General features: G+C 62.9%; 53 protein-coding genes, 1 tRNA gene and 1 riboswitch. Of the genes, 20 read left to right on the top strand and 34 right to left on the bottom strand.

Annotated elements, in window-relative coordinates:
- Nucleotides 1-43 precede the first annotated feature (43 nt).
- The 4 genes from HMPREF1546_RS10510 to HMPREF1546_RS10495 form a co-directional block, all read right to left on the bottom strand.
- Nucleotides 44-120: transfer RNA gene (locus HMPREF1546_RS10510), tRNA-Val, on the bottom strand.
- Nucleotides 121-198: 78 nt separating this feature from the next.
- Complete coding sequence (gene hslO / locus HMPREF1546_RS10505) at nt 199-1089, bottom strand: Hsp33 family molecular chaperone HslO (protein ID WP_021749075.1); 891 nt, start codon at nt 1087-1089, stop codon at nt 199-201.
- Between the two features lie 16 nt (nt 1090-1105).
- Nucleotides 1106-1861 carry a class I SAM-dependent methyltransferase gene (locus tag HMPREF1546_RS10500; RefSeq protein WP_021749074.1) on the bottom strand — a complete coding sequence of 252 codons (756 nt, stop codon included), beginning with the start codon at nt 1859-1861 and terminating at the stop codon, nt 1106-1108.
- On the bottom strand, nt 1858-2154 hold the full coding sequence (locus HMPREF1546_RS10495; RefSeq protein WP_021749073.1) for a YerC/YecD family TrpR-related protein: 297 nt from the start codon (nt 2152-2154) through the stop codon (nt 1858-1860). Before HMPREF1546_RS10495 ends, HMPREF1546_RS10500 begins: the two co-directional genes overlap by 4 nt.
- A 198-nt stretch (nt 2155-2352) precedes the next feature.
- Here HMPREF1546_RS10495 and HMPREF1546_RS10490 point away from each other — a divergent pair, with 198 nt between their 5' ends.
- Nucleotides 2353-3042, top strand: coding sequence for a DUF3298 and DUF4163 domain-containing protein (locus HMPREF1546_RS10490; RefSeq protein ID WP_021749072.1), 690 nt, complete (start codon nt 2353-2355; stop codon nt 3040-3042).
- Between the two features lie 53 nt (nt 3043-3095).
- Here HMPREF1546_RS10490 and HMPREF1546_RS10485 read toward each other — a convergent pair whose 3' ends face one another.
- From HMPREF1546_RS10485 to HMPREF1546_RS10470, 4 genes are all read right to left on the bottom strand, one after another.
- Entirely contained in the window at nt 3096-4466 is a 1371-nt protein-coding gene (locus HMPREF1546_RS10485) for a sodium:alanine symporter family protein (RefSeq protein WP_036630181.1), read from the bottom strand.
- Nucleotides 4467-4565: 99 nt separating this feature from the next.
- Nucleotides 4566-4657, bottom strand: a riboswitch (glycine riboswitch).
- Between the two features lie 190 nt (nt 4658-4847).
- Nucleotides 4848-5729, bottom strand: a complete 882-nt coding sequence (locus HMPREF1546_RS10480; RefSeq protein WP_021749068.1) for a PfkB family carbohydrate kinase — start codon at nt 5727-5729, stop codon at nt 4848-4850.
- Nucleotides 5730-5763: 34 nt separating this feature from the next.
- The gene (locus HMPREF1546_RS10475) at nt 5764-6456 is read right to left on the bottom strand and encodes an MgtC/SapB family protein (protein ID WP_021749067.1); all 693 of its coding nucleotides are present in this window, start codon (nt 6454-6456) and stop codon (nt 5764-5766) included.
- Nucleotides 6457-6470: 14 nt separating this feature from the next.
- Nucleotides 6471-7196, bottom strand: coding sequence for an MgtC/SapB family protein (locus HMPREF1546_RS10470; protein ID WP_025544438.1), 726 nt, complete (start codon nt 7194-7196; stop codon nt 6471-6473).
- A 634-nt stretch (nt 7197-7830) separates the two neighbouring features.
- On the opposite strand from HMPREF1546_RS10470, the gene HMPREF1546_RS10465 reads away from it, so the two are divergent.
- From HMPREF1546_RS10465 to HMPREF1546_RS10455, 3 genes are all read left to right on the top strand, one after another.
- Nucleotides 7831-8907 (top strand): ABC transporter substrate-binding protein, encoded by a 1077-nt coding sequence (locus HMPREF1546_RS10465; RefSeq protein WP_021749063.1) that lies wholly within the window; start codon nt 7831-7833, stop codon nt 8905-8907.
- A gap of 94 nt (nt 8908-9001) precedes the next feature.
- Nucleotides 9002-10747, top strand: coding sequence for an iron ABC transporter permease (locus HMPREF1546_RS10460; RefSeq protein WP_021749062.1), 1746 nt, complete (start codon nt 9002-9004; stop codon nt 10745-10747).
- Complete coding sequence (locus HMPREF1546_RS10455; protein ID WP_021749061.1) at nt 10744-11862, top strand: ABC transporter ATP-binding protein; 1119 nt, start codon at nt 10744-10746, stop codon at nt 11860-11862. The genes HMPREF1546_RS10460 and HMPREF1546_RS10455 overlap by 4 nt, the downstream gene beginning before the upstream one ends.
- 87 nt (nt 11863-11949) lie before the next feature.
- Here the strand turns inward: HMPREF1546_RS10455 and HMPREF1546_RS10450 are convergent, their stop codons facing one another.
- The 3 genes from HMPREF1546_RS10450 to HMPREF1546_RS10440 form a co-directional block, all read right to left on the bottom strand.
- The gene (locus HMPREF1546_RS10450; protein WP_021749060.1) at nt 11950-12231 is read right to left on the bottom strand and encodes a hypothetical protein; all 282 of its coding nucleotides are present in this window, start codon (nt 12229-12231) and stop codon (nt 11950-11952) included.
- A 179-nt stretch (nt 12232-12410) separates the two neighbouring features.
- Nucleotides 12411-13805: an asparagine--tRNA ligase gene (gene asnS / locus HMPREF1546_RS10445; RefSeq protein ID WP_036630172.1), complete on the bottom strand. Its 1395-nt coding sequence runs from the start codon at nt 13803-13805 to the stop codon at nt 12411-12413.
- A 106-nt stretch (nt 13806-13911) separates the two neighbouring features.
- Nucleotides 13912-14811, bottom strand: coding sequence for a hypothetical protein (locus HMPREF1546_RS10440; protein WP_021749058.1), 900 nt, complete (start codon nt 14809-14811; stop codon nt 13912-13914).
- A 261-nt stretch (nt 14812-15072) separates the two neighbouring features.
- Between HMPREF1546_RS10440 and HMPREF1546_RS10435 the strand changes: the two genes are divergently transcribed.
- The 3 genes from HMPREF1546_RS10435 (at nt 15073) to HMPREF1546_RS10425 (ending at nt 17590) form a co-directional block, all read left to right on the top strand.
- The gene (locus HMPREF1546_RS10435; RefSeq protein WP_021749056.1) at nt 15073-16155 is read left to right on the top strand and encodes a PfkB family carbohydrate kinase; all 1083 of its coding nucleotides are present in this window, start codon (nt 15073-15075) and stop codon (nt 16153-16155) included.
- Between the two features lie 83 nt (nt 16156-16238).
- Entirely contained in the window at nt 16239-17168 is a 930-nt protein-coding gene (locus HMPREF1546_RS10430; protein ID WP_021749055.1) for a pseudouridine-5'-phosphate glycosidase, read from the top strand.
- Nucleotides 17169-17236: 68 nt separating this feature from the next.
- Nucleotides 17237-17590, top strand: coding sequence for a DUF1294 domain-containing protein (locus HMPREF1546_RS10425; RefSeq protein ID WP_083490999.1), 354 nt, complete (start codon nt 17237-17239; stop codon nt 17588-17590).
- A 52-nt stretch (nt 17591-17642) separates the two neighbouring features.
- On the opposite strand, the gene HMPREF1546_RS10420 is transcribed toward HMPREF1546_RS10425, so the two are convergent.
- Nucleotides 17643-18575 (bottom strand): sugar phosphate isomerase/epimerase, encoded by a 933-nt coding sequence (locus HMPREF1546_RS10420; protein ID WP_036630148.1) that lies wholly within the window; start codon nt 18573-18575, stop codon nt 17643-17645.
- 155 nt (nt 18576-18730) lie between these two features.
- On the opposite strand from HMPREF1546_RS10420, the gene HMPREF1546_RS10415 reads away from it, so the two are divergent.
- Both HMPREF1546_RS10415 and pyk read left to right on the top strand, forming a co-directional pair.
- Nucleotides 18731-19153 carry an HIT family protein gene (locus HMPREF1546_RS10415; RefSeq protein ID WP_021749052.1) on the top strand — a complete coding sequence of 141 codons (423 nt, stop codon included), beginning with the start codon at nt 18731-18733 and terminating at the stop codon, nt 19151-19153.
- Nucleotides 19154-19288: 135 nt separating this feature from the next.
- Entirely contained in the window at nt 19289-21031 is a 1743-nt protein-coding gene (pyk, locus tag HMPREF1546_RS10410) for a pyruvate kinase (RefSeq protein ID WP_021749051.1), read from the top strand.
- 137 nt (nt 21032-21168) lie between these two features.
- Here the strand turns inward: pyk and HMPREF1546_RS10405 are convergent, their stop codons facing one another.
- The 5 genes from HMPREF1546_RS10405 to HMPREF1546_RS10385 all read right to left on the bottom strand — a co-directional run bounded on the left by HMPREF1546_RS10405 (nt 21169) and on the right by HMPREF1546_RS10385 (nt 27603).
- A complete protein-coding gene (locus HMPREF1546_RS10405; protein WP_021749050.1) occupies nt 21169-22242 on the bottom strand; it encodes a glycosyltransferase family 4 protein in 1074 nt (357 codons plus the stop codon).
- Nucleotides 22243-22281: 39 nt separating this feature from the next.
- A complete protein-coding gene (locus HMPREF1546_RS10400) occupies nt 22282-22878 on the bottom strand; it encodes a TVP38/TMEM64 family protein (RefSeq protein ID WP_021749049.1) in 597 nt (198 codons plus the stop codon).
- Entirely contained in the window at nt 22875-24056 is a 1182-nt protein-coding gene (locus tag HMPREF1546_RS10395; RefSeq protein WP_036630146.1) for a glycosyltransferase family 4 protein, read from the bottom strand. Before HMPREF1546_RS10395 ends, HMPREF1546_RS10400 begins: the two co-directional genes overlap by 4 nt.
- A 452-nt stretch (nt 24057-24508) precedes the next feature.
- Entirely contained in the window at nt 24509-24931 is a 423-nt protein-coding gene (locus HMPREF1546_RS10390; protein ID WP_021749047.1) for a signal peptidase II, read from the bottom strand.
- Nucleotides 24928-27603, bottom strand: a complete 2676-nt coding sequence (locus HMPREF1546_RS10385) for a translation factor GTPase family protein (RefSeq protein WP_036630144.1) — start codon at nt 27601-27603, stop codon at nt 24928-24930. The genes HMPREF1546_RS10390 and HMPREF1546_RS10385 overlap by 4 nt, the downstream gene beginning before the upstream one ends.
- 165 nt (nt 27604-27768) lie before the next feature.
- On the opposite strand from HMPREF1546_RS10385, the gene HMPREF1546_RS10380 reads away from it, so the two are divergent.
- The 7 genes from HMPREF1546_RS10380 (at nt 27769) to HMPREF1546_RS10350 (ending at nt 36199) form a co-directional block, all read left to right on the top strand.
- The gene (locus tag HMPREF1546_RS10380; protein WP_021749045.1) at nt 27769-29187 is read left to right on the top strand and encodes a VWA-like domain-containing protein; all 1419 of its coding nucleotides are present in this window, start codon (nt 27769-27771) and stop codon (nt 29185-29187) included.
- 3 nt (nt 29188-29190) lie between these two features.
- On the top strand, nt 29191-30117 hold the full coding sequence (locus HMPREF1546_RS10375; RefSeq protein WP_021749044.1) for a hypothetical protein: 927 nt from the start codon (nt 29191-29193) through the stop codon (nt 30115-30117).
- A gap of 37 nt (nt 30118-30154) precedes the next feature.
- Nucleotides 30155-31663 carry an ATP-binding protein gene (locus HMPREF1546_RS10370; protein ID WP_036630159.1) on the top strand — a complete coding sequence of 503 codons (1509 nt, stop codon included), beginning with the start codon at nt 30155-30157 and terminating at the stop codon, nt 31661-31663.
- A 23-nt stretch (nt 31664-31686) separates the two neighbouring features.
- The gene (locus HMPREF1546_RS10365; protein WP_021749042.1) at nt 31687-32361 is read left to right on the top strand and encodes a response regulator transcription factor; all 675 of its coding nucleotides are present in this window, start codon (nt 31687-31689) and stop codon (nt 32359-32361) included.
- A 4-nt stretch (nt 32362-32365) separates the two neighbouring features.
- Nucleotides 32366-33349 carry a sensor histidine kinase gene (locus HMPREF1546_RS10360; protein ID WP_021749041.1) on the top strand — a complete coding sequence of 328 codons (984 nt, stop codon included), beginning with the start codon at nt 32366-32368 and terminating at the stop codon, nt 33347-33349.
- A gap of 113 nt (nt 33350-33462) precedes the next feature.
- Entirely contained in the window at nt 33463-34230 is a 768-nt protein-coding gene (locus tag HMPREF1546_RS10355; protein ID WP_021749040.1) for an ABC transporter ATP-binding protein, read from the top strand.
- Nucleotides 34223-36199 carry an FtsX-like permease family protein gene (locus HMPREF1546_RS10350; protein WP_021749039.1) on the top strand — a complete coding sequence of 659 codons (1977 nt, stop codon included), beginning with the start codon at nt 34223-34225 and terminating at the stop codon, nt 36197-36199. Before HMPREF1546_RS10355 ends, HMPREF1546_RS10350 begins: the two co-directional genes overlap by 8 nt.
- Nucleotides 36200-36300: 101 nt before the next feature.
- On the opposite strand, the gene HMPREF1546_RS10345 is transcribed toward HMPREF1546_RS10350, so the two are convergent.
- The 4 genes from HMPREF1546_RS10345 to HMPREF1546_RS10330 form a co-directional block, all read right to left on the bottom strand.
- On the bottom strand, nt 36301-37068 hold the full coding sequence (locus HMPREF1546_RS10345; RefSeq protein ID WP_021749038.1) for a hypothetical protein: 768 nt from the start codon (nt 37066-37068) through the stop codon (nt 36301-36303).
- Nucleotides 37065-37919, bottom strand: coding sequence for an ATP-binding cassette domain-containing protein (locus tag HMPREF1546_RS10340; protein WP_021749037.1), 855 nt, complete (start codon nt 37917-37919; stop codon nt 37065-37067). The genes HMPREF1546_RS10345 and HMPREF1546_RS10340 overlap by 4 nt, the downstream gene beginning before the upstream one ends.
- Entirely contained in the window at nt 37909-38280 is a 372-nt protein-coding gene (locus HMPREF1546_RS10335; RefSeq protein WP_021749036.1) for a GntR family transcriptional regulator, read from the bottom strand. Before HMPREF1546_RS10335 ends, HMPREF1546_RS10340 begins: the two co-directional genes overlap by 11 nt.
- Nucleotides 38281-38464: 184 nt before the next feature.
- Nucleotides 38465-39103 carry a CatA-like O-acetyltransferase gene (locus HMPREF1546_RS10330; RefSeq protein WP_021749034.1) on the bottom strand — a complete coding sequence of 213 codons (639 nt, stop codon included), beginning with the start codon at nt 39101-39103 and terminating at the stop codon, nt 38465-38467.
- Between the two features lie 467 nt (nt 39104-39570).
- Between HMPREF1546_RS10330 and HMPREF1546_RS10325 the strand changes: the two genes are divergently transcribed.
- The 3 genes from HMPREF1546_RS10325 (at nt 39571) to HMPREF1546_RS10315 (ending at nt 42759) form a co-directional block, all read left to right on the top strand.
- Nucleotides 39571-40857 (top strand): O-acetylhomoserine aminocarboxypropyltransferase/cysteine synthase family protein, encoded by a 1287-nt coding sequence (locus HMPREF1546_RS10325; protein ID WP_036630142.1) that lies wholly within the window; start codon nt 39571-39573, stop codon nt 40855-40857.
- 1 nt (nt 40858) lies between these two features.
- On the top strand, nt 40859-41797 hold the full coding sequence (gene metA, locus HMPREF1546_RS10320; RefSeq protein WP_021749032.1) for a homoserine O-succinyltransferase: 939 nt from the start codon (nt 40859-40861) through the stop codon (nt 41795-41797).
- A 143-nt stretch (nt 41798-41940) separates the two neighbouring features.
- Nucleotides 41941-42759 (top strand): MerR family transcriptional regulator, encoded by an 819-nt coding sequence (locus tag HMPREF1546_RS10315; protein ID WP_021749031.1) that lies wholly within the window; start codon nt 41941-41943, stop codon nt 42757-42759.
- A gap of 37 nt (nt 42760-42796) precedes the next feature.
- Here the strand turns inward: HMPREF1546_RS10315 and HMPREF1546_RS10310 are convergent, their stop codons facing one another.
- The 12 genes from HMPREF1546_RS10310 to era all read right to left on the bottom strand — a co-directional run bounded on the left by HMPREF1546_RS10310 (nt 42797) and on the right by era (nt 51852).
- Nucleotides 42797-43105, bottom strand: coding sequence for a DUF6442 family protein (locus HMPREF1546_RS10310; protein WP_021749030.1), 309 nt, complete (start codon nt 43103-43105; stop codon nt 42797-42799).
- A 122-nt stretch (nt 43106-43227) separates the two neighbouring features.
- Complete coding sequence (locus HMPREF1546_RS10305; protein ID WP_021749029.1) at nt 43228-43437, bottom strand: helix-turn-helix transcriptional regulator; 210 nt, start codon at nt 43435-43437, stop codon at nt 43228-43230.
- A gap of 5 nt (nt 43438-43442) precedes the next feature.
- Nucleotides 43443-43751: a DUF6442 family protein gene (locus HMPREF1546_RS10300; RefSeq protein WP_021749028.1), complete on the bottom strand. Its 309-nt coding sequence runs from the start codon at nt 43749-43751 to the stop codon at nt 43443-43445.
- Between the two features lie 13 nt (nt 43752-43764).
- Nucleotides 43765-44076 carry a DUF6442 family protein gene (locus HMPREF1546_RS10295; RefSeq protein ID WP_036630141.1) on the bottom strand — a complete coding sequence of 104 codons (312 nt, stop codon included), beginning with the start codon at nt 44074-44076 and terminating at the stop codon, nt 43765-43767.
- Between the two features lie 317 nt (nt 44077-44393).
- Nucleotides 44394-45167, bottom strand: a complete 774-nt coding sequence (gene udp / locus HMPREF1546_RS10290) for a uridine phosphorylase (protein ID WP_021749026.1) — start codon at nt 45165-45167, stop codon at nt 44394-44396.
- Between the two features lie 56 nt (nt 45168-45223).
- Nucleotides 45224-45730 (bottom strand): GNAT family N-acetyltransferase, encoded by a 507-nt coding sequence (locus tag HMPREF1546_RS10285; protein ID WP_021749025.1) that lies wholly within the window; start codon nt 45728-45730, stop codon nt 45224-45226.
- A gap of 158 nt (nt 45731-45888) precedes the next feature.
- A complete protein-coding gene (locus HMPREF1546_RS10280; protein WP_021749024.1) occupies nt 45889-48282 on the bottom strand; it encodes an endonuclease MutS2 in 2394 nt (797 codons plus the stop codon).
- Nucleotides 48279-48761, bottom strand: coding sequence for a hypothetical protein (locus tag HMPREF1546_RS10275; protein ID WP_021749023.1), 483 nt, complete (start codon nt 48759-48761; stop codon nt 48279-48281). The genes HMPREF1546_RS10280 and HMPREF1546_RS10275 overlap by 4 nt, the downstream gene beginning before the upstream one ends.
- Nucleotides 48762-48809: 48 nt before the next feature.
- Complete coding sequence (recO, locus tag HMPREF1546_RS10270; RefSeq protein ID WP_021749022.1) at nt 48810-49586, bottom strand: DNA repair protein RecO; 777 nt, start codon at nt 49584-49586, stop codon at nt 48810-48812.
- Nucleotides 49587-49800: 214 nt separating this feature from the next.
- Complete coding sequence (locus tag HMPREF1546_RS10265) at nt 49801-50397, bottom strand: hypothetical protein (protein WP_021749021.1); 597 nt, start codon at nt 50395-50397, stop codon at nt 49801-49803.
- Complete coding sequence (locus HMPREF1546_RS10260; RefSeq protein ID WP_021749020.1) at nt 50382-50897, bottom strand: NAD(P)H-dependent oxidoreductase; 516 nt, start codon at nt 50895-50897, stop codon at nt 50382-50384. The genes HMPREF1546_RS10265 and HMPREF1546_RS10260 overlap by 16 nt, the downstream gene beginning before the upstream one ends.
- Before the next feature lie 55 nt (nt 50898-50952).
- The gene (era, locus tag HMPREF1546_RS10255) at nt 50953-51852 is read right to left on the bottom strand and encodes a GTPase Era (protein ID WP_021749019.1); all 900 of its coding nucleotides are present in this window, start codon (nt 51850-51852) and stop codon (nt 50953-50955) included.
- Nucleotides 51853-52070: 218 nt separating this feature from the next.
- Between era and HMPREF1546_RS10250 the strand changes: the two genes are divergently transcribed.
- Nucleotides 52071-52895, top strand: a complete 825-nt coding sequence (locus HMPREF1546_RS10250; protein ID WP_021749017.1) for a TSUP family transporter — start codon at nt 52071-52073, stop codon at nt 52893-52895.
- A gap of 259 nt (nt 52896-53154) precedes the next feature.
- On the opposite strand, the gene uvrA is transcribed toward HMPREF1546_RS10250, so the two are convergent.
- Nucleotides 53155-55983 carry an excinuclease ABC subunit UvrA gene (gene uvrA / locus HMPREF1546_RS10245; RefSeq protein ID WP_021749016.1) on the bottom strand — a complete coding sequence of 943 codons (2829 nt, stop codon included), beginning with the start codon at nt 55981-55983 and terminating at the stop codon, nt 53155-53157.
- Between the last annotated feature and the right edge of the window lie 321 nt (nt 55984-56304).

Raw genomic sequence — 56304 nt, 5'->3', positions numbered from 1 at the left:
GCTAGCGTTCTAACCAACTGAACTACCGGGCCATGTATAACTTTGGTGGGAACAACTGGACTCGAACCAGTGACCCCCTGCTTGTAAGGCAGGTGCTCTAACCAGCTGAGCTATGCTCCCCGATTGCCGCTCATTTCAGACGGCAAAAGTTATTATACTCAAAGACGCCCGGTCTGTCAACTGGAAATTTAATTTTTTTTACATTTTTTTCTGGAGCCCCCGGACCATGGCCTCCAGATCTGCTCTGGAGAAGTGCTGCACATTGTCACAGAAGCGGCAGGTGAGGTCCGCGCTGCCCTGCTCGTCGATCATGGCCTGAAGTTCCTCCGGCCCCAGGCTGATGAGGGCCCGCTCCATCCTGTCCCGGCTGCAGTAGCAGCGGTACTCGATGGGGCTCCTCTCCAGGATCTCCAGGTCGAAATCCGACAGAGCGTGCCGCAGCATAGCCTCCGGGTCCGGATCATTCCGCAAAAGTCCCGTCACCGGCCCTGCGGCCATCAGGCTGCCCTCCACCTTGGCGATGACATCCTCGCCGGCGCCGGGCAGCAGCTGGATCAGATACCCGCCGGCGGCCAGCACGCTCTGGTCCCGGTCTACCAGCACCCCCAGGCCGCAAGCCGTGGGGATCTGTTCGGACTCCACGAAATAGGCCGCTAGGTCCTCCGCGATTTCGCCGCCCAACAGGCCCACGCTGCCCACATAGGGCTCCTTCATGTTCAGGTCCCGGATCACCGTCAACGTACCCTCATGGCCCACAGCGGCCCCCACATCCAGCTTGCCGTCGGGCCGCAGAGGCAGGTCCACGACAGGATTGTCCACCGTTCCCCGGACGTTGCCCTGGTTATCGGACACCGCCAGCAGCGTTCCCAGCGGGCCTCCGCCCTTGATCTGCAGCGTCACGCTGGCCCCGTCCTCCTTCAGGGCGTTGCCCATCATGGAGACCGCAGCCAGCGTCCGGCCCAGCGCCGCCGTGGCCACAGGCAGAGCCTTGTGGATCTGACGGGCGCGCTCTGTGAGCGCCCGGGTGGAAACTGCCGTGGCCTTGATATGGCCATCCTTGGAGATGGCCCGGATCAACTGATCGCTCATTGTACAAACTCCTGTTTTATCTTGGTCTGACCGGCTTTTGACACCGGAAAATCCAGCGGTCCTCCGCCGCCGCCGGTGGACGGCTGGTGAGGTCGCCGGTGACGGTGACAGCGCCGAAGCCCGCCTCCGTCAGATACGTCTCCAGCTCCTCCCGCCCCCAGGCCCGCTCCCGGTGCTCCTCAAAGGCCCGGTCCCAGCTCCCGTTGGCGTTCAGCCGGAACAGGTCCACCTGATAGGTGCAGATCTTCCGGCCGGGGGCGTAGAAGGTCCGCCAGACGCAGTAGCTGTCCTCTGTCTCGTCCAGATAGACCTGCCCGTCCATCCGCCGGAGCTTGTAGGGGGTGTTCACATCGAACAGGAACAGTCCGCCGGGCCGCAGCCAGCGGTATACCCGCCGCAGCGTCTCCCGCAGGTCTGCCGTCCGGGTGAGGTAGTTCAGCGCGTCCAGGGTGGAGATCGCCGCATCCACCTCCATGCCCAGGTGCAGGCGGGGCATGGACTGGTGCAGGAACATCGGCGGCTGCTCCAACGCCGCCGCCTTCCAGGCCGCCTGGGTCAGCATCTCCTCGGATCCGTCCACGGCGATCATCCGGTATCCCCGCTCCGCCAGCAGGCAGGCCATGGTGCCGGTTCCGCAGGCCAGGTCCAGCACCGTCTCCACCGGGAGGGCGCTTCTGTGGAACTGCCGCGTCAGGTAGTCTGCCCGCCGGCGGTATTCCACATCCACTGTCAGGGCATCGTAGCTGGCGGCCAGGGCGTCATAACTGCTCATTTGTCCCGCTTCCTGTACCGGGCGAAAATCTTCTCGTAGGCCCCGGTGCCGTAGCTGAGGGACCGGTTCACCCGGCTGATGGTGGCGCTGGAGGCGCCGGTGCGCTCCAGGATCTCGTTATAGATCATGCCGTCGTCCAGCAGGGAGGCTACCTCGAACCGCTGCTCCATGGCCCGCAGCTCCGACACGGTACACAGATCCTGGAAGAACTCATAGCACTCCTGCTCGTCCTTCAGCAGCAGAATCGCCTTGTACAGCTCGCCGTTCTTTTCCTTCTTGCCGATCTTTACCATATCCAGTACCCTTTCTGGGAGGCTCCAACAGATTTGCGGCGCTTCGCCGCCAAGATGTATTTTAACACTCTGCCGCGTGAAAGTAAAGGGCTCCGGACAGAAAAAATTTCTTGCACTTTAAAGCGTGTCCAGTCACCCCGCCCGGCGGCAGGGCATAGGCTGGTGCAGAACAGCATCTTTTCGGAAGGAGCGGCGCCTATGAACGAACCTCTCACCCAGCTGCACGCAGAGGCCATGACCGCGGAGCGGGAATGGACCGTAGAGGAGATCCCTGTGCTCTCCGCCTCCATCTCCCTGCCGGAACCAGTTCCAGCAGCGGACAAAGTCTCCCGCCGCATCCGGCGGTATTACCAGCTCCAGTGCCGTTCCTTCCTACGCTATTGTGAGACGTACCTCCTGCCTGCGGCGGCGGAGGAATACCGCGCTGCTCTGGCGGCCAGCCTGCCCCTGCCCCACTTCCGGGCGGAGCTGACCTATCAGGTCACCTACAACGACGGCGGCCTCTGGAGCCTGTATACCCAGTCCCGGGAGAGCGGCTTTTCAGGGCGCCCCACGCTTCTGCGCCATGGGGATACCTGGGATCTGACCTCCGGCTATCCGGTGCCTCTGTCCGCCTTCTTTCCCCGCCGCAGCGGATGGAAGCGGCGGCTGATGGAGGCAGCGGAGGCGGAGATCCAGCGGCAGGAGACGGCTGGGATCTCCCGGTACCATGAGGGCGTCCGCCGGCTGCTGCGGCGCCATTTCAACCCGCAGAACTTCTATCTTACGGCGGAGGGTCTGTCGTTTTTTTATCCCATGTACGCCATCGCCCCGGCCATGGAGGGCATCCCGGTCTTCACCCTCCCCTACGGCCAGGGCGGTCCGGCCCTCCCCGCCCGGGATGCTTGAAGAGACCCTCCGCCCGGAACTTCGGGTGGAGGGTCTCTTTCTGGGCGGGGCGCTTATTTGCGCAGGGCGTCCCCTCCCCTGGCCGCCTTGGCTACCAGCCCGCTGAGGGCCAGCAGCGCCAGCAGGTTGGGGAACACCATCAGCGCATTGAACAGGTCGGAGAGGTTCCAGACCAGGGGAGCCTCCAGCACAGCCCCCAGGGCCACGCACACCACCGCAATGCAGGCGTAGACCTTGACAGCCTTCACACCGAATAGATACTTCACGTTCTGCTCGCCGAAGAAGTACCAGCCGATGATGGTAGAGAAGGCAAAGAACAGCAGGCAGATGGCCACATAGAAATTGCCGAAGCTGCCGAACACAGTGGAAAACGCCACCTGGGCCATGTTCTCCGCCGCCGGATTGGCAGCCATGTCGCCCACGTTCAGCGCGCCGCTGGTAATCATCACCAGGGCGGTTATGGTCAGGACCACAAAGGTGTCGATAAACACACAAACCATGGCCACAACGCCCTGGTCCTGGGGCTTTTCCACCTTGGCCATGGCGTGGGCGTGGGGGGTAGAACCCATGCCTGCCTCGTTTGAGAACAGGCCCCGGGCCACGCCGTAGCGCATGGCCTCTCGCACGCCGATACCCACGGCGCCGCCCAGGATGGCCTGGGGGTTGAAGGCACCCTCAAAAATCAGGGCAAAGGCGTGAGGCAGGTTGGTGATATTGGCAATCAGCATGACGAGGCCGCCCACCAGATAGAAGCAGGCCATGACAGGCACCAGCTTCTCCGTGACGGCGGCAATGCGGGTGACGCCGCCCAGGAAGATGAAGGCGGCCACCACCGCCAGCACCACGCCCACGATCCAGGTGGGGATGCCTAGCGCCTCCTGGAAGGCGTTGCTGATGGCGTTGGACTGGACCATGTTGCCGGTGAAGCCCAGGGCGAAGATGATAGCCAGCGCGAAGAAGCCCGCTAGGATCTTGCCGAAGGTCCCCTTGAATGCCTGCCGGATGTAGTAGACGGGTCCGCCGATGACGTGCCCCGTCTCGTCCTTGGTCTTGAAGGTCTGGGCCAGCACCGCCTCGCCGTAGATGGTGGCCATGCCGAAGAAGGCCGCCAGCCACATCCAGAAGATGGCGCCGGGGCCGCCGGAGATCATGGCGGTGGCGCAGCCGGTGATGTTGCCTGTGCCCACCTGGGCGGCGATAGAGGTTGCCACCGCCTGGAAGGAGCTCATGCCCTCCTTGCCGGCCTTCTCGCCGTTGAGGTTCACGCTGCCGAACAGCCGCCGGAAGCCGGCGCCGAATTTGCGCACCTGGATGAACCGGGTGCGGATGGTGAAGATGATGCCGGTACCCACCAGCAGATACAGCAGCAGGCCGTTCCACACAAAGCCGGCCAGTTCGCTGACCTTTGCGGCCAACAGATCCATGTCCATGTTTTCTCTCTCCTTGTCCGCAAACGAAAAGGGCCGGACAGACCCTGCCCAGCCCAACAAAGCGCCGGCCCCCTCCGCTGTGCGGAAGGGCCTGCCCTTTACTCTGTCCTTTTACCTGAGAGATTCAGCGGGATTTCCCGCCTTGCACCTTCGGTACTCATCTGAGCTTCTCCAGAGCCACATCCATCCCTAGTCCTCATCCCGTGCCGGGACACCTGAGAGTTTCACTCCTTCGGCAGGCTTGCGCCGTTTCTCTAGGGACTTCGTTTGCCTTTATGTAATTGACACTTGTTACCTTATCACGGACAATACCCATTGTCAATGGAGTTTTTGTACAGGAGCCGTCCGCTGTCTGTGGACGGCTCCTGTGCCTTCTCAATAAAACTCCCGGATATAATCCAGCACATCCTGTCGGGTGCCCTGGAAGGGGCCCGGCGTCTCCATCTTCAGGGAGACCAGGGCCGTGCAGTACCGCAGAGCCTCCTCCACCCCGGCCCGCTGGCGCTCCGTGATATAGCCGGCAAAGGTGGTGTCGCCCCGCCCGGTCCGGCCGGAGAGGTTCCGTGCCTTGATGGGACAGGTGTAGGTGGTCACCCCGTCGTAGGCCAGCACCTCGGTGTTGTGGGTGATGAGGACCTCCTTGGCGCCCCAGCTGTGCAGGAGCTTGGCGGCCTCCGCCCGATCGGTGAGGCCCGTCAGGATCTCCGCCTCCGCCGCGTCGGTCTTGAGGTAGTCGATCACCGGCAGGTACTGCTTCTTTTCCGCCCAGTCGTGGAAGGCCATGGTCCTGTCCGCCTCCACATGGCGCAGCAGGCACTGGACATCCACCGCCACCTTGCCGTGCCTGGCTGCCTCGGCAAAGAGGGCACCGTCGAAGTCGCCGTACACCAGGCCGGCGAAGTGATAGATCTTGGTCTCGATATCCGGCAGCTCATCGAACCGAAAGGGATCGCACACCCCCATGGAGGTGCAGGCCCGCTTTTCTTTGTCGGCGGTGAAATACTGGTTGCGGATGGAGCAGGTGGCCTGAGACGGCTTCCAGTACACATCCGCACCGGACCCGGCGAACCGCTCCTCCACATCCGCATCCGCGGGATTCAGCTTGGTAAACACGGCGGTGCGGTTGCCGCTTTTGGCAGCCGCAAAGCCGGAGGCCACCACGGCGCCGCCCACCTCCTTGCGTTCGTTGCCCTGATAGTCGATGTTGTGATCCAGGGACACCGGGCCGATCACCAGTACGTCATACGTTTTTTTCATAGTCTCTCTCCTATTCTTCCGGCTTGCGCCGCTGTTACAACTCCTCTACCGACACCACGCCCTCCGTGGCGTTCATCTTGGGGATCAGCTGCTCCACCCGGCACCGCTTGTTCAGCCGCAGGGTAAAGAGGGCGCAGGCATTGTGCGTCTCCGTCTCCGTAGAGCGGGTAATCTCCATGTTCAGCACCTTCAGGTTCAAATCCCGGAACAGCCGCAGCACATTGTCCAGGCAGGTCTTGTTACTGTACTCCATATAGAGGTTCACCTCCGGGGCGTTGTCCAGCATCCGGTACTCCAGCTTGGACAGGAACATCTCCGCCGCCAGAATCAGCGCCGTGGCGAAGATGCCGCCCTCGTAGAACCCGCCGCCCAGGCACAGGCCCACAATGGCCGCCGCCCAGAGGCCCGCCGCCGTAGTGAGCCCCTTCACCCGGCGGCGCCGGGTGACGATGATGGCGCCTGCGCCGATGAAGCCAATGCCCGCCACCACCTGGGCTCCCAGCCGGGCCATGTCCGTGTAGTAATGGAGGTTCAAATAAAGGAACTGGCTGGTGAGGGTCGTCATGGCCGCCCCCAGGCAGATCAGGATATGGGTGCGGAACCCCGCCGGCCGGCGCTTGTACTCCCGCTCCAGCCCGATGAGACCGCCGCACACCACCGCCAGCAGCATCCGCAGCGTGGTGGACAGCACGGTCACATCCCGCACACCGTCAAAAATCGGCAGCAATCTCCGCACCTCCCTCAGATTTCATCAATGGTGTAGACGCTCTCCAACTCGGAGATCGCCGCCAGGACCCGGACGTGGTAGTGCCTGCCGGGCAGCCGAATGGAGAACACCGCGCTGGGATTCTTGGACCGCTCCTCCCGGCCCCGGTCCAGATCCACTTCGTAAATCTGTCCGCCCTGAGACTTGATGCGGGCAATGATGTCCCCCAGATTGTCCAGCGTCTGGAATTCCACATAGATGTTCATGTTCCGGGCGCTTTCGATGATGGCATCCTCCACGAAGGGCAGCAGCCGGTTGGTCAGCAGGATCAGCAGGAAGCCCAAAAGTACGCACTCGTAAAATCCCGCGCCGATGGCCAGACCCATACAGGCGGACGCCCAAAGGCCCGCCGCCGTGGTCAGTCCCTTCACCTCCTGCTTGCCGGTGACGATGATGGTGCCCGCACCCAGAAAGCCGATGCCGTTGATGACCTGGGCGCCGAAGCGGGACACATCCGTCCGCAGGCCGATCTCCATGGCGGTCTCATGCCAGGCGTGGGTCACCATGTAGCTCTCATACTGACTGAGCAGCATGGTCAGCGCCGCGCCCAAGCATACCAGCATATAGGTCCGGAAGCCTGCCGGCCGGCGCTTCCGCTCCCGCTCCAGTCCGATGAAGCCCCCGAAGAGCATGGCCACAGTCAGGCGCAGCAGGACGGAGGCCACGTTCATCTCCCGCAGGTATGCCAGTCCTTCCATCATTCTGTGCACACTCCTCTCTCCGCCCCGCGCCGGGCAGTCAAACAATAAAAAGGGGAGGAATGGCTCCGCCAACTCTCCCCTCTCTTTCGGCAGGTCACCTCTGCGGCAGATGTTGCCGCATATTCCCGGAAACGGTTGCATGGTTAAATAAAGCTGTTTGAACGGCGCCATTCTCAGCATTCTTGACAAATTTCGACGAACCCAAAGCGCCCAAATTGTTTCTTTTATGTTTATCACAAGCCGGAAGAGAAGTCAATATCTTCCACACTTTGGCGGAAATCTTCGGCTGATTGCCTAAAGCCTGGAGAAAAATTTGGGCAATTTCAGTCCAGCCGGGTCCCGGGGATACGAAACGGTTTTGAAGGGCACGTGTTTGAAAGTAAGCGCTGTCATAAATTTTATAGTTTCACCAATTTCCCCTTCCGCTTTTTAACAAAACTTCCGGAAAAAGCCAGCGCCGCCGCCATTTTTGTCTCTTATGTAAATACATTTTTTCTATTTTTGTCTTTGCCTTATGGGGTTTCTCCTGTGTGCAAACGTTACCAATTATTGACACTCTTTTCCGGAGATGCTACAATATCCCTAAAATCCCGGAGGATCCGGAACCTAAAATTGGTGAAAAGGAGACACTCTTATGAAACAGAGCAAACGTCTATTCGCGCTGCTCCTTACCCTGGCTATGACGCTGGGAATGCTCACCGCCTGCGGCGGCGGCAACAGTGACACCTCCTCCGAAGGGGACGGTGGGGAGTCCAGCGGCAGCAACGAGCTGACCGTCTACACGGCATTCCCCGAGGCCGAGGTGGCCTACTACTTCAACGCGTTTGAGGAGGCCACCGGCATCAAGGTCAACGCTCTGCGGCTCTCCGCCGGTGAGATGCTGACCCGCGTGGCTGCTGAGAAGGACAATCCCCAGGCCTCCCTGATGTTCGGCGGCTCCACCGATAACTACATCGCCGCCTCCAGCCAGGGCCTGCTGGAGGCCTATCAGTCCCCCGAGCTGTCCAACACCCCGGAGAACTATCTGGACCCCGACGGCGTGTGGAACCCCATCTATGTGGGCGCCATCGCCTTCGCCTGCAACAAGGACTGGTTCGCGGACAAAGGGTATGATTATCCCACCAGCTGGGATGACCTGTTGGATCCCAAGTATCAGGATATGATCATTATGGCCCACCCCGCCACCTCCGGCACCGCCTACACCGTTCTGGCCACGCTGATCCAGCTGAAGGGTGAGGATGCCGTGTGGGATTACCTGAAGGAGCTGGACAAGAACATGTCCCAGTACACCAAGTCCGGTTCCGCCGCTCCCAACGGCGTGGCCCTGGGCGAGGCGGCCATTGCCCTGACCTTCTCTCACGACGGTCTGCAGCCCACCACCGAGGGCTATCCCATCGAGCTGTCCTTCCCCACCGACGGCACCGGCTATGAGGTGGGTGCCATGGCCCTGATCAAGGGCGGTCCCGCTGACGAGCAGGAAAACGCCAAGAAGTTCATCGACTTCATGTGCTCTGCAGAGGGTCAGAACCTGTATGCCGAGAACAATTCCTTCCGGGTGCCCACCAACTCCCAGGCCACTCCGGCCGAGGGTCTGGTGACGCTGGACTCCGTGGCCGTCATCGACTATGATGCCGTCTGGGCTGCCGAGCACAAGGACGAGTTCGTCGCGCAGTTCGAGGCGAACATCGCCAGCTCTGAAAATCTGGAGTAATTCCGGAAGATTCTCTCTATGCCTGCAGGACTTCCTCCCCGGCGGGGAGGAAGTCCTCTTGCCAAACGCTTGAAAATCAACAGGAGGAACCCAAATGGCAAACGCTGCTGGTTCGGGCGGCAAAAGCGCCGCCCGCCTGAAAAGGCGGAACGAATCCAAGATGATCATGCGTCAGCCCATCATGCTGATTTCGATCCTTACGGTCATCGTGCTCCTGCTTTTATTCGTCATCTATCCTCTGGTGAAGATTCTGCTCTTCAGCCTGACCGATGCGTCCGGGACTTTCTCCCTGGCTACCGCGGCGGAGATCTTTTCCACCTCCCGGTATTTAAAGACGTTCGGCCGCACCATGGTGCTGGGAGTGATCGTGGCAGTGATCGCCACCTTCATCGGCTACATCTTCGCCTATACCATCACCCGCACAAACGTCCCCTGCAAGGGCTTTCTGAAGACCATCGCCACCCTGCCCATCCTGTCCCCGCCCTTCATTCTGTGCCTGTCCATCATCTTTCTGTTCGGGCGGCAGGGGCTGATTACCAACGGGCTGCTGAAGATCACGGACAACGACGTCTACGGCATGGGCAGCCTGATCGTGGTGCAGGTGCTGAGTTTCTTCCCCATCGCCTATATGACCCTCTCCGGCATCCTCTCCTCCATCGACGCATCGGTGGAGGACGCCGCCTGCAACATGGGCGCCAGCCGGTGGCACACCTTCTGGACGGTCACCTTTCCGCTGTCCCTGCCGGGCATCATCTCCGGCTGCCTGCTGGTGTTCATCCAGTCTCTGGAGGACTTCTCCAATCCCGCCACCATCGGCGGCGATTTCACCACCTTATCTGTGGAAGTCTATCAAACCATCACCGGCAGCTATGACATGCAGAAGGGCTCCGTGCTGGCGCTTTTGATGCTGGTGCCTACCATGCTGGCCTATCTGCTGAACAAATACTGGGTCAACAAAAAGAGTTTCGTCACCGTCACGGGCAAGCCCACCCAGGCCCGCAAGCTCATCGATGAGCCCCATATCAAATGGCCCCTGTTCGCTGTCTGCCTGGTGGTGGCCGCGGTCATCATCCTGTTCTACGGCACAGTGGTCTTTGGTTCCTTCGTCAAGACCTGGGGCTACGACTACACCCTCACCCTGGACCAGTACACCCGCGCCTTGCAGCAGGGCTGGGACAGCCTGCGGAACTCCATTATCCTGGGTCTGATCGGAGCGCTGATCGGCGGCCTGCTGGGCATGGTCATCGCCTACATCACCGCCAAGCGGGACTACTACGGCAAACGGTTTATCGAGGTGTCCTCTGTTCTGATGTTCGCCGTCCCCGGCACTGTGCTGGGCATCGCCTACATCCTGGCCTTCAACACCGGCTTCCTAGTGCTCACCGGCACCGCTGCCATCCTGGTGATCGTGTTCGTGTTCCGGAATATGCCGGTGGCGATTGAGTCCGGCACCACCACGCTGCTGCAGATCGACAACTCCATTGAAGAGGCCTCCACCATTCTGGGTGCCGGCAGCGGCTACTCCTTCCGCCGGATCTCCCTGCCTATGCTGCGCAACGCCTTCTTCTCCGGCCTGGTGTACTCCTTCGTGAAGGCCATCACTGCCGTCAGCGCCATCATCTTCCTGGTCTCTCCCCGCTGGGATCTGGTCACCAGCAAGATCTACACGCTCTTTGACCAGGCAAAATACAGCCAGGCTGCGGCCTTCGTCACCATGATGGTCGTAATCCTGCTGGTGTTTATCGGCATTTTCAACGGATTGATCAACCTGCTGCTGGCCCCCCGCTCCAGGGTGCCCAAGGGCGCAGGCATTCACGAGAAAACGGAGGAAACAAAATGAGCAAGCAGATGGAAAAGTCGGCGCTGGGCAAAAAGAGCTCCGGCGTGGTTTTAAAAGAGATCACCAAGATCTTCCAGCAGCCGGATACCGGCAAGGATTTCGTGGCTGTGGACCACATCAACCTGAACATCCAGGACGGCGAGATGGTGACGCTGCTGGGCCCTTCCGGCTGCGGCAAAACCACCACGCTGCGGATGATCTCCGGCTTTGAGTACCCCACCAGCGGCAGCGTGTTTATCGGTGAGCGGGATGTTGCCAAGATCCCCCCCAACAAGCGGGGCATCTCCATGGTGTTCCAGAGCTACGCTCTGTTCCCCCATCTGAACATCTGGGAGAACGTGGCCTACGGTCTGAAAGTGGCCAAGGTCTCCCAGGATGAGGTGGTCCGCCGCACCAACGCCGTCATGGAGCTGATGCAGCTGACCGGTATGGAGCGCCGGTTCCCCAACCAGCTCTCCGGCGGACAGCAGCAGCGGGTGGCCCTGGCCCGCGCCGTGGTCATTGAGCCCAGCGTGCTGTTGTTTGACGAGCCCCTGTCCAACTTGGACGCCAAGCTGCGGGAGAGCATGCGGGACGAGCTCCGGGCCCTTCAGAAACGGCTGGGCATCACCTCCCTTTATGTCACCCATGACCAGTCCGAGGCCATGGCCATCTCCGACCGGGTGGTCATCATGAAGGACGGCGTCATCTGCCAGCAGGGCACGCCCACAGAGATCTATGAGCAGCCCAACAGCCGGTTCGTGGCCAACTTCATCGGCAAGGCCAACTTCATCGACGGCACCTTCCGCGGCATGGACGGCGAGAACGCCCTGGTGGAAGTGGGCGGCCACACCTTCCCCATCCCCGCCCCCGGCAAGATGGAGGGCGTCCAGAAGGACGGCCCCTGCTGCCTGGCGGTTCGTCCGGAGTCTATTCTCCTCTCTGAGGAAGAGGGCCCCCTGTCCGGCCGTGTCTCCCGGGCCACTTACTACGGTGCCAAAGTGGAGTACGAGGTCATGCTGGGCGACCAGCCCATCATCGTGGAGGTCTACAACCCCCAGCTGTCCAAGCGCTTCGCAGAGGGCGAAGCGGTCCACATGACCCTCATCGACCGCTGCGTGCGGGTGCTGGCCTGATCCGGCACAGTTCTTCATCTAACTGAAAGAGAGCGCCCGGGCCACGTGGTCCGGGCGCTCTCTTTCACGCGCACTCCGGGGCAGCGCCTATTCCTCCCGCAGATAGTTCAGCTTCCCCAGGTCCAGGCCCATTTGCAGCCCCAGAAAGAAGTGGGCGGCGCAGGCCCGTTCTCCCGCGCCAGCCCAGGCGTCCTCCATCTCCAGGACCTCCTCCAGCAGCGGCACGTCCCCGCCGTGGGTTTCCCGGAAGCTGGCCATCAGTTCTTGCTGCTTCCGCTCCAGCGCCTGCCACTCTTCGTCCCGTCCCTGAAGCCTGGGCCGCAGATGCGCCAGCATCAGGCGCAGAAGTTCCATTGTATCGCTTTCCATTTTTTTCCTCCTTTTGAGTTTTTCCTAACTATACACTAGGGCCCCGCCTCTCCTCAAGAAAAACTGTTGCAGCGGACCGCCGGCAATGCGCAGAAGGGTACCGCCCTCCGTCCCCACAACCGCAAAAAACGGCGCCCTGTCCAAGCAGATGGACAGGGCGCCGGAGTCGATTTTATTTTTTAAAAGTCCGCACTGCCGACCGTTCTCGGGTGGGGCAGGACGTCCCGGATGTTGCTGACGCCGGTGAGGTACATCACCAGCCGTTCAAAGCCCAGGCCGAAGCCCGCGTGCTTGCAGGAGCCGTAGCGCCGCAGGTCGCAGTACCACCAGTAGTCCTTGGGGTTCATGCCCAGCTCCCGGATGCGGCTTTCCAGGATTTCCAGCCGCTCCTCGCGCTGGCTGCCGCCGATGATCTCGCCGATGCCGGGTACCAGGCAGTCCGCCGCGGCCACGGTTTTCCCATCGTCGTTGAGGCGCATGTAGAACGCCTTGATCTCCTTGGGATAATCCGTGACGAACACCGGCTTCTTGTACACCTGCTCGGTGAGATACCGCTCGTGTTCCGTCTGCAGGTCGCAGCCCCAGGAGACCTTGTAGTCAAACAGGTCGTTGTGCTGCTCCAGAATCGCCACTGCCTCGGTATAGGTCACCCGGCCGAAGTCAGAGGAGGCCACGTGCTCCAGCCGCTCCAGCAGGCCCTTGTCCACGAAGCTGTTGAAAAAGGCCAGCTCCTGAGGGCACTTTTCCATCACCTGACGGATGACGAACTTGATCATGGCCTCCGCCACATCCATATCGCCCTTCAGGTCTGTGAAGGCCATTTCCGGCTCGATCATCCAGAACTCGGCGGCGTGGCGCTGGGTGTTGGAGTTCTCCGCCCGGAAGGTGGGGCCGAAGGTATATACGTCCCCGAAGGCCATGGCGAAGTTCTCCGCGTTCAACTGGCCGGAGACGGTGAGGTTCGCAGGTTTACCGAAGAAGTCCTGGGAGAAGTCCACCTCCCCATCCTCGGTCATGGGCGGATTTTTGGGGTCCAGCGTGGTGACCCGGAACATCTCGCCGGCGCCCTCACAGTCGCTGGCAGTGATGATGGGGGTGTGGACGTAGACGAAGCCCCGCTCCTGGAAGAACTGATGAATGGCGTAGGCCGCCACGCTCCGCACCCGGAACACGGCGGAAAACAGGTTCGTCCGGGGCCGCAGGTGCTGGATGGTACGCAGAAACTCCACGCTGTGGCGCTTTTTCTGCAGGGGGTAGTCGGAGGTGGAGGTGCCCTCCACCTCGATGGAGGCGGCCTTCAGCTCCAGGGGCTGCTTGGCCTCCGGCGTCAGGACGACGGTGCCGGTGACGATCAGGGCGGCGCCCACGTTCTGGGCGGCGATATCCTTATAGTTCTCCAGCGTCCCGGCCTCCATGACCACCTGGAGATTCTTGAAGCAGGACCCGTCGTTCAGCTCGATGAAGCCGAAGGTCTTCATGTCCCGGATGGTGCGGACCCAGCCGCCCACGGTGACCGTCTGGCCGGAGAGTGCCTCGCTGTCGGCGTAGATGGCCGCGATTTTCGTATAGCTCATAAACTTCACCCGTTTTCTTGTTTTTGCTGGAAATGGCTGCATAATCATGGATATTGTACTCCATTTCAAATAGTTTTACAAGAGGGAACGGGCGTTTTCCCGGTTTTCAGGCGATCGCCTCCGCCCCCACGGTGTAATCGCCCCACTGGCCGCCGCCATTTCGGAGAGCGGTGCAGTCTGTGAAGAAATAGGCCCCCAGGCCGCTGCGCCACTTCTCCGCGTCAAAGCGGACGCCACTGTAGTCCGGCATCTCGTCCCCAGGACCGAAACTGGGCAGATTAAAGGTCACCGGGTTTTCATCCTGGGTCTCTTTGACGGAGAACAGGCAGCCGTCCTTCCAGAACAGTGCTTCCCCGTCGATATACCCGCTGTCCACGAAGTCCTGATAGGTGCCCTCCATAGCCATCAGCCCGTGGGCGGAGCCGAAGGCATAGGCCACCGCGGCCTGTTCGCTTTCCGGCAGGGAGGTCCCGGACAGGTCCACCCCCAGCTCCGTGATGCCATCATTCAGGCTGGGGTCCACCTCCCAGAGATCGTTCAGCACGTCCAGGTACAGCCGGCACAGATCGTCAAAGCCGTCCTCCAGGATGCGAACGGAGGCCACCGTGCCGAACCGCATGGGGTAGGACTCCATGACGGAGCCGTCCCAGGTGACCTCCACCAGAGCGCCAGGCATGGGAGACCAGTCCAGCAGGTCCATCTCCTCCTGGGTGTATCCCTCGATAGTCAGGTCTTCCACACTGAAGAGGTCCAGGGTGTACACAGCTCCGGCCCCGCCGTCCGTCCCGGCCAGCACAGAAGCCGGATCATCGCCGTCCCCCACAGTCACCAGCCGGAAGGTCTCCGTCACCCGGCCGGGCTCCGTCGTCTCTCCTCCGGTCCGGGTCTCCTCCGCGGGTGTGCCGCCGGAATCGGCCCCCGCACCGGCGGAGACGTCCCCTCCGGCGCAGGCTGCCAGCAGACAGATACAGAAATACAGGCTCAAAAACAGGCACCATTTTTTCATGAAGCATCGCCTCCTCTGCCTGTATAGTCGGCAAAGGCGGCGGTTTGGTTCCACTTCCGGCGCGATTTTCATTCCGCTGGGAGAACATGAAACTCCCGCCCCATCAGCACCTCTCTGTCCGGTGCCTGCGGCAGGCGAAGCGGGCATCCCCGTCCCACAGACGGCAGACGGCTAAAAATTGGGTCTTGACTTTTTCAAAAAAACAGATAAACTAAGCATTAGATTATATATCTTAATTTTTGCTTACAAGGAGGCGGCGCCATGACCCAGCGGGAACGGCAGATTCTGAACTGGATCGAAGAAAACCCTCTCATCTCCCAGCAGGAGCTGGCGGAGAAGGCCGGCATCACCCGGTCCTCCGTGGCGGTGCACATCTCCAACCTGATGAAGAAGGGCTACATCACCGGCAAAGGCTACATCGTCCATACAGCGCCCTATGTCACGGTGGTGGGCGGCGTCAACATGGACATCGGCGGCTGGCCGTCGGAGGTGCCGGTGGACCGGGACTCCAACCCCGGCGCGGTGCGGATGAGTCTGGGCGGCGTGGGCCGGAACATCGCCCACAACATGAGCCTTCTGGGCCTGGACGTGCGGATGGTCACCGCCTTCGGCGACGACCTGTACGCCCAGAAGATCGCCGCCAGCTGCGGGGAACTGGGCATCGACATCTCCCAATCCCCGGTGATCCCGGAGGGGCACACCTCCACTTATCTCTTCATCAATGACGAGAAGGGCGACATGCTGCTGGCGGTCAGTGACATGGACATCTACCGCCATCTGACACCCCAGCTGCTCTCTCAGCGGCAGAAGCTGCTGTCCGGCAGCCAGGTGCTGGTGATCGACACCAATATTCCCGCGGAGAGCATCGCCTATCTGGCAGAGAACTGCCCGGTGCCTATCTTTGCCGACCCGGTCTCCACCGCCAAGGCGGTGAAGTTGCAGCCGGTGCTGGGCAGGCTCCACACCCTCAAGCCCAACCGCATCGAGGCGGAGCTGCTCTCCGGCGTGGCCATCACCGATGAGGCCAGCCTGCGCGCCGCCGCGGACGCCCTGCTGGCCACCGGTCTTCACCGGGTATTCATCTCTCTAGGCGGAGACGGCGTGTTCGCCGCCGACCGTTCCGGGGAGCGGGTGCACCTACCCGTCCTGCCGGCGGAGATGGTGAACACCACCGGCTGCGGGGATGCCTTCATGGCAGCCATCACTTGGGCCTATCTTGCGGGCACGGATCTGACGGGCACCGCCAAGGCGGGTCTGGCAGCCTCCGCCATCGCCATGGAGGGGGCGGAGACCATCAACCCCGCCATGAGCGCGGAAGCGCTGAAGCTGCGGGCTGGGCTTTAAAGTTCCCGGTCCCCCCCCATTTCCAATTCCTGACACCCCATTCCCCATCGAATAACCAAAATTCAAATCTGGAGGTTTTTATCATGGCTCTGAACAAGTATCTCGACATCGCCCCTGAAGTGCAGAAGGCCCTGGACGAGGGTCGTCCCGTGGTGGCACTGGAATCCACCATCATCTCCCACGGCATGCCCTATCCCCAGAATGTGGAGACGGCCCTGAACGTGGAGAAGATCATCCGGGAACACGGCGCCACCCCTGCCACCATCGCCGTCATCGGCGGGCGGCTGAAGGCCGGCCTCTCTCCCGAGGAGATCGACTACCTGGGCAAGACCGGCCCTGCCGTGGCCAAGGCCAGCCGTCGGGATCTGCCCGTGCTGGTGGCGGAGGGCAGGGACGGCGCCACCACTGTCACCACTACCATGATTATCGCCCACATGGCCGGGATCTCCGTGTTCGCCACCGGCGGCATCGGCGGCGTGCACCGGGGGGCTGAGACCACCATGGACATCTCCGCCGATCTGGAGGAGCTGGCCCACACCCCCGTGATGGTGGTCTGTGCCGGCGCCAAGTCCATTCTGGACCTGGGGCTGACCCTGGAGTACCTGGAGACCCACGGCGTGCCCGTCATCGGCTACGGCACCCGCGAGCTGCCCGCCTTCTACACCCGGAAGAGCGGCTTTGCCGTGGACTATGAGATCGACACCCCGGCGGAGCTGGCCAAAGCCTTTTATGTCAAGCAGGATATGGGCCTGGGCGGCGGCATGCTGGTGACCAACCCCATCCCGGAGGAGTACTCCATGGACGCGGACGTCATCAACAAGGCCATCGACGAGGCCGTGGAGGAGGCCAAGGCTCAGGGTATCCACGGCAAGGAGACCACGCCTTTCCTGCTGGCCAAGATCAAGGATCTGACCGGCGGCGACTCCCTGGCCTCCAATATCCAGCTGGTGTACAACAACGCCAAGCTGGCGGCAGCCACTGCTGTGGAACTCAGCAAGCTTGCCAAAAACTGAAACTTCTGCTACACTGGACTGGCTGGGAACTCCCGGCCAGTCCAGTGCTGTTTCAGGAGGCGGCCGTTATGGAAGAAAAGACACTCTATCTGCCCACAGAGCACAATGACCGTATTGTTGCCTTCATCGGCTCTCCCCTGGGGCTGCTGGCCGCCTGGCTGGTGCTCATCAACACTGTGACCTTTTTGATCTTCGGCGTAGACAAGCTCCTGGCCAAACACCCCCGGTTCCGCCAGCGAGTGCCGGAGAAAAATCTGTTGCTTCTGGCCGTGGTTGGCGGCAGCGTGGGTGCCCTGCTGGGGATGTACCTCTTCCGCCACAAGACGCTCCACCGGGTCTTTCGGGTGGGCGTGCCGGTGATCCTGGCCGTGCAGCTCCTGCTGGCGGCGGCCATTGCCCTGTACTGGAATTTCCTGCGGTGATCCTCTTCTGAAAAAAGCCCCGCCTCGTTCGTGAGGCGGGGCTTTGCGTATTTCAGGCGGGCAGCGCCTGCCGCAGCAGGGACACGGCCTTTTGCAGGGCCTCCTCCAGCGGGATGGTGTAATCCTCCTGTTCGATGCTGAGGGCGCCGTCGTAGCCGCAGTCCCGCAGCGTCTCCAGAAAGCGGCGCCACCAGGCGGCGTCGTGGCCTGTGCCGGGGGTGACGAAGTTCCAGGAGCGGCTGGCGAACTCCAGCACGCCCTTGGTGTCCAGCAGGGTGTTCTGCCCGGCAGCCGGTTCCAGGCGCACGTCCTTGATGTGGACATGGTAGATGCAGTCCGCCAGGGCGCGGGCCACCTCCACGGGATCCGCCCCCATCCAGAAGAGATGGCTGGGGTCCAGATTCACCCCCAGAATGTCGTCCCCCACCTCACTCCGCAGGCGGCGGAGCGTCTCCACATTGTACACCAGCTGCCAGCCATGGAACTCCAGGGCGATGCGCTTCACCCCGTGGTCCCGGGCCCGGGTGGCCAGCGCCTTCCACACCGGGACGGCCGCCTTCCACTGGTAGCGGAGGATTTCCTCCGTCTCCGGCGGCCAGGACGTGACGATCCAGGTGGGAGTGCGGTCCTCCGGGCAGCCGCCGGGCAGGCCGCTCATCATCACCACGGTCTCCACCCCCAGCTGCTCCGCCAGGAGGAACGTGCCCTCCGCCACCGCCCTGTCTCCGGCTCCCTTCTCCCCGGGGAACAGGGGGTTGCCGGAGCAGTTCAGGGCGGAGATCGTGAGGCCGTTTTCCCCCAGAGTATCCAGCAGCCGGTGCCGGGCACCGGCGTCCGCCGTCAGCCTTTTCAGGTCCACATGGGGCGCCGGGGACCAGTTGCCGCAGCCCAGCTCCACCTGCTCCAGCCCCAGTCCCCGGCAGACGGCCGCTGCCTCTGCCAGGGAGCGGTCTGCCAGGCTGTCCGTCACCAAGCCGAGTTTCATGTCGATTCCTCCTCCGTCTTCGTTCTTGATACCCTGATGATACCAGAACCTCTGCCCCGGCGCAATCCTGAACTGATGCTTGACGGCGGCGGTTTTGGGTTGTATGGTAATAAGGGGAAAATTTCCTCCGTATTCTGACAAAAGGAGATCTAGCCATGGGATGCTTTTACTGCGATGAACATCACGAGGGCCGGGAGGCCATCATGTACAAGGTCGGCGAGATGGAGGCCGGTGTGCTCTATCTCTTCAAGGATCAGGCCCACAAGGGCCGCTGCGCCCTGGCGCTGAAGAACCACCGGAAGGAGCTGTGCGAGTGCGGGCCGGAGGAGCTGGCCGCCTTCGCCCGGGATCTGGCCCGGGCCTCCGGTGCAGTGAAGGAACTGTGGGGCTGCGACAAGATCAACCTGGGCTCCTTCGGCGATACGAATCCCCACCTGCACTTCCATATCGTACCCAAATACGAGGGCGGATTCGAGTTCGGCGGTTCCTTTGCCATCACGAATCCGGAGCCGGTGCTGCTCTCCGAGGGCGAATATCAAGAGATGATCGCCGCCCTGCGGGAAAAGCTGGGGATGTGAGCCTTCCCGCGCTGACGGGCCTTTTGGCGGATCCCTCTTGTTTATTGAACACTTTTCCACTTTTTTGCGCTGCGGCTTTGTGATAAACTGTCTTACAGTTTGTATCCCTTTTGACCGAAAGGTGGATTTTTATTTATGAGAAAGACAAAGATCGTGTGCACCCTCGGTCCGGCCACGGACAGGGAGGGCGTCCTGCGGCAGATGCTGGAGGCCGGCATGAACGTGGCCCGGTTCAATTTCTCCCACGGCAGCCACGCGGAGCACAAGGGTCGTCTGGACGCCCTGAAGGCCCTGCGGGCGGAGCTGGGCCTGCCGGTGGCCGCCATGCTGGACACCAAGGGGCCGGAGGTCCGGCTGAAGTCCTTCGCCGCAGGTTCCGTCATGCTGCGGACCGGCCAGGAGTTCACCCTGACCACCCGGGACATCGTGGGGGATGAGCAAGGCTGCTCCATCACCTACGCCGACCTGCCCGGGGACGTGAAGGCCGGCGACACCATCCTGCTGGACGACGGCCTGGTGCGCCTGACGGTGCTGGAGACCACAGCGGCGGACGTCCGCTGCCGGGTGGAAAACGACGGGGCCATGAAAAACAACAAGGGCGTCAATGTGCCGGGCATCCGCCTGTCCATGCCCTACATGAGCCAGCGGGACCGGGAGGACATCCTCTTCGGCGTGGAACAGGGCTTTGACTTCATCGCCGCCAGCTTCGTCCGCACGGCGGACGACGTGCGGGAGATCCGCCGCCTGCTGGATGAGGCAGACTCCTCCATCCAGATCATCGCCAAGATTGAAAACCAGGAGGGGGTCAGCAACCTGGCGGAGATCCTGTCCGTGGCGGACGGCATCATGGTGGCCCGGGGGGATATGGGCGTGGAGATCGACTTCACAGAGATTCCCATCATCCAGAAGGACATGATCGCCCAGTGCGTGGCCGCCGGCAAGCCTGTCATCACAGCCACACAGATGCTGGACTCTATGATGGAGAATCCCCGCCCCACCCGGGCGGAGATCACCGACGTGGCCAACGCCATCTACGACGGAACCTCCGCCATCATGCTCTCCGGCGAGACAGCGGCGGGCAAATACCCCGTGGAGGCGGTGCAGACCATGGATGCCATTGCCCTGCGGACCGAGGCGGACATCAACTACGCCAAGCGGATGCGCAACCTGCCGGGTTCCAGCCGCCTGTCCATCGCCGCCGCCACGGCCCATGCCGCCTGCACCACTGCCATGGACATCGGTGCCGATGCCATCCTCACCGTCAGCCAGAGCGGTGCCACCGCCCGGCTGGTGAGCCGTTTCCGCCCCGGCACCACGGTGGTGGCCTGCCTGCTCAGTGAGCGGGTCCAGCGGCAGATGGCCCTGTACTGGGGCGTGGTGCCCCTGCTGATGCCCTATGCCCAGAACACCGACCAGCTGATCGAGTTCGCCATCCAGGCGGCAGAGAAGGCAGAACTCGTGAAGCAGGGCGATCTGGTGGTCATTACTGCCGGTGTGCCCGTGGGTGTCTCCGGCACCACCAATATGATCAAGGTCCATCTGGTGGGCGGGGCCCTGCTCAACGCCGTCGGCGTGGGGGCCAGCAACGCCTCCGGCCCCCTGTGCGTCTGCCGCTCACTGGAGGATGTGGCCGCCAAGTTCCGCCCCGGGGATGTGCTGGTGGTGCCCTACACCACTAACGACCTCCTGCCCTATATCCGACAGGCGGCCGCTGTCATCAGCGAGGAGAGCGGCACCAACGGCCATGCGGCCACTGTGGGCCTGACGTTGGGCAAGGCGGTGATCGTGGGCGCCGCCGGCGCCGTCCAGCGCCTGAAGGACGGTGCCATGGTCTCTGTGGACTGTGCCCGCGGCGTGGTCCAGACGCTGCCCCAGTAAACGCGCCAAAAGCGCCTCCGGCTTTTGCCGGAGGCGCTTTTTCTCTTCATCGGCGGCCCGCAGAACCGGAATGGAAGCGGGCGCTATGGGGAACCATCCCTCGCCAGGGTATCCTTATCCCGTAGGAATACCGGGAATTAAGGTGTGAAGCTGTGCTGTACGGGTCTCTCCGCCTGAGGGAGGTTCGTTTTTGCCGCCGGCTGCGCTGCCGGCAGAATGTCCATCCGCCGGTAGACCTCCCGCAGGCGCTCCCCCATCACCGACAGGCTCCGCTCCTCCGCCACCCGGCGGCCGGCGGCTGTCAGATCCGGCAATGTCCCTGTCAGAAGTCCTTCCGCCTTCTGCTGGAACTCGTCTGTGCCGGAGGCCTTGTAGGCATTCTGTCCCTCCCGCAGCCAGCCGTTGTAAACAGGGATGTCCCGCACCACTGTGGGAATGCCGCAGGCCAGGGCTTCCAGCACCACGATGCCCTCGGTCTCCTCATGACTCATGAAGGCGAATACATCCGCGCCGCAATATGCCTCCCGCAGCGTCTCCCGGTCTACAAAGCCGGCGAAGGTCACATTCTCCGGCGCCTGTTCCATGGCCTGCCGGATCTCCTGGGGGATCAGATGGGGATCCGTCCAGCCGAACCAGAGGAAACGGGCCTCCGGCATCCGCCGGGCCAGCTCCAGAAATTCCGGCAGCCCCTTCCGGGCAATGGTGTGACCCACGGAAATCACCGCCCGCTCCCCTTCCCGGAGGCCCCAGCGGCGGCGGAAGGACGCCCGCCGGGTGGGATCCGGCGCGAAGAACTCTGTATCCACGCCGTTGGAAATGCTGTACACCGGCGGCTTGAGGCCGTAGCTCTCCAGCAAACGGCGGGAGTATTCCGTGGGGGTCAGCACCACGTCGCCCAGGCTGTAGCAGAAGGTGATCCACTTGCGGAAGAGGGGTGCCAGCCGGTCCGAGCCTCGAAAGGATCTGCGGAAATCCTCCATAGTGGAGTGGCCGTAGTAAATGACCTTCCGCCCCATCAGCTTGGCCGCCAGAGCCGCCAGCACCGAATCCGGCAGCACCGTGTTGATATGGACGGCCCCGGCCCGCTGGCACCAATGGTCGGCAGTGTCGATCCGGGCCCGGCGCAGCATCTCCCGCTGGTGGAGGATGGCCTGTCCCACACCGCTTTTGCCGACCAGTCGCAGGCCGCCATTGTAGATAAAAACGCGCATGTGTGTCTCCTTTACCGATCCGCCCGTCCGCGGATGTCTTTACCCCAGCCAGCCTGTGATCTGCTGGAACAGCACCGTCAGCCCCAGGCTGTACAGGGCGATGGAAAGGGGCTTGCCCAGCAGAATGATGGTGGTGAACCGCCGCCAGGTCATGGAGGTGGTACCCGCCAGATAGCACAGGAAGTCGTCCGGCGCCACCGGGAAAAAGATCGCCAGGGCGAACAGCCGTGCAAACCGGTCATTCCGCTCTGTCCAATCGCTGTACTTGGCGATGAGCTTTTCCGAAAACAGCAGGCTCAACAGCGGCCGCCCGCAGTTGCGCGCCACGGCAAAGGCCAACAGCGAACCGATGCAGATGCCCACATAATTGTAGACAAACCCCATCACCGGGCCGAACAGCACCACGCCCACCAGGCAGCCCAGGCCGCCGGGCAGCACCGGCACCACTACCTGCACCATCTGGAACGCCACGAACAGCAGCCCGCCGGCGGCGCCGCAGCTGGCCACAAAGGCCTGCAGCCGCTCCTGGGATGTTAGCAGTCCTGCCTGCCAGGCCCAGATTCCGGTCAGCACGCACAAAATCAGTCCGAAGAGGGACGCCGCCTGCAGAGCGGTCTTTTCCACGCCCCGGCTCATGCGGTCACCCCCTGGACACAGCTGGCCGCCCGCCGGGCCAGCTGCATCTGATAGATGCGCTCCACCCGCTGGGCAAACCGCTGGGCGGAGAACTGCTCCGCACTCTCTGCGGCCCGCCGCTTCAGTGCTTCGTGGGTCTCCGGGCTGGCCAGGAACTCCTCCAGCCGCTGCCGGAACTCCGCAGTGCTGTGGTACTGCCAGCCGTTCTCTCCCTCCAGGATGACGCCCTCCAGGCAGAGATCCGCCCGGCACAGGGCGGGCACGCCGGCGGCCAGTGCCTCGATGTAGGTCAGGCCCTGGGTCTCGCTGGAGGAGGCGCTGACGAACAGGTCCCCCAGCCGGTACCACTCCGGCACCTCCTCCGGGGGCACCATGCCGGCAAAGATCACTGCCGGGGCCTCCAGCCGCAGATCGTGGGCCACCTGCTCCAGCCGGGGCCGGTCAGGACCATCCCCCACCAGCAACAGCGTCACAGGGCGGCTGCCCAGGGAGGCCCGGAGCTTCAGCAGCTCCTGGATGTTCTTCTCCTCCGCAAGGCGCCCCACGCACACCAGCACAGTGTTTTCCGCAGGGATGCCCAGGCTGGCCCGCAGAACCGCCCGGCGCATGGGATCGCCCTCCTGCTGGAAGCGCCGCAGGTCGATGCCCGTAGGCACCACGAAGACCGGGCAGCGAACGCCATAGCCCTGCAACAGTCCCCGCACCTTGCCGGTGGGGGCGATCATGCCGTCCACCTGGGCAGCTACCCAGCGGGAGAAAGCCGCCACCGCACATCGGCCCCACCGGACGCTGGGGGAGAAGTAGTGGGTGTAGTCCTCATACACCGTGTGGTAGGTGTGGACCAGGGGGATATCCAGCTCCTCCGCGATGCGGCGGGCCAGGAAAAAGGTGCTGAACTCACATTGGGAGTGGATCACATCCGGCCGCCAGTCCATCAGCTCCCGTACCCAGCGGCCCGCCATGGCGGTGCGGAGGCGGGCGCCGGGATAGATCCGTCCGGCGTTTACGGAGCCGATGGCGGTGACGCCATCCCGGGACCAGGAGTGGAGCGACTGGGACAGCGTCAGGATCCGGACCTCATGGCCCCGGCGCTCCAACTCCCGCTGCAGGTTTTTCACAGAGGTGACCACACCGTTTACCGCAGGCGTATACCAATCTGTGGTAATCAGGATCTTCATAACAGGTTCCCTTCTTTCGTCTTGTTCTCCTATACGACGCAGCCCCGCCGAACGCTTCAACTTCCGGAACATTTTTTCAGTTCCAGTATAACGCCACCAGATCAACATCCCACGGCGTTTGCGTCAAATGTCTGTAAAATGTCTCACATAAGACGCGGCAGAGTGCGGTCCGTTACGATGTCTCTTTTTGTATTGTTCTAATAATACAGTAACACAATTTTGAAATTTGTCAATGACAAATTTTTAAGCCATTCAAAAAAACTGTACTGCCCGTACTAGTACAGTTAGTATATACACAAACACAACTAATTGTCAATTTACAAATCAGTTACAGTTCCGTGTTTTTTTCGTAAATTCAGTATAGATTCCCTTGGTTTACGAAAAAACTGTGAAATTTCTTAAATTTTTATGAAGAGAGCCGCCCTGCGTGGAATCACGCAGGGCGGCTCATATTACTGCCTTCTGCGGCGCAGCACCATCAGCACAGCGCCCAGGAAGATGGCCAGGTCCGCCAGATTGTAGGTGTATTTCTTCAGCGGCCCCGGTGCCTTTGGAAAGCGCAGATAGTCCAGGACCCGTCCATGGCGGATCCGTTCCCACAGGTTGCTGAGTCCGCCGCCTAGCAGCAGTCCGGCCCCCAGGCCCCGGCCGCCGCACACCCCCAGCAGCGCCCACAGCGCCGCCAGGGACAGGGGAGCCATCTGCCGGCCGTTCAGCGGGACAAGGCCGAAGCCGGAGCCCTGGTTGTACCGGGGTTCGATCCGCACCCGGCCGCCGTCCAGCTCCTTTTGGGGCAGCCCCTTGCGCTCCAGGGTTCCGCGGACCTGGCCGCAGAGGGCCAGCACCGCGCCTGCGGTACAGCTCAATCCGATCATGGCTTCTCCTCCTCTGTCTGTCTCTGGGCCCGCTCCAGGGCGGAGCGGACGTTTCCGGTCTTCTGCCTGCGGTTGTTGGCGGCCAGGATGTCCGCGATCTGGCCTTCCACCTGCTCCACCTCCTGCCGGAAGGCGCTGGCGGAAAGCCGCAGGGCCCCGTGGCCCAGAATGATCAGCTGCTCCGGGCCGTCGGAGGTAGCCACCCGCACCCGATGGCGGCGGCCAATCTCGTAAGTGGCCCGCTCGATATAGGCGTCCGCCGTCTCCGCCTCCTTGGTGTAGACCACGTGGATGTCGTGGTACTTCTCCACGCTGCCCTGGCCGCCCTTGACCTTATAGGCGTCAAACACGGCGATGACCTCGCACTTCCGGAAGCCCCGGTAGTTGCTGAGGAGATCGCACAGCTGCTTGCGGGCGGCGTCCAGATTGTCCCGGGCGATGGCCTTCAGCTCATCCCAGGCAAAAATGATGTTGTAGCCGTCCACCAGCAGGTACTCCGGTCCGGAGAACTGCTCCCGGATGGTCCGCTTTTCCTGCTCTGCCTCCGCTGTCGGAGCAGGGCGCCGGGGGTCTTTCGGGGGAATAAAGGCCCGCCGCTTCATGGGGCCGTAGGTCCGCTCGAAGATGGCCTGGAGCTCCTTATCCTGCTCGATGGTCCCAGCGTAGACAGAGGCGCGCCGGGTATCAGACCTCCCCGCCGGCTCCTCTTTCTCCGGTCCCAGGTCCAGGCCGCTGGACACGTGCGCCCGGGCGGGCACTTCATCCCAGGGGACGATGACGCCGGCACCGTGGCTGCAGAACACGGAGTCCGGGGAGTTGTCCAAATCCGCCGTCGGGTCGTAATCGACGGACGCCAGCACAGCGTCCTGGTCCGCGCAGGGGGCATAACCCCGGAGGGAACAGAGCAGCCGCCCCCGGCCCTGGGTGTAGGCGGCCACCTCCCGGGCGTAGTCCCCCAGAGCGGACACCGCCACAGCACCAGTGAGCACAGCCTCCTCCCCCGCTGTCTCCGGCGGAGACAGCTGCGCCCCCATCTGCTGGAGGTCCGTCATGGCCCGGCCTACCTGAGGTGCGGGCAGCTCCAGGCGGAAGTCGTACCAGGGCTCCAGCAGGATGCTCTCCGCCTCCATCAGCCCCTGGCGCACCGCCCGATAGGTGGCCTGGCGGAAGTCGCCGCCCTCCGTGTGCTTCACGTGGGCCCGGCCCGCCGCCAGGGTGATCTTCATATCCGTAATGGGGGAGCCGGTCAGCACCCCCAGGTGCTCCTTCTCCGCCAGATGGGTCAGGACCAGCCTCTGCCAACGGCCCTCCAGCTGGTCCTCCGGGCAGGCCGTCCCGAACTCCAGGCCGCTGCCCCGCTCCCCGGGCTCCAGCAGCAGATGGACCTCTGCATAGTGGCGCAGGGGCTCAAAGTGGCCGATGCCCTCCACTGGGGCGGCGATGGTCTCCCGATAACAGATGGCGCCGGGGCCGAAGGCCACCTCCAGGCCGAACCGCTCCCGGATCATGCGTTGTAAGATCTCCAGCTGGATCTCCCCCATCAGCTGCACGTGGATCTGGCGGGTCTGCTCATTCCAGGCAATGTGGAGCTGGGGATCCTCCTCCTCCAGCTGGCGCAGATTGCCCAGGGCAGTGTGGGGATCCGTCCCCTCCGGCAGCAGCACCTGATAGGTCAGCACCGGCTCCAGCGCCGGGGCAGTCCAGCCGGCCTCAAGCCCCAAGCCCTCTCCCGCCCGGCTACGGGAGAGACCCGTCACGGCGCACACCGTCCCCGCCGGGGCCTCCTCCACCGTGCGGAACTTGGCGCCGGAGTAGATGCGGATTTGATCCGCCTTCTCCTCCCACACCTGGTCCTCTCCCAGACCGGGGCAGCGGTTGGTCAAAAGGCTCTTCACCCGCAGGGTGCCGCCTGTCACTTTTAAATAGGTGAGGCGGGTGCCCTGGCCGTCCCGGGCGATCTTGTAGATCCGGGCGCCGAAGGTCTCCGGATAGGCGGGAACCGGGGCATACTGTTCCACCCCCTCCAGGAATTCCGAGACCCCCTCCAGCTTCAGCGCAGAGCCGAACCAGCAGGGGAACAGCTTCCGCTTCCCGACCATTCGCCGCAGGTCGCCGTCTGTCAGAACTCCGGTCTCCAGATACCGCTCCAGCACTGATTCATCGCAGACGGCCGCCTCCTCCCGGAACGATTCGTCCCGTTCGCCGCTGAAATCCACACAGCCGCTGCCCAGACGCTGCTTTAAGCCTGCCAGAACTGCGGAGCGGTCTGCCCCCGCCAGGTCCATTTTATTGATAAAGAGGAAGGTGGGGACGTGATACCGCTCCAGCAGCCGCCAGAGGGTGCGGGTGTGGGCCTGGACCCCGTCGGTGCCGCTGATGACCAGAATGGCACAGTCCAGCACCTGAAGCGTCCGCTCCGCCTCAGCGGAGAAGTCCACATGGCCCGGCGTGTCCAACAGGGTAACCTCCGTGTCCTTCAGGGAAAACACCGCCTGTTTGGAGAAGATGGTGATGCCCCGTTCCCGCTCCATGGCGTCCGTGTCCAGAAAGGCGTCCTGGTGGTCCACCCGGCCCAGGCGCCGCAGGGCGCCGCTCTGATACAGCAGCGCCTCCGACAGGGTGGTCTTCCCCGCGTCCACGTGGGCCAATATTCCAACGACCAGCTTTCTCATGTCTCCACTCCATCTTTCGTGTTCATACAGGTTTATCATATCATCTCCCGGCGGCGGGCGCAAGACGCCGTCCGGGGCGTTTTTCTTGCATTGCCGGTATCCCCATGCTAAAATAAAGGGTCAGAACATCGGGCGCCCGGCGCCCTTTCGGGAAGAGTTGTGCTTATGGAAGATCATGTGGAAAAATTCCGCCAGGCGGACGCCCTGGCTCAGAATATCCTGCGCCTGACCCGGAACACCCTGCTGGTGAACCTTCGGTTTCTGGATCTGGCCCTCAGCCAGTTCCAGCTGACCTCCTATCCAGGTACCCTGGCCACGGACGGCCAGCACCTGTTTTACGACACGTACTACGTCCTGTCCATGTACAAGCGGGAGCGGGGCCGGAATGTGCGGGACTACCTGCACATCGTGCTCCACTGTGTGTTCCGGCACCTGTTCACCAGCGCCAACATCGACCGTCGGTGCTGGGACCTGGCTTGCGACATCGCGGTGGAAAGCGCCATTGAGGACCTCCACCTGGAGAGCGCCGCCTGCAACCGGGCCTATGCCCAGGAGGAGACGCTGAAGGAGCTCCGCTCCCAGGTGCGGCTCCTGACGGCGGAGAAGCTCTACCGGTACTTTCTGGACCGGCAGCTCTCCGACGATCAGATGGCCCGGCTGCGGGACCCCTTCCTGGCGGACGACCACCGGGCCTGGTATCTGCCGGTGAAGAGCGGCCAGGGCGCCGGAGGAGGCAGCCAGTCCAACGGCCGGACACCGGAGACCGGCACCCCCGGCAAGCAGAAGTCCGGCCGGGGCGGCCAGGGCAGCCGGGCCCGGACGCCCAAGTCCGGCACGGAACGGCGGGACCGTGACCTGGAGCAGACCTGGCGGGAGATCAGCGAGCGACTCCAGGTGGACCTGGAGACCATATCCCGCCGCCACGGCACCGATGCCGGCAATCTGGTCCAGGAGCTGAAGGCGGTGAACCGGGAGACGTATGACTATGCGGACTTCCTCCGCCGCTATATGAGCCTGGGCGAGGTCACCCAGGTGAATCAGGACGAGTTCGACTATATCTACTACACCTACGGTCTGTCCCTGTACGGCAATATGCCCCTGGTGGAGCCGCTGGAGTACAAGGAGGTCCGGCGGATCAAGGAATTCGTCATCGCCATCGACACCTCCGGCTCCGTCAGCGGCGACCTGGTGCAGCGGTTCGTCACCAAGACCTACAACATCCTGCGCCAGCAGGAAAACTTCTTCACCAAGATCAATCTCCACATCATCCAGTGCGACGCGGAGGTGCAGGAGGACCGGAAGATCACCAGCCAGAAGGACTTCGACAACTATCTGGACACCATGCAGCTCCACGGCTTCGGCGGCACGGACTTCCGCCCGGTGTTTCAGTACGTGGACGAGCTGGTCCGGGCCGGAGAGTTCACCAACCTCAAGGGCATGATCTACTTCACCGACGGCCGCGGCATCTTTCCGGAGAAAAAGCCGGACTACGACGCGGCCTTCGTTTTTCTGGACGACGGGTACGACCCGCCGGACGTGCCGGTGTGGGCCATCAAGCTGGTATTACAGAGCGAGGAGATCTGAACCATGGAAACACAAGTGGAATGCCTGCGGCTGGAGGGCCGCCGGGCCGTGGTGCAGCCGGAGGGGCCGGTGGCCCGGGTCAGTGCCAAGGCCGTGCCCGCCCTGCGGGGCGTGGAGATTCTGGTGATCCCCCCGGATGTGGATGCCTTTTACGGCCTGAATCGCTTTGAAAACCTGCGGATCGTGGAATACGGCGGCACGGCGGATGTGTTCGCCTTTCAGGACAGCCTGGACTGGCTGTCGGAGAAGCTGGCCGACGAGGAGGCCTTTCTCTTCCGGCTGGCCACCAACGCCATCGGCGCCCGCCCCATCTCCCCGGCGCTGACCGCTATTGCGGCCCCCCGCATGCGCCCCATTCACGCCATGGTCCACTGGGACTGCCTGATGGCCGCCTTGGACGAGCGGGCCGCCAACGGCACCGTCCGGCAGGACACCTCCCGGGAGAATATCTTCCTGTGCCAGGGCTACGCCCAGTTGAAGCGGCTGGAATACGCCTTCTATCTGGGTTTCTCTTTGGAAGAGGAAGGGTACGCCCCGGAGATCGGCGCCTGCTACCGGCAGGAGGACCGCTTCACCGGAGAGGAGCGGCTGATCTACGCGCTGGCCCTGCTGCGGGGCCACTCCTATCAGGAGTTCTACACCAACGGCGGCACCAACGACTTCCGGCACATGCGGCCCAAGGAACATTATCTGGAGCATCTGCGCCGGAACTTGGCCCTGACGGACAACGACGCCCTGCGCCGCCAGCTGCTGCAGCTGGCAGACCTGGGCTTTCTGGACCAGGACAACTGCCGGGCCGCGGTGGACCTGTTGCTGCGCAGCCGTCTGACAGAGGCCACCGCCTTTCTTCTGGACTACTGCAACCGCCGCTGGCCCCGGGAGACGGCTGGGGCGGACACAGATTTTCTGGACGCGGAATTTGCGCTTTGAATCATACCGATACTGAGGAAAGTCAGGTTGAATGACCATGAACATCAAAGAGGCCAAGGAACAGATCAAAAACGCCATGACGGCATACTTCACCAAGGATGAGTTCGGCAGCTACGCAGTGCCGGTGGAAAAGCAGCGGCCTGTGTTCCTCATGGGCCCTCCGGGCATCGGCAAGACCGCCATCATGGAGCAGATCGCCCAGGAGTTGGACGTGTGCCTGGTGTCCTACTCCATGACCCACCACACCCGGCAGAGCGCCCTGGGTCTGCCCTTCATTGAGAAGAAGGTCTTTAACGGCAAGGAGTACCAGGTCTCCGAGTACACCATGAGCGAGATCATCGCCTCCGTGTACGAGACTATGGAGGCCACCGGCAAAAAGGAGGGCATCCTCTTCCTGGACGAGATCAACTGCGTCAGCGAGACGCTGGCCCCTTCCATGCTGCAATTTCTGCAATATAAAATCTTCGGCCGCCATCGGGTGCCGGAGGGCTGGATCGTGGTCACTGCCGGCAACCCGCCGGAGTACAACCGCTCCGTCCGGGAGTTCGACATCGTTACCTGGGACCGGCTCAAGCGCATCGACGTGGAGCCGGACTTCGATGCCTGGAAGGAGTTTGCCTACCAGAAGCACGTCCATCCGGCGGTGATGACGTACCTGGAGATCCGGAAGGGTGACTTCTACAAGGTGGAGTCCACGGTGAACGGCAAGCGGTTCGTCACCGCCCGGGGCTGGGACGACCTGAGCCAGATGATTCACCTGTACGAGCAGAACCACCTGCCGGTGGATGAGAAGCTCATCATCCAATATCTCCAGAATCCCAAGATCGCCAAGGAGTTCGCGGTTTACTACGACCTGTTCAACAAGTACCGCAGCGACTACCAGGTGGACAAGATCCTCGCCGGCAAGGCCACCAAGGCCATCCGCCAGCGTGCCTCTGCCGCCAAGTTCGACGAGCGGCTGTCCCTGCTGGGTCTGCTGCTGGACGCCGCCACCGGCGAGCTGCGCTCCGTGGTGGAGCGGGAGGAGATGCTGCGGGAGCTGCTTGGCATCCTGAAGGACGTGAAAGCCGCCCTGACCGCGCCGGAGGCGGATCTCGCCGCTCTGCTGGAGGAACAGCTGCGCCGTCAGAAGACCCGCATCGACACCGGCAGGCGGTCTGGCAGTCTCTCCCAGGAGGCGGAGCGCTCTCACCGCCGGATCATCGCCGCTCTGGAGCGGCAGAAAGCCCTGGTTGGACAGACCGTGGACAGTCAGACGGGCTTTGCTGCAGTGAAGGCGGACTTCGACCAGATGGTCCAGGGCCTGAAAGCCCAGGCCAAGACCGCCGGGGAGATGCTGAACAACCTCTTCGCCTTCTGCGAGGAGGTGTTCCCGGAGGGGCAGGAGCTGCTGATCCTGGTGACGGAGCTGACCATCAACTACTACGCCGCCACCTTCATCAGCCGCTACGGCTGCGACGCGTATTTCACCCACAACCAGGAGCTGCTGTTCTACGAGCGCCAGCAGGAGATCATCTCCCAGCTGGAGTCCCTGGAGCTGAACTGACCGCGGGGGGAGAGGAGGGGCTCATGTACCGCATTTTCATCGTGGAGGACGACGCGGCCATCGCCGGGGTCATCCGCCGCCATCTGGAGGGCTGGGGCTACACCGTCCGCTGCGCGGAGCGGTTCGACGACGTCTTGTCGGAGTTCGCCGCCTTCGACCCCCATCTGGTGCTGCTGGACATCTCCCTCCCCTTCTTCAACGGCTACCACTGGTGCCAGGAGATCCGCCGGGTCTCCAAGGCGCCCATCTTATTTCTCACCTCCGCCTCGGACAATGTGAACGTGGTGATGGCCATGCAGCTGGGCGGGGATGACCTGCTGGCAAAGCCCTTTGATTTACAGGTGCTCTCCGCCAAGGTCCAGGCCCTGCTGCGGCGGGCCTATGACTTCGGCCCGTCTTCCCACCTGCTCTCCTGCGGCGCCGCGGTGCTGAACGTGTCTGATGGGACGCTGGATGCCCACGGGCAGCGGGTGGAGCTGACGAGGAACGAGTGCCGGATTCTGCAGCTCCTGCTGGAGCACAAGGGGGAGATCGTCAGCCGGGACGCATTGATGACCCGGCTGTGGGAGTCCGACAGCTTTGTGGATGAGAACACCCTGACGGTGAACATCGCCCGGCTGCGGCGGAAGCTGGAGGCGGCGGGCCTCCCGGATTTCATCCGCACCCGGAAGGGCGCCGGATATCTGGTGGAGGGGTGACGGAATGCTGACAGCCTATCTCAAGCGCCAGTGGAAGCTGCTGTTGCTGCTGGCCGGGGCGGTGGCGGTGTTTGCCGCCGTGTTCGCCCTGTACAGCCTGCCGGTGGAGGCGGTTGCCTATGCAGGCCTTCTCTGCCTAATGCTGGGGCTGGTCCTGTTTGCCCTGGGGTACTCCGCCTTTCTCCGGCGGCACCGGGAGCTGGAAGGGCTTTTACGAAAGGTCCATGAGTCGGTGCTGCCCCTGCCGCCGCCCCGGGGCGTACTGGAGGCGGACTATCAGGCCCTGCTGAGGGCGGTCTGCGCCGACCGGGTGCGTCTGGCGGCGGAGAACCGGGACCGGCTGGAGGACATGACGGATTACTACACCCTCTGGGCCCACCAGATTAAAACCCCCATCGCCGCGGCCCGGCTGCTCTTGCAGGAGGATCCCGGCGCTGTGGGCACGGAGGTGGAAGTGGAGCTCCTGAAGATCGAGCAGTATGTGGACATGGTGCTGGGCTACCTGCGGCTGGACAGCGAGAGCACGGACTATGTCCTCCGGGACACGGACCTGGACGGCCTGCTGCGGCAGGCGGTGCGGAAGTTCGCCCGGATGTTCATTCTGAAAAAGATCACCCTGGACTTTCGGGAGACCGGGCGGACGGTGCTGACGGACGGGAAGTGGCTCTCCTTCGTGGTGGAGCAGGTACTGTCCAACGCCCTGAAATACACCCCCGCCGGGGGCCGCATCCGGATCTACGGGGACGGAGAGACGCTGGTCATCGCCGACAGCGGCATCGGTATCCGGCCGGAGGACCTGCCCCGGGTGTTCGAGAAGGGCTTCACCGGCTACAACGGCCGGGAGGACAAGAAATCCACCGGCATCGGGCTGTACCTGTGCCGCCGGGTGATGGACCGGCTGAACCACGGGATCTCCATCGTCTCCCGCCCCGGGCAGGGGACGCTGGTGCGGCTGGACCTCTCCCGGGGCCGACGGGTGGTGGAGTGACCCAATGTGACGAAACTGTAAGGAATCGGGCCGGACTGTAAGCCAAATCCATGGCAGACAGTCCGGCCCTTTGGCTACAATAGAGGCATGATCCGATACGAGGAGGAATCTTGATGCCATTGTTGGAAGTACAGCATGTACAGAAAATCTACACCACCCGCTTCGGCGGCACGCAGGTCCAGGCCCTGTCCAACGTCAGCTTCTCCGTGGAGGAGGGGGAGTACGTGGCCATCATGGGGGAATCCGGCTCCGGCAAGACCACCCTGCTGAACATACTGGCGGCCCTGGACCGCCCCACCGCCGGGGAGGTTTTACTGGAGGGCAGGCCCCTCTCTGCCATCCGGGAGCGGGATCTGGCGGCCTTCCGCCGGTCCCACCTGGGGTTCGTGTTCCAGGACTTCAACCTGTTGGACACCTTCTCCCTTCAGGACAACATCTATCTGCCCCTGGTGCTGGCGGGCACAGACTACCGGGAGATGCAGCAAAAGCTCCGCCCCATCGCAGATCAGCTGGGCATCTCGGACATCTTGGCGAAATACCCCTATGAGGTCTCCGGCGGCCAGAAGCAGCGGGCTGCTGTGGCCCGGGCCCTCATCACGGACCCCCAGTTGATCCTGGCAGACGAACCCACCGGCGCTCTGGACTCCCGGTCCTCCGATGCCCTGCTGGAGCTGTTTGGAGAACTGAACGGCACCGGGCAGACCATTTTGATGGTCACCCACTCGGTAAAGGCGGCCAGCCACGCTGGACGGGTGTTGTTCCTCCGGGACGGACAGGTGTACCACCAGCTCTACCGGGGCGGCGAGAGCCAGGAGGCCCAGTTCCGCCGGATCTCCGACACCCTGACGGTCCTGGCGGGAGGCGGTGAGCCCCATGCGTAAGTCCGGCTTCTTTCCCCGCCTGGCCCTGGTGAATCTGATGCGCAACGGCCGGTTCTATGGGCCGTATCTGCTCTCCTGCGGCATGACGGCCGCCATGTACTACATTCTCTCCTACCTGACCTTCAGCGACATTGTGGCCTCCGTCCGGGGGGCCGGATATCTCCAAAGCCTGATGTACCTGGGCCGGCTGGTGGTGACGCTGTTCTCCGCGGTTCTACTGCTGTACGCCAACAGCTTTGTGATGAAGCGCCGCCGGCGGGAGCTGGGGCTGTACAACATCCTGGGTCTGGAGAAGCGCCACACCGCCCGCCTGATGGTGTGGGAGACGCTCTACTGCGCCGCCGCGGCCATTGTGGGCGGGCTCGCGGCAGGGGTGCTGTTGAGCAAACTGGTGCTGCTGCTCCTATTGCAGCTGTCCCACCTGCCGGTGGAGTATGGCTTTGAGATCAGCCTTTCCGGCATGGCCGATACCGCCGCTCTCTTCGGCTTCCTCTTCCTGCTGACGCTGGTGTGGAACCTGTTCGGGCTGCTCCGGTCCCGTCCTGTGGAACTGCTCCACAGCGCCAGTGCCGGGGAGCGGGAGCCCCGGACCCGCCGCCTGCTGGTGGTGCTGGGGGCCGTCACTCTGGGGGCTGGCTATGCCACCGCTCTGACGGTAGAGGACCCCTTTACCGCCCTGGCCTATTTCTTCCTGGCGGTGGCGCTGGTGATGGTCGGCACCTACTGCCTGTTCACCGCCGGGTCCATCGCCCTGCTGAAGCACCTGCGGAACAGCCCCCGGTACTACTACCAGCCCAAGCACTTCACCGCCGTGGCGGGGCTGCTGTACCGGATGAAGCAGAACGCCGTGGGCCTGGCCAACATCTGCATCCTCTCCACCATGGTGCTGGTGACGGTATCCACCACCGTCAGCCTGTACGCCGGGCTGGAGGGAGCTTTGGAGCGGATGTATCCCTATGATGTGGACGTGGTCCAGTCCCTGGACGAAGTGCCGCCGGAACAGGAGACAACACTGAACGAGGACACCCTGGAACGGGTCCAGGCCGCAGCAGCAGACGCGGGCCGGAAGGTGGAACTGCTCCAGTGGTCCACTCCGGGGGACACCGTCGGCTATTACACAGGAAACACCTTCACCCTTGTGGCGCAGGAGGGCGTCAGCACCGAAATCCGGTTGCTCACCGCCGATGACTACGGCCGCCTCACCGGCCATACCGTGGACCTGGAGCCGGAAGAGGTGCTGGTCCAGGCAGAGAATCTGGACCTGCCGGATACCTTCTATATCGAAGACCTCCCTTTTCACATCGCTGGGACCATCATGGACTTTCCCCGATACAACAGCTCCATCCTGATCTCCGGCCAGACGGCGCAGCTTTTCCTGGTGGTGGCGGATGAGACCGTAGTCTCCGCCATCAGCGACCGGGATGCCAGCAGAGTCCACCGGGAATTTCGTGTCCAGGTGGACCTGGACGGCACGGAAGAGGAAAAGCTGGCCTTTGTGGACCCCCTGCTGGCGGCGGACGCCAATGACGTGTACTCCGTCATCAGCCATCAGGACAACGCTGTGGACCTGTACACCATGTACGGCGGCTTCCTGTTCCTGGGCGTGTTTCTGGGGCTGCTGTTCCTGCTGTCCACGGTGCTCATCATCTACTACAAGCAGATTTCCGAGGGATATGAGGACCAGCGCCGCTATCAGATCATGCAGCAGGTGGGCATGAGTCCCCGGGAGGTCCGCTCCTCCATCCGCAGTCAGGTGCTGCTGGTGTTCTTCCTGCCCCTGGTGACGGCGGGCATCCATGTGGCGGCAGCCTTCCCCATGCTGTGCAAACTGCTGGAGCTGTTCAACCTCTTTGACGTCCGTCTGTTCGCCCTCTGCGCCGCCGGGACGCTGCTGGTGTTCTGCGCCATCTACGCCTTGGTCTACGGCCTTACCACCCGCACGTACAGCCGCATCGTGGGCGGACAATAGGACACATGGAGCGCCCCCGGAGATATCAGATATAAGATAAAGGATAAGAGATGCCCTTGTTTGGGAAGATCTCTTATCCTTTATCTTTTCACTTTTATCTGTTACTTTGCAGGCCGGATCATGGCCCGGCGCAGCAGCAGCCAGCTGAGGGCGAAGAACGCCGCCCCCATGGCCAGCAGCACCGCCGCCGCGTTCCAGGGGGATGCGGCCAGGAACTGTCCGAAAGCCGCCAGGGCCTCCACCGCCGCCCGCCCGGCGGAGGTGGTGCCCAGCCAGCTAATCAGCGGCACACTGCCGAAGATCAGCACCAGCGGCACGGTCACGGAAATCAGGATGGTCCAGAACTTGTTCAGCCGCCAGTACAGGGCGGAGCAGAACTGCCCCAGGGCCGCCAGCATCCAGCCCACCGCGGCGGAGAAGATCGCGCCCCGCACCAGGCCACCGATCCCGGCACCGGCGGAGGGTCCTTCATAGATCACCTGGTACAGATCTGTAATCAGCAGCCGGCCCTGGCCGCCCAAGACTGTTTGATAGGCGCCCATAATCACCGTGACACCCGCTGCCACCAGCACCGCCGCCACCGCCAGGGCGGCCACGTCCGCCAGGAAGGCGGACCGACGGGACACGCCGTTCTGGTTCAGCACCCGCTGATTCTCCCGCAGGCCCACCATGCCCAACACAAGGCCGAACATCCCCACGGCAATGGAATAGCCGTTGAAGCTGCCCTCCATAGCCGTCTCTCCGGCCAGGAAATAGGTGATTGCCAGCATCGCCGCCGGGATCAGCGCCATGACCAGCCACAGGATCGCCACTGCCCGGAAATAATTCCGGACCTCATACCGGAAGGCCCGGCCGAATCGCGTGTTCATCTCTGATCCTCCTCTTCCATCAGGCTGATAAAATACTCCTGGAGCCCCACGCGCCGCCGCTCCAGCCCGGCGGGCAGGTCCTCTGTCCCCCCGCCCCGGATGCAGACGGTCTTGAGTCCGCCCAGCACAGAGGATGTAAACACGTCCCGCCCGGCGGCCCAGCTGTCCACCACCCCGGCAGGGCCGGACACCGCCCAGCAGGCGGCGGTCAGCTCTTCCGTGGGCGCGTCCTGCAGGATGCGTCCCTTCCGGATGATGACCGTGTGCTCGATGAGGTCCGCCACCTCCGCGATCAGGTGGGTGGAGACCACCATGGTGCAGGGGTGCTCCGCGTATTTCTGCACCAGCAGCTTGTAGAACAGGTCCCGGTGCTGGGCGTCCAGACCCAGAACAGGCTCGTCAAACAGCACATAGGGGGTGTTGACGCTGAGACCCAAAATCAGACGGAAGATGGACCCGTAGCCGGTGGAGAGGCCGTTGATCTTCTTGTTCAACGGCAGTTCGAACTGCTTTGCCAGGCTCTCCGCATAGCTCCGGTCGAAGTCCGGGTAAAACACGGCCGCCGTGTCCAGGGCCCGCTTCACCTTCATGTCGTCGGGATACAGGTTCTTCTCCCCCACCAGGAACAGCTTGCCCAGCGCCGCGTCGCTGCCCGCGGGAGCGCCGTCCACGGCGACGGTGCCGCTGTCCGGGCACAGCCGCCCGGTGAGGATGTTCAGCAGCGTGGACTTGCCAGCGCCGTTGTTGCCCAGCAGCCCGTAGATCTTCCCCTCCTCAAAGGTCAAAGACACATCCTCCAGGGCGCGGGTGTCCGCAAACCGCTTGGAGATGTGCTGAAACTCAATGGCCATCTTCTTTCATTCCCCTTTCCAGAAGTTCCAGCAACTCCTGATCCGTCAGGCCCAGATTCCGGGCCTCCCGCACCATCCGCTGGACATAGTCCTGATAAAACCGCTCCCGCCGGCTCTGGCGGAGCTTCTCCCGGGCGCCGGAGGCCACGAACATCCCCACGCCCCGCTTCTTGTACAGCAGCCCCGCGTCCACCAGCAGGTTGATCCCCTTCAGGGCGGTGGCGGGATTGATCCGGTACTGCACCGAATACTCCGTGATGGACGGCACCTGGCTCTCCTCTGGGTAGGCCCCGGAGAGGATCGCCTCCTCCAGCTGCTCCGCGATCTGCTGGAAGATGGGCCGGTCTTCCGTCAACGTCAAGGCGGTTCCCCCTTTCCTGCCGGTTTGTTATCTGGTTAATTAGTCTAGTAACTAACCATGTGGCTAATATAGCATGAGCCGCACCTCTTGTCAATAGGGCTGGCAGAATTTTTTGGGGCCGCGGCTTTCAAAATAGAAGACCGCCCGCAGGGACAAGCATCCCCACGGGCGGTCTCTTTCTCCTTCAATCCGGAAACAGTTTGGCGGCGGTTTCCTCCAGCTCTTTGAAAAAACCGCTGATGTGGCCGCCGTCGTTGACGGCGTGGGCAAACTCCCCGCCCACCGGCAGCACCATCCGGTCCCCTGCCGGGTGGACCTTCCCCAGCAGGATGAAGGGCGTGAAGTCCGGCTTAGGGTCCCCGCCGAAGCTGAAGGCGGAGAAGGCCAGCCCCGGCACAGCGGAGATGCCGCAGAGGTTCGGGGGAAGCGTCTCGTCGCAGAGCAGCCGGCCGCAGGTCTCCGCCCGGGCATAGTCCGCCTGAAAGTCCTGGCGGAACACATCATAGTCCGGCATAAAGCGGGTGACCTTCATGGCGAACAGGTCCGGGGCGTCCCGCCGGGGCACGGTGTAATAGGGGTGCAGCACATCCCAGATCCCGATCCGCCCTGCCTCGTCCCGGCCGTAGCGGAAATGCACATGCCGGTTCAGCACGGCGGCCGCGCACCAGATCAGGGCCGGATACAGCTTTTCGCCCCGGGCCTTCGTGTGCCGATACAGCGGTGTGATATCCACCTCCGCCGTCAGATAGATGGCGGTCTGGCGGAAAACCTCCAGATACTCCCGGCGCTCCCAGGTCTGCTCGTCGATGGGCGTAAAGGCCATGGCGCTCCTCCCTCTCCGGCGTCCTCCGCCGGCCGTTTGGGCCATCGTACCACAGGCCGGGCCAAAAGTCCACTGCCGCCGCGGTCCATGCGAGGCGAAAATCCGCAGTTGACAAACTTGCCGCGGCGTGGCTATAATATGTTCCAAAGCAATGATGGAGAGGGACGGAGACCGGCGCCCTCAGAGAGCCGGCGGGCGGTGGAAGCCGGCGGCAAGGGTCTCCAGGTCCTATGGCTCCTGAGCCGAGGGTTCGAGGGCGGCGCGCCGCCGGTAGGGCCTCTCCGAGGACTGCCGCGTCAGGGCAGAGGGGTTGCTGGACCCCAAAAGGGGCGTCGGGCCGTGAGGACGGCGCAATTTGAGTGGTACCGCGGAAGCCTGACGGCTTTCGTCTCAAAGTTTTTCTTTGGGACGAAAGCCGTTTTTTCGTCTCCAAAGTCATCTTCATCCAGTCGAAAGGAGCACACACCATGAGCGATTACCGCATCGAAACGAAATGTGTCCAGGGGGGCTACACCCCCGGCAACGGAGAGCCCCGGCAGATCCCCATCGTCCAGTCCACCACGTTCAAATACGCCACCAGCGAGGACATGGGTAAGCTCTTTGACCTGGAGGCCAACGGCTACTTCTACACCCGCCTCCAGAACCCCACCAACGACTATGTGGCCGCCAAGATCTGCGAGCTGGAGGGCGGCACCGCCGCTATGCTCACCTCTTCCGGCCAAGCGGCCAACTTCTTCGCGTTGTTCAACATCTGCTCCTGCGGGGACCACATCGTCTCCTCGTCCTCCATCTACGGCGGTACCTTCAATCTGATCTCCGTCACCATGGCGAAAATGGGTATCGAGGTCACCTTCGTCTCCCCGGACTGCACCGACGAGGAGCTGGAAGCCGCCTTCCGGCCCAACACCAAGGCGGTGTTCGGCGAGACCATCGCCAACCCGGCCCTGACGGTGCTGGACATCGAGAAGTTCGCCAAGGCTGCCCACGCCCACGGCGTGCCGCTGATCGTGGACAACACCTTCGCCACTCCGGTGAACTGCCGGCCCTTTGAATGGGGCGCCGACATCGTCACCCACTCCACCACCAAGTACATGGACGGCCACGGCGCGGCGGTAGGCGGCGCCATCGTGGACTCCGGCAAGTTCGACTGGATGGCCCATGCGGACAAGTTCCCCGGCCTCTGCACCCCGGACGACAGCTACCACGGCATCACCTACGCGGAGGAGTTCGGCAGGGAGGGCGCCTTCATCACCAAGTGCACCGCCCAGCTGATGCGGGACTTCGGCGCCATCCAGTCCCCCCAGAACGCCTTCTATCTGAACCTGGGGCTGGAGAGCCTCCATGTGCGCATGGCCCGCCACTGTGAGAACGGCCAGGCGGTGGCGGAGTTCCTGGCGGCACATCCCAAGGTGGCCTCCGTCAGCTACTGCGGCCTGCCAGGGGACAAGTACCATGCCTTGGCAGAGAAGTACCTGCCCCACGGCTCCTGCGGTGTGGTGTCCTTTGAGCTGAAGGGCGGCCGGGAGGCAGCGGGCACCTTTATGAAGCATCTGAAGCTGGCCGCCATCGAGACCCATGTGGCGGACGCCCGGACCTGCTGTCTGAACCCCGCCAGCTCCACCCACCGGCAGATGACCGACAAGCAGCTTGCCGCCGCCGGCATTCCCGCGGGCCTGGTGCGGATGAGCTGCGGCCTGGAGAGCAAGCAGGATCTGATCGGCGACATCGCCCAGGCGCTGGACCAGGTGAAGTGAGATGCCCATCAAAATCCCCAACCAGCTGCCCGCCACCTCCGTTCTGACGTCGGAGAACATCTTTGTCATGACGGAGACCCGGGCCATCACCCAGGATATCCGCCCCCTGCAGATCCTGCTGCTGAACCTGATGCCCACCAAGATCGAGACCGAGACCCAGCTGGCCCGGGTGTTGGGCAACACCCCCATCCAGATCGAGCTGGAGTTGATCGCCCCCAGCGGCCACGTGTCCAGGAACACCTCCCAGGCCCACATGCTGGCCTTCTACAAATCCTTTGACGAGGTGCGGGACCGGACCTTTGACGGCCTGGTCATCACCGGCGCGCCGGTGGAGAACCTTCCCTTTGAGGAGGTGGACTACTGGCCGGAGCTGTGCGAGATTATGGAGTGGTCCAAGACGCACGTCCACTCCACCCTTCACATCTGCTGGGGCGCTCAGGCGGGGCTGTACTACCACTACGGCATCCCCAAGCGGCAGCTGTCGGAGAAACTCTTCGGCGTGTTCCGCCACACGGTGGAGGATCCCAACTTCATCCTCTTTCGTGGCTTTGACGACGAGTTCTGGGTGCCCCACTCCCGGCACACCACAGTGCTGCGGGAGGACATCGAGGCAGTCCCGGAGCTGAAGATACTTGCCTCCTCCCCGGAGGCCGGGGTCTACGCCGTCAAGACCGACCAGGGCCGGCAGATCTTCCTCATGGGCCATGCGGAGTATGACCGGGACACCCTGCGGAATGAGTACATACGGGACCTGACCGCCGGAGCGGACATCCGGGTCCCCAAGAACTACTTCCCCGGCGATGACCCCAGCCGCAAGCCTGCGGTGACCTGGCGCTCCTGCGCCCACCTGCTGTACTCCAACTGGCTGAATTACTTCGTCTACCAAACCTCCCCCTACAATATCCGGGATATTGAACGGGGCATCCGCACCGACGACTGAGCCCACCGCCGTTCCGGCCGCTTTTGCGGCCGGAACGTTTTTTCTCTCATCGCGACTTTGAAAAAATTCTCTTGACTCTCACACAGTGGCAGGGCATACCATAGCAGTGAGCTCAAGAAAACGCATATATGCGGAGGGATCCTATGTTCAAAATCGGAGAATTTTCAAAGCTGTCCAGAATCAGCATCCGGATGCTGCGCCACTACGACGAGATCGGCCTGCTGGTGCCGGAGGAGACCGATCCCTGGACCGGCTACCGCCGGTACGCGGCGGCCCAGCTGATGACCGCCAACCGGATCACCGCCCTGCGGGGCCTGGGGTTCTCCCTGGCAGAGACGGCCGCGCTGCTGGCCTGCTGGGAGGACCGGACCGCCATGGAGACGCGCCTGCTGGCCCAGCGGGCAGCGGTGGAGGCCTCCATTCAGGAGGCATTGGACCGGCTGCGGCTTCTGGACACAACCATCGAACGGCTGAGAAAGGATGAAAAACAGATGAACTACGATGTCACCATCAAGACCCTGCCGGAGCGGCAGGTAGCCAGCGTCCGCCAGATCCTTCCCTGCTACGACCGGGAGGGAGACCTGTGGCACATCTTTGTGAGGGAGACCGCCCTTCTCCACATCCAGGACGGCGACCCGGCCCTGTGCATCAGCGTCTACCACGACGGGGAGTACAAAGAGGCAGATGTGGATGTGGAGATCCAAAAGACGGTGAAGGGCACATACCCTGACACCGAGCACGTCAAATTCAAAACCATCCCGCCGGTGACAGTGGCCTCCGCCACCTTCCAGGGCCCCTACCGCCAGATCGGCGAGGTGAATCAGGCGGTGGCATCCTGGGTAGAGGACAACGGCTATGCCTTTGACGGACTGTTCTTCAACATCTACCACGTCAGTCCCCACGAGACCCGGAACCCAGAAGAATTTGTCACCGAGGTCTGCTACCCGGTGCGGAAGCGGTAAGCAAGCAGGCGGCGCTTTCCAGCGCCGCCTGTCTTTTTTACAGCGTGTGCCACAGATACCATCCCAGGCATCCCAGGCACAGAGCGCCGGTAAAAATGCCCATGCCCAGAGCGGACCGGTCCCGGTCAGTCCGGTACCGGGCAAAGGCCCCCACGGAGCAAAACACGAACAGCATCGCCGCCACGTCTCCAAATACCTGCCCGGTAAACGCCTGGTAGATCATCAACAGCAGCGCCAGGACACACATGGCGTAAAAGCCCGCGTCGTCTCCCCGGCGGTTGACCTCCTCCCGGCCCTCGTCCACGCCCTCTTGGCGGTATCTTTGCAGAATTTTCTCCTTCTCCACAGAGATCTCTCCTCTCTCCGGAACGACCGGCCGTCAGTTAGGGATGCGGAAGGATTGTGCTCCGCCGCAGGCAGGATGAATTGCCCCGGTCAGCGCCGCTGGACACCCAAACTCCTAATTTCTCACTCAAAATAGAACAGTTCCTCGAACTTCTTGTCCAAGGCGATGCAGAGAATCAGCGCCAGCTTGGCGGTGGGATTGAACTGCCCCGTCTCAATGGAGCTGATGGTGTTGCGGGACACGCCCACCAGCTCCGCCAGCTGGGTCTGGGACAGCCCCTTCTCCGCCCGGGCCACCTTCAGCCGGTTTTTCAGGATCAGCTGATCGTCCATGGCGCTCACCCCAGCAGGAACACGGCCAGGTTGCCCGCGAACACCAGGCCGCAGGCCGCCGCCAGCAACGCCAAGCCCCGCCGCCGGGTCCTCCAATACAAATGCAGCTCTGCGCCCGCCAGATACAGAAACACGATGGCCGTGTAGTCATAGGCATCCTGCCCGTTCACCAGCCGTATAATGGCGAGAATGACACACAGCAGTACCATCAGGATCCCGCCGATACCGAAGGACAGCCCCAGTACCTGCTGCTCCCGCTCGTCCATTCCAATCGCCCCCGCCTGAGCCTTTTTCAAAATCTCATCCCGGTCCATGCGCTACCTCCTCTCAGGCCATTTGAAAGAATTTTACCAGATTCCAGATCAAAAACGCAAGAGAGATCAGCAGCGTCACGATGTCGGAGGTATTCCGCCGCCGGGCCAGCCGGTAGACCCGGTTGGCCACGCAGGCCGTCCAGAACATGGTCAGCACATCCTCATGCGGCAGCCCATGGACCCGCTTCCAGGTCAGCAGAATCAGGCCCATCAAAAACACGAAGAGCAGGCTGAAGGACTCCCCCTCCATGCGGATGGTCCGCTCCCGTTCGTCACCCTTCCGGTTCTCCCGCCGGCTCTTCTCCAGAATTTCCTGTTTTTCCATAGCGTTCTCCCTTTTCTTTCTTTGCCAAGCCATAGGGCCTGCCTCTCATCCCAGTACGCCCCGTACATAAACGGCCAGATTCAACAACGCGGCTCCCGCCAGCAGCAGACTCAGGATCAGAACCAGTCGCCAGCCGCCCGGCTGTGCCGCCGGATCTCCTCCCAATCCATGCCAAAGCCATTTTGCATAGTTTACTTTTTATTTTACCAAGTTTTCTTTACAAGCAGAGCATACCATATACCAAGTAAACTTGTCAATGGGGAATCAAAAAAGATGCCCGGAAATTTCCGGGCATCTTTTTTCAAAAACGCAGCCAATTACCGGCCCGCCTTGCGGTCCTCCTCAATCAGCAGCTTCAGGGCCTCCACAGACACCTTCACGGAGGAGGATGTGTCCTCACTCATCTTCTGGTCCAGGCCGGCGGCCTCCCGTTCCTGGTTCCACACCACATGGAAGCAGGAGCCGCACCGGCAGCCCAGAGCCGCCGCCACCACGAACAGGGCGGCGGACTCCATCTCACTGGCCTTGACGCCCAGCCGCTTCCAGGATTCCCACTTCTGCTGCAGCTCGTAGTACACGGGCGAGGCAGCGGGGTCGTGCTGGCCGTAAAAGCTGTCCTTGCACTGGACGATGCCGGTGTGCAGGGGGAAGCCCAGCTTCTTGGTGGCCTCCACCAGGGCGTTTGTCACCTGGAAGTCCGCCACCGCCGGGAACTCAATGGGGGCGTACTCCCGGCTGGTGTGCTCATACCGGATGGCGCCGGTGGCCACCACCACGTCGCCGGACTGGACGTTCAGATCGATACCGCCGCAGGTGCCGGTGCGGATGAACGTGTCGGCACCGCATTTGTGGAGCTCCTCCATAGCGATGGAAGCGGAGGGACCGCCGATGCCGGTGGAGCAGGCGGTGACCTTCTCCCCCAGCAGGGTGCCGGTCCAGACGTTGAACTCCCGGTTATACGCGATCTGCTTGGCGTCGTCAAACAGGGCGGCGATGGCCGGGACCCGGCCCGGGTCACCGGGCAGGATGCAGTAGCGGCCGATATCCCCCTGAGCACAGGCAATGTGGAACTGCTTTGCAAGCTCTTGCATAAAATCACCTCATTGTGCAATTTCCAGAATGTGTGTTTTAGTGTGACTCCAGTATATCAAATCTCATCGGTTTCCGCAACCGGAGATTCCGGTTCTGCCAGCCTCTGCAATGCCGGTCCGGTAAGGCGGTAAACGGTCCAGTCCTCCATGGTCTCCGCCCCCAGGGACTTGTAGAAGCCGATGCTGGGGGTGTTCCAGTCCAGGCACCACCACTCCAGGCGGCCGCAGTCCCGCTCCGCGGCGATGGCCGCCAGCCGCCGGAAGAAAGCCTTGCCATATCCCTTTCCCCGGTGCTCCGGCCGGACATACAGGTCCTCCAGATACAGGCCCGCCCGACCCAGGAAGGTGGAGAAGTTTTGAAAAAACAGGGCGAAGCCCACCTCTGTCCCGTCCTCCAGGGCAAAGAGGACCTCGGCTCGGCGCTTTTCAAACAGCTGGTCCCGGAGGGTGGCCTCATCGGCCACCACCTGGTCCAGCAGGTGCTCGTAGTCGGCCAGCTCCCGGATGAATTGCAGGATCAGGAGCGTGTCGGTCTCCTGTGCAAATCGAAAGGTCAGTGCCATGTCAACCCCCTCATTTCAGTGTTGCCGGGCTCGCCGCCCCCATGGGGAGCACCCCACAGGAATCCCGCATTTAATTGGGGCGGTCAGGCAGAGCCCTCACACTCCAAGGTCCCGCCGCGCAGGACGCCTGATGCCGCACCGCGGCGACAGGCTCCGGCTCACTTCAGCGTCACCACGGTGACGCCGCTCTCTCCCTCGCCGTAGACGCCCAGGCGGAAGCTCTTCACAGCCTTATTCCGGCGGAGGATGTCGTGGACGGCCTTCCGCAAGGCCCCGGTGCCCTTGCCGTGGATGATGGTTACGGTCTCCAGTTTGCCCATGACGGCGGCGGAAATGAAGTTTTCCACCACGCTCTCCGCCTCCAGTGTCTCCATCCCTCGGATGTCCAGTTCCCGGGCGGCAGAAGCCCGCAGGGCGCGGTCGGCGTTCTGGCGAATGGTGACAGAGGGCGTCTTCTTCCTGGCGGCCCGCTCGTCATCCTCGATAAGACGCACTTCGTCTACCTTGGCTTTCATCTTCAAAATACCGGCTTTCAGCTGCAAGGTGCCGTCCTTGCCCACGGACACTACCTCCGCCGGCGTTTTGACACCGGGGATCTCCACCAGATCCCCCGCCCGGATGGGGCGGCTGGGCTTGGGGATGGGCTCCTGCCGGGCGTCGCGGCGGGACACGGCCTCCTCCGCCTCGTTCAGCGTGCGGCGGAGGGCCGCACGGGCCTCATTTTCGTTCAGCATCCGTTCGGCCTTGGCCTGGGCCTTCCGCATCTCGCTGAGCTCCTGGAACACCTGGTCCGCCGCCGTCCGGGCGTCCCGGAGGATGCGCTTGGCCTCCGCCTCGCCCCGGCTCCGGGCGTTGTCCTTGGCCCGCTCCATCTGCTCCCGGAACTCCCGGGCGCGCCTGGCGTCCTCTTCCCGCTGGCGCAGCAGGCGGTCCGCCTCCTGCTCCCGCTTCTCCAGGGCCTGGCGCTTCTCCTCCAGCTGGGTCAGGATGTCCTCGAACCGGACGCTCTCGCCGCTCATCTGCCCCTGGGCGGCGGCAATGACGTCCTCCGGCAGCCCCAGCCGCCGGGAGATGGCAAAGGCGTTGGATTTGCCGGGAATGCCGATCAGCAGCCGGTAGGTGGGCGCCAGCGTCTCCACGTCGAACTCGCAGGAGGCGTTCTCCACCCCTGCCGTAGTCATGGCGAAGGTCTTCAGCTCCGCATAGTGGGTGGTGGCGGCCACCTTGGCCCCCAGCCGCCGCACGTGCTGGATGACGGCGATGGCCAGGGCCGCGCCCTCCACCGGGTCCGTGCCGGCCCCCAGCTCGTCAAACAGCACCAGGCTGTGCCGATCCGCCTCTTTTAAAATCTCCACGATGTTCACCATGTGGGCAGAGAAGGTAGACAGGCTCTGCTCGATGCTCTGCTCGTCGCCGATGTCCGCCAGCACCCGCTCATAGACGGACACGGCGCTCCGGTCCGCCGCCGGGATGTGGAGGCCGCACTGGGTCATCAGCGTCAGCAGGCCCAGGGTCTTGAGGGTCACGGTCTTGCCGCCGGTGTTGGGACCGGTGATGACCAAGGTGTCAAAGGTGTCCCCCAGCTCGATGTCGATGGGCACCGCCGTCTTGGGGTCCAGCAGGGGGTGGCGGGCCTTGCGCAGATGGATAGCGCCGTCCCGGCGGACCTCCGGCCGCACGGCGTTCATCTTGTAGCTCAGCTGGCCCCGGGCGAAGATCAGGTCCAGGTGGACCAGGGTGTCGTAGTCCCACTGGATGTCCTCCCGGTGGGCGGCAGCCTCGGCGGAGAACTCCGCCAGGATGCGGTCGATCTCCTTCTGCTCCTTGGCCTGCAGCTCAATATACTCGTTGTTAGCCTGGACCACCCCCATAGGCTCCACGAACAGCGTGGCTCCGGTGGAGGAGATGTCGTGGACCAGTCCCGGCAGGTCGCCCTTGTGCTCCGCCTTCACCGGCACCACGAAGCGGCCGTCCCGCTGGGTGATGATGGTCTCCTGCAAAATTTTCCCATAGCTGGGGGAGGAGATGATCTTTTGAAGGATCTGGCGGCTCTTGGCCTGGGCCGCCCGCATGTGGCGGCGGATGTCCGCCAGCTCCGTGCTGGCGGCGTCGGCGATGGTGTCCTCGTCCGGGATGGCCCGCTTGATCTTCTCCTCCAGAAAGCGGTTGCCGTGGAGGGAGAGGAACAGGTGGTCGATGGCGGTTTTCTCCGCCGCCTCGTCGTTGAAGTACTCCTTGGCCCGGCGGGCGGCGGTCAGCAGATCCGCGATGGTCAGCAGCTCCCGAGTGTTCAGGGCGCCGCCCCGGTCCGCCCGGTCCAGGGCCTCCGCCACCGGCTTCACGCCGGAAAACGACGGACTGCCCCGCAGGCCGATGAGATTTCGGGCCGCGTCCGTCTGGTCCAGCAGGCGCAGCACCTCCTCCGGCTCCGTCTCCGGCCGGAGGCGCAGGGCCCGCTGCTTGGCCTCGGCGCTGACAGCCTGCTCGCTCAGCAGCTCCAGCACCCGGGGCAGCTCCAGGGTGCGGATGGATTTGTCAAATAGGTCACTCATGGTTCGGTTCTCCTGTCAAGGGTTTTCACTTCATCGTCCCTGTCGTCAGCTGCTTCATCTGCCGGTTCCTCCAGCACCCAGGGCAGGGTCATGGAAAGCCAGCACTGGAAGCAGGGCTCCGGGAAGTTCCGGAGGAACGGTCCCATATCTGTGGCGAACCCGGCGGTGACGCCGGGGGCAACGGGCAGCTCTCCCTCCCCCGCTTCCAGCAGGCGGCCTGCAATGTGCCACATGGGCATATACCACCGCCCGCCCTGGCGGGGACCATACTCGCCAATATCTCCGGGCCTGCGGAGGTTAAGCCCCAGGGGTTCCAGAAACGCTGCTGCTTCTGGCGGCAGGACCCCAACTGCGGCAGCATAGTTTCGGCAGTAGGCGCAGCCGCAGCCCCCGGTAGCGTTACCGTAACGGCCATACCAGGCCCGGGTGGCCTCCACGTCCACCTCCAGCCGGTAGGAGCCGAGGACAAATTCTGTCATATTCCGCTCCGTTTCGTATAAATCAGCAAAAGAAATACAAAATGTATCTTATTTCGACAACTCTTCCGGCGGCTGGAGGCTCTTGTAAAATTCCAGCGTCCGGAATCCCCGCTCCAGCTGGGCGGCCACGAAAGCCTCCGCCGCCGCGGAGAGTCGCTCCAGCGCCGGGCCTGTCAGCCGGAACGAGTAGAGCCGCTTGGGGTCCCCGTACACGATATGCCGCAGGGCCGCCAGGGAATCCGGGCACAGGGGCATGGAGAGGGCGCTCTCCTTCGCGCCGCAGCTCCGGCACCGCAGGATGCCCTGTACCACGTCCAGCAGGGGCTGCTCCGGGTCCGGCCGGCCGCAGTAGGCGCAGCTGTCCGCCAAAGGTTCATATCCCGCCAAGCACAGCAGTTTGATCTCAAAGGCGGGCTTCACCAGCGCCGGCGGCTTCTGTAAAGCGGAGAGGGCGTACAGCCCGTTCAGCAGATGGGGCAGCAGTGCCCCGGCAGGGACCTCCGGCGCCGTGACGGTCTCTGTCAGCTCCGCGAAGTAGCAGCCCAGGGCCAGCGCCTCCAGATTCGTCCGCAGGCCGTTGAACAGCTCCGCCGTGGCTCCTTCATTGGCGTAGTACCACTCGCCCTTCTGATAGAGGGTCCACTCCGAATAGACCATCTGCTGGGCGCAGGCGGCGTACTTGCAGCTCTTCCGCCGGACGCCCCGGGCGATGACGGAGATCTTGCCCCGGTCCGCTGTCAGCAGCGTCAGGATCTTATCCGCCTCTTTCGTCTCCGTCTCCCGCAGGACCACGCCCTTTGTCACGATGTAGGCCCGCTCGGCCAACGCGCTCCCTCCTTATGTACGGAGAGCGTCCGCCCTCCGTTCTATGCGCTGATCCCGCCGCCGGACTCCTGGTCCAGAGCGGCCTGATACAGCAGGTACACCAGCGGTTCGCCGGTGAGGCAGAAGCACTCCCAAAGCCTTTGTGTGTCCATTCCGCAGACCTCCTCCCAGGAGTAGTCTGCGAATGTTGTCGGATTTTTATGGCTGGAAATCTCTAGCCTCCCTCGATCTCCATGGTCCGCATCTCTCCGGCGGTGATGTTGTTTTTCGCGCCGTAATCAGTCCAGTACCGGCCGGAGGCCCAGACGAACATCCGCCTGTTCAGCGGCATCCGCACCGACAGCACCTCGCTCCGTCCCGCCCGCATACCAGCGGCCAGGCGGCGCAGGCCCCGCCGCACCAGAAAGGAAAAAGGCGTATTCAAGATCGCCTCTCCCGAGCCGATCTGCAGCGCCATCCCCCAGGGAAATCCATATCGTTTGCAGAAAAAGCGCACCATCTCTACCGCAGGCCGGGTCTGCTCCGGCTCCAGAAAGCCGCAGTTCACCAGTACGTGGATCCTGGGGCGGGCCGTTCCCCTCCATACTGCGAGTTCCTTCAGGGTCCTCATCAGCACCGCCGGTATGCCGTCTGCGTACAGGGGGAACACCAGCAGCAGATCCGTACAGTCCTCTGGGGAGAGCGGTCCACCCCTCAGCGCGGTATACTGGTCCGCCGTCTCTCCCCAACACGGAAGAAACTGTTCGATATACCTCCGGGAGTTGGAACGGGGCGCCCGGGGACTCCCATTGACGATCAGGAGCTTTCCCATGCGCGTACCTCCTCCCTAATGGCCCCGGCCAGCTCCTCTTCCCGAAGGAAGCGGACACTCCAGCTCCGAAACAGCATATTATGGGCGTTGCGGGCCGCCAGCAGACGGAAGAGCGCCTGCTCCTCGTCTCCGGTATCTCCATAGGCCAGAATCACCGCGTCTTTCTCCGCCACCGCCCGCTGTATATGGTGCGTCTCTCCGTGGTGTATCCGAATAAACGCCTGCTGGATGGGAATGGCCCGCTCCAGCATGGTCTTCATCGGTACGTCATAGGACCCGCAGAAGAGACGGCTGACATAGATCACATGGTCGCTGTGGGCAATCAGGGGATATACGCCTACAGCGTCGTCCCGGATCACGCACCGCCCCGGCGTTCTGACCCAGCAGCTGAAGCAGCCCATACAGTCCGCGATTTTCAGCTGGCTCAGGTCCACATAGTGCCAGTCCTCCCGGACCGGCAGTCCGGTTGGCAGTGCCGTGTCGCTCAATACCAGTCTCATATTCTCACTCCCCGCACGGCAGCCTGCGGAATACCGGAGACCGCACGCTTCCTCCTTATTCGTCCCGGTAGCCGAAAGACCGCACGTAATTCACGTTGTCCCGCCAGTTCTCCTTGACCTTCACCCAGGTCTCCAGATACACCTTGGTGCCCATGAACTTCTCCATATCCTGCCGGGCCAGGGAACTGATCTTTTTCAGCATGGCCCCCTGCTTGCCGATAATGATCCCCTTGTGGCTGGCCTTCTCACAGTAGATGGTGGCGTCCACGTCGATGACGCCGCTGTCCCGCTCAGAGAACTTCGTGATCTCCACCGCCGTGCCGTGGGGGATCTCCTTGTCCAGGCACAGCAGCAGCTTCTCCCGCAGGATTTCCCCCATCACCTGCCGCTCCGGCTGGTCCGTCGTCATCCCGTCCGGGAACAGCTGAGGGCCTTCCTGGGCATACTTCCGCAGTTCCTTCATCAGATCCTTCAGGCCGCTGCCGGTGTGGGCGGAGATGGGGATGATCGCATCAAAGCCGTCCCATGCCTGGTTGTAAGCGGCGATCACCGGCAGCAGCTCCGCCGGTTCCACAGTGTCAATCTTGTTGACGCAGAGGATGCAGGGGATCTCCTCCTCCCGGATCCGGTCGATGAGTGCCTGCTCCGGGCCGCCCACATGGGGGATGGGCTCCACCAGCAGCAGGGCGCAGTCCACGTCGGAGAGGCTGGAGGTGACGACCTTCACCATGTAGTCCCCCAGGGCGGACTTGGGCTTGTGGAGGCCGGGCGTGTCCAGCAGGATATACTGGGTGTCCTCCCGGTTCACCACGCCGTAGATGCGGTTCCGAGTGGTCTGTGCCTTGTTGGAGACGATGGCCACCTTTTCCCCCACCAGGGCGTTGGTCAGGCTGGACTTGCCCACGTTGGGCCGTCCGCACACGGTAATCATGGCGACGTTTTTGATGTTTGACATAGGTGATCCTCAACTTTCTTTGAGCATTTTCGCGGGCGATCCCGCCCCGCCTGTTTCACAGTATCACACGCCCGCCGGAAAAACAACCGTTCCGGCGGCATTTCTTCGGGGAGATGCGGGAATTTCAGCAAAATTGCGGCGCTTCCGCTCTTGCCAGGGGCCTATGGAGCTGGTATACTGATAGAGATTTTGTCGAATTTACTCCGGGAGGTGCATATATGTCAGCCTCGGTCCTCACTCTCTTCACGGAAACCACGCTGGACGGCTTCCCCCTGTGGGTGGTCCTTCTGATCTGCGGCGGCGTCTTTCTGGCCGGCTTTATGGACGCCATCGCCGGGGGCGGCGGCATTATCTCCGTCCCTGTATACCTGATGGCCTTCTCCGGCCTGCCCACCCACTTTGTTTTGGGCACCAATAAGCTCTCCTCCTGCATCGGCACCGCGTTTTCCACCGCCCGCTTCATCCACCAGGGGTACGTTCACTGGCGGCTGTTCCTGCCTGCCGCCGGGCTGGCGGTGGCAGGCTCCGTCTGCGGGACCCAGCTGCAGCTTCACACGCCGGATGTGGTGCTGAAGTATCTGCTGCTGGCGGTGCTGCCGGTGGTGGCCTTCTTCACCCTGCGGACCAAAATGTGGCCGGAGGAGCCGGCCCCCATCCCGCCCCGGCGGCAGGCGGCCATCGTCTGGGCCGCCGCGCTGCTCATCGGGACGTATGACGGCTACTACGGCCCCGGCACCGGCACCTTTCTGATGCTGGTGTTCATCCACTTGGGCAAGATGGACACCCGCCACGCGGCCGGCGGGGTAAAGGTCATCAACCTGGCCTCCAACATCGGCGGTGTGTGCTCCGCCCTGATGGCGGGGACCGTCGTTCTGGGTGTGGGGCTGGCGGCCGCTCTGGCCTCCATCCTGGGACACTATCTGGGCGCCGGCCTGGCCATCAGGAACGGCAGCAAAATCGTCCGGCCTGCGGTGGTGGTCGTGCTGCTCCTGCTGCTGGTGAAGGTGATCTCGGAGCTGCTGTTTCCGAACTTCTGGAATTGACGCCCCATAGACAAGGGCCTCCGCATACAGCGGAGGCCCTTTTTGCGCGGTCTTACCGCTCCAGCAGCTTTTTCAGGTACCGGCCCGTGAAGCTCGACCGGCAGGCGGCCACCTCCTCCGGCGTGCCTGTGCGCGTCCTCGCCTGCTCCGGATCCCGCGCCCCGGCCTTCGGCTTGCTCCCTCCGCGGCCCGTCCTTTCCCCACCGGACCCGCTTCGCTGGGCTCCGGCGGGGGCTCCAAGGGGATCGTCTGCCCCAGCTTACTTTTCCAGCACCTTTTTCAGATACTGACCTGTGAAGCTCGACCGGCAGGCAGCCACTTCCTCCGGCGTGCCCGTGCAGACGATGGTGCCGCCGCCGTCTCCCCCCTCGGGACCCAGGTCGATCAGGTGGTCGGCACATTTGATAACGTCCAGATTGTGCTCGATGACCACCACGGTGTTGCCGCTGTCCACCAGCCGCTGGAGCACCTCCAGGAGCTTGCGCACATCGTCGGTGTGGAGGCCGGTGGTGGGCTCGTCCAGGATATAGATGGTCTTGCCGGTGGCGATTTTGCTGAGCTCCGTGGCCAGCTTCACCCGCTGGGCCTCACCGCCGGAGAGCTCCGTGGAGGGCTGGCCCAGCTTCACATACCCCAGGCCCACGTCGCACAGGGTCTGGAGCTTGTTGCGGATTCTGGGCAGAGGTGCGAAGAACTCCACCGCCTCATCCACGGTCATCTCCAGCACATCGGCAATGTTCTTGCCCTTGTAGCGGACCTCCAGGGTCTCCCGGTTGTACCGCCTGCCCTTGCACACCTCGCAGGGCACAAAGATGTCCGGCAGGAAGTGCATCTCGATCTTCAGCACACCGTCGCCGGAGCAGGCCTCGCACCGGCCGCCCCGGACGTTGAAGCTGAACCGCCCCGGGCCGTAGCCCCGGCTCTTGGCCTCCTGAGTGGAGGCGAACAGGTCCCGGATGTCATTGAAGAGGCCGGTGTAGGTGGCGGGGTTGGACCGGGGTGTCCGGCCGATGGGGCTCTGGTCGATGTCCACCACCTTGTCCAGATACTCGATTCCCTCGATCCGGTCGCACCTGCCGGGGTGGACCTTCATCCGGTTCAGCTCCACGCCCAGCTTCTTGAACAGGATCTCATTCACCAAGGAGCTCTTGCCGCTGCCGGACACGCCGGTAACCACGGTAAAGGTCCCCAGGGGGAACTCCACGTCGATGTGCCGCAGGTTGTTCTCCGCCGCGCCGATGACCTTCAGGCTCTTGCCGTTGCCCGGCCGCCGGGTCTCCGGCACGGGGATCCTCTTCTTGCCGGAGAGATACTGACCCGTCAGGCTGTTGGGGTTGGCCATGACCTCCTCCGGTGTACCGGCGGCCACCACCTCGCCGCCGTGGATGCCGGCGCCGGGACCGATGTCGATCAGGTAGTCCGCCGCCCGCATGGTGTCCTCGTCGTGCTCCACCACCAGCAGGGTGTTGCCCAGGTCCCGCAGGTTCTGCAGCGTCGCCAGCAACTTGTCGTTGTCCCGCTGGTGCAGACCGATGGAGGGCTCGTCCAGGATATACAGCACCCCCATCAGGCTGGAGCCGATCTGGGTGGCCAGGCGGATCCGCTGGCTCTCGCCGCCGGAGAGGGTCCCCGCGCTGCGGCTGAGGGTCAGATAGCCCAGGCCCACGGACTGGAGGAACCCCAGCCGGGACTTGATCTCCTTCAGGATCCGGTCTGCGATCAGGTGCTGCTGGTGCGTCAGCTCCAGCCGGTCCACCCATTGGAGCTCGTCCACCACGGACATCCGGGTCAGGGCGTCGATGTCCTTGTCCCCCACGGTCACCGCCAGGGACTCCTTCTTCAGCCGCTTTCCCTTACAGGTGGGACAGGGGCACTCGGCCATCAGCTCCTCCAGCTCCCGCTTGCTGGCATCGGACTGGGTCTCCTTGTAGCGGCGCTCCACGTTGTTGCAGATGCCCTCAAAGGGCTGATACAGCACGCCCTTGCCCCGGGGCTGGTCGTAGTGGAGCTCCAGCTTCTCCCCGCCGGTGCCGTAGAGGATGATGCTCCGCACGTCCTCCGGCAGGGTCTCCCAGGGGTCGGTGAGGGAGAAGTGGTATTTCTTCGCCAGGGCGTCGAAGTACATCCGGGAGATGCCGTCCCCCCGGATGTTGTTCCAGCCGCTGGCCTGGATGGCCCCCTCCAGGATGGAGAGGGACTTGTCCGGCACGATCAGTTCCGGATCCACCTTCAGCTGGCTGCCCAGACCCGTACAGGTGGGACAGGCACCGAAGGGGTTGTTGAAGGAGAACATCCGGGGCGTCAGCTCCTCGATGGAGATGCCGCAGTCCTCGCAGGCATAATTCTGGGAGAATGTCAGATCCCGCTCCTCCCGCAGGAGGTTGACGACCACCAGCCCGCCGGTGAGGCCGGAGGCGGTCTCCACGCTGTCCGTCAGCCGCTGCTGGATATCCGGACGGATGATGAGCCGGTCCACCACAATCTCGATGGTGTGCTTCTTGTTCTTCTCCAGCTTGATCTCCTCGTCCAGCTCGTACAGATTCCCGTCCACCCGGGCCCGGACGTAGCCGGACCGCTTGGCGTCCTCAAAGATCTTGGCGTGCTCACCCTTCTTGCCCCGGATGACGGGGGCCATCACCTGGATGCGGGTGCCCTCCGGCAGAGAGAGGACCTGATCGATGATCTGGTCAATGGTCTGCTGGCGAATCTCCTTGCCGCACTTGGGGCAGTGGGGGGTGCCCACCCGGGCCCACAGCAGGCGGAGGTAGTCGTAGATCTCCGTCACCGTGCCCACGGTGGACCGGGGGTTCTTGCTGGTGGTCTTCTGGTCAATGGAGATGGCGGGGCTGAGACCCTCGATATAGTCCACATCGGGCTTGTCCATCTGGCCCAGGAACATCCGGGCATAGGAGCTGAGGGACTCCACATACCTTCTCTGGCCCTCGGCGTAGATGGTGTCGAAGGCCAGGGAGGACTTGCCGGAGCCGGAGAGGCCCGTCATGACCACCAGCTTGTCCCGGGGGATGGTGACGTCGATATTCTTCAGATTGTTGGCGCGGGCGCCTTTGACGATGATCTTGTCCTGCATAATGTGTATGATTGACTCCTTTCAGGAGAGGTTTCTCTTTTCAGTGCCGGAAATGCCTCCGGCGGAGGTGTAGAGGCGCTTTTCAACCGCCCGGGGAGACTGGCTCCCGCCAGGGGGCCGTTTCCACGGGGGATGCGCCCCCCATTCTCTTTTTGTCAGCGCCAAAAAGAGAACGCGCCGCGCCCGGTGTAAGAGAAAAAACGCTTTTGGTCGCAACTTTGCACGTCCGTGCAAAGTTGCTGTACGGGAGTTGACGAGAGATGGTGCCTGCGGGTTTGCGATGACCTCCCGACGGGCGCGGCGGGGTGCGGTACAGGCTTG

This window comes from Oscillibacter sp. KLE 1745 (genome assembly GCF_000469445.2).
GTDB classification, from domain to species: Bacteria; Bacillota; Clostridia; order Oscillospirales; family Oscillospiraceae; genus Oscillibacter; species Oscillibacter welbionis.
Note: the sequence above shows the minus strand (reverse complement) of the source record. Positions and strands in the feature narration are given on the sequence as shown.

Coding starts and splice junctions, on each gene's coding strand:
- hslO (WP_021749075.1), bottom strand. CDS start 1,089: ATGAGCGATCAGTTGATCCGGGCCATCTCCAAGGATGGCCATATCAAG.
- HMPREF1546_RS10500 (WP_021749074.1), bottom strand. CDS start 1,861: ATGAGCAGTTATGACGCCCTGGCCGCCAGCTACGATGCCCTGACAGTG.
- HMPREF1546_RS10495 (WP_021749073.1), bottom strand. CDS start 2,154: ATGGTAAAGATCGGCAAGAAGGAAAAGAACGGCGAGCTGTACAAGGCG.
- HMPREF1546_RS10490 (WP_021749072.1), top strand. CDS start 2,353: ATGAACGAACCTCTCACCCAGCTGCACGCAGAGGCCATGACCGCGGAG.
- HMPREF1546_RS10485 (WP_036630181.1), bottom strand. CDS start 4,466: ATGGATCTGTTGGCCGCAAAGGTCAGCGAACTGGCCGGCTTTGTGTGG.
- HMPREF1546_RS10480 (WP_021749068.1), bottom strand. CDS start 5,729: ATGAAAAAAACGTATGACGTACTGGTGATCGGCCCGGTGTCCCTGGAT.
- HMPREF1546_RS10470 (WP_025544438.1), bottom strand. CDS start 7,196: ATGATGGAAGGACTGGCATACCTGCGGGAGATGAACGTGGCCTCCGTC.
- HMPREF1546_RS10465 (WP_021749063.1), top strand. CDS start 7,831: ATGAAACAGAGCAAACGTCTATTCGCGCTGCTCCTTACCCTGGCTATG.
- HMPREF1546_RS10460 (WP_021749062.1), top strand. CDS start 9,002: ATGGCAAACGCTGCTGGTTCGGGCGGCAAAAGCGCCGCCCGCCTGAAA.
- HMPREF1546_RS10455 (WP_021749061.1), top strand. CDS start 10,744: ATGAGCAAGCAGATGGAAAAGTCGGCGCTGGGCAAAAAGAGCTCCGGC.
- HMPREF1546_RS10450 (WP_021749060.1), bottom strand. CDS start 12,231: ATGGAAAGCGATACAATGGAACTTCTGCGCCTGATGCTGGCGCATCTG.
- asnS (WP_036630172.1), bottom strand. CDS start 13,805: ATGAGCTATACGAAAATCGCGGCCATCTACGCCGACAGCGAGGCACTC.
- HMPREF1546_RS10440 (WP_021749058.1), bottom strand. CDS start 14,811: ATGAAAAAATGGTGCCTGTTTTTGAGCCTGTATTTCTGTATCTGTCTG.
- HMPREF1546_RS10435 (WP_021749056.1), top strand. CDS start 15,073: ATGACCCAGCGGGAACGGCAGATTCTGAACTGGATCGAAGAAAACCCT.
- HMPREF1546_RS10430 (WP_021749055.1), top strand. CDS start 16,239: ATGGCTCTGAACAAGTATCTCGACATCGCCCCTGAAGTGCAGAAGGCC.
- HMPREF1546_RS10425 (WP_083490999.1), top strand. CDS start 17,237: ATGGAAGAAAAGACACTCTATCTGCCCACAGAGCACAATGACCGTATT.
- HMPREF1546_RS10420 (WP_036630148.1), bottom strand. CDS start 18,575: ATGAAACTCGGCTTGGTGACGGACAGCCTGGCAGACCGCTCCCTGGCA.
- HMPREF1546_RS10415 (WP_021749052.1), top strand. CDS start 18,731: ATGGGATGCTTTTACTGCGATGAACATCACGAGGGCCGGGAGGCCATC.
- pyk (WP_021749051.1), top strand. CDS start 19,289: ATGAGAAAGACAAAGATCGTGTGCACCCTCGGTCCGGCCACGGACAGG.
- HMPREF1546_RS10405 (WP_021749050.1), bottom strand. CDS start 22,242: ATGCGCGTTTTTATCTACAATGGCGGCCTGCGACTGGTCGGCAAAAGC.
- HMPREF1546_RS10400 (WP_021749049.1), bottom strand. CDS start 22,878: ATGAGCCGGGGCGTGGAAAAGACCGCTCTGCAGGCGGCGTCCCTCTTC.
- HMPREF1546_RS10395 (WP_036630146.1), bottom strand. CDS start 24,056: ATGAAGATCCTGATTACCACAGATTGGTATACGCCTGCGGTAAACGGT.
- HMPREF1546_RS10390 (WP_021749047.1), bottom strand. CDS start 24,931: ATGATCGGATTGAGCTGTACCGCAGGCGCGGTGCTGGCCCTCTGCGGC.
- HMPREF1546_RS10385 (WP_036630144.1), bottom strand. CDS start 27,603: ATGAGAAAGCTGGTCGTTGGAATATTGGCCCACGTGGACGCGGGGAAG.
- HMPREF1546_RS10380 (WP_021749045.1), top strand. CDS start 27,769: ATGGAAGATCATGTGGAAAAATTCCGCCAGGCGGACGCCCTGGCTCAG.
- HMPREF1546_RS10375 (WP_021749044.1), top strand. CDS start 29,191: ATGGAAACACAAGTGGAATGCCTGCGGCTGGAGGGCCGCCGGGCCGTG.
- HMPREF1546_RS10370 (WP_036630159.1), top strand. CDS start 30,155: ATGAACATCAAAGAGGCCAAGGAACAGATCAAAAACGCCATGACGGCA.
- HMPREF1546_RS10365 (WP_021749042.1), top strand. CDS start 31,687: ATGTACCGCATTTTCATCGTGGAGGACGACGCGGCCATCGCCGGGGTC.
- HMPREF1546_RS10360 (WP_021749041.1), top strand. CDS start 32,366: ATGCTGACAGCCTATCTCAAGCGCCAGTGGAAGCTGCTGTTGCTGCTG.
- HMPREF1546_RS10355 (WP_021749040.1), top strand. CDS start 33,463: ATGCCATTGTTGGAAGTACAGCATGTACAGAAAATCTACACCACCCGC.
- HMPREF1546_RS10350 (WP_021749039.1), top strand. CDS start 34,223: ATGCGTAAGTCCGGCTTCTTTCCCCGCCTGGCCCTGGTGAATCTGATG.
- HMPREF1546_RS10345 (WP_021749038.1), bottom strand. CDS start 37,068: ATGAACACGCGATTCGGCCGGGCCTTCCGGTATGAGGTCCGGAATTAT.
- HMPREF1546_RS10340 (WP_021749037.1), bottom strand. CDS start 37,919: ATGGCCATTGAGTTTCAGCACATCTCCAAGCGGTTTGCGGACACCCGC.
- HMPREF1546_RS10330 (WP_021749034.1), bottom strand. CDS start 39,103: ATGGCCTTTACGCCCATCGACGAGCAGACCTGGGAGCGCCGGGAGTAT.
- HMPREF1546_RS10325 (WP_036630142.1), top strand. CDS start 39,571: ATGAGCGATTACCGCATCGAAACGAAATGTGTCCAGGGGGGCTACACC.
- metA (WP_021749032.1), top strand. CDS start 40,859: ATGCCCATCAAAATCCCCAACCAGCTGCCCGCCACCTCCGTTCTGACG.
- HMPREF1546_RS10315 (WP_021749031.1), top strand. CDS start 41,941: ATGTTCAAAATCGGAGAATTTTCAAAGCTGTCCAGAATCAGCATCCGG.
- HMPREF1546_RS10305 (WP_021749029.1), bottom strand. CDS start 43,437: ATGGACGATCAGCTGATCCTGAAAAACCGGCTGAAGGTGGCCCGGGCG.
- HMPREF1546_RS10300 (WP_021749028.1), bottom strand. CDS start 43,751: ATGGACCGGGATGAGATTTTGAAAAAGGCTCAGGCGGGGGCGATTGGA.
- HMPREF1546_RS10295 (WP_036630141.1), bottom strand. CDS start 44,076: ATGGAAAAACAGGAAATTCTGGAGAAGAGCCGGCGGGAGAACCGGAAG.
- udp (WP_021749026.1), bottom strand. CDS start 45,167: ATGCAAGAGCTTGCAAAGCAGTTCCACATTGCCTGTGCTCAGGGGGAT.
- HMPREF1546_RS10285 (WP_021749025.1), bottom strand. CDS start 45,730: ATGGCACTGACCTTTCGATTTGCACAGGAGACCGACACGCTCCTGATC.
- HMPREF1546_RS10280 (WP_021749024.1), bottom strand. CDS start 48,282: ATGAGTGACCTATTTGACAAATCCATCCGCACCCTGGAGCTGCCCCGG.
- HMPREF1546_RS10275 (WP_021749023.1), bottom strand. CDS start 48,761: ATGACAGAATTTGTCCTCGGCTCCTACCGGCTGGAGGTGGACGTGGAG.
- HMPREF1546_RS10265 (WP_021749021.1), bottom strand. CDS start 50,397: ATGGGAAAGCTCCTGATCGTCAATGGGAGTCCCCGGGCGCCCCGTTCC.
- HMPREF1546_RS10260 (WP_021749020.1), bottom strand. CDS start 50,897: ATGAGACTGGTATTGAGCGACACGGCACTGCCAACCGGACTGCCGGTC.
- era (WP_021749019.1), bottom strand. CDS start 51,852: ATGTCAAACATCAAAAACGTCGCCATGATTACCGTGTGCGGACGGCCC.
- HMPREF1546_RS10250 (WP_021749017.1), top strand. CDS start 52,071: ATGTCAGCCTCGGTCCTCACTCTCTTCACGGAAACCACGCTGGACGGC.
- uvrA (WP_021749016.1), bottom strand. CDS start 55,983: ATGCAGGACAAGATCATCGTCAAAGGCGCCCGCGCCAACAATCTGAAG.